Annotated in this window: 39 protein-coding genes, 1 tRNA gene and 2 pseudogenes; 22 read left to right on the top strand and 20 right to left on the bottom strand. The window is 68.1% G+C overall.

Annotated elements, in window-relative coordinates:
• A partial coding sequence (locus VHL31_RS26680) for a ketopantoate reductase family protein (protein ID WP_349262451.1) occupies positions 1-140 on the bottom strand: 140 nt, incomplete at its 3' end.
• A complete protein-coding gene (locus VHL31_RS14760; protein ID WP_329661983.1) occupies positions 140-1,672 on the bottom strand; it encodes an acyl--CoA ligase in 1,533 nt (510 codons plus the stop codon). The genes VHL31_RS14760 and VHL31_RS26680, both read right to left, overlap by 1 nt.
• Before the next feature lie 200 nt (positions 1,673-1,872).
• Here VHL31_RS14760 and araD1 point away from each other — a divergent pair, with 200 nt between their 5' ends.
• The 5 genes and pseudogenes from araD1 (at position 1,873) to VHL31_RS14730 (ending at position 7,529) form a co-directional block, all read left to right on the top strand.
• Complete coding sequence (gene araD1 / locus VHL31_RS14755) at positions 1,873-2,856, top strand: AraD1 family protein (protein ID WP_329661982.1); 984 nt, start codon at positions 1,873-1,875, stop codon at positions 2,854-2,856.
• A gap of 80 nt (positions 2,857-2,936) precedes the next feature.
• A pseudogene (locus tag VHL31_RS26675) lies at positions 2,937-4,489 on the top strand (putative N-acetylmannosamine-6-phosphate 2-epimerase).
• Positions 4,486-5,805, top strand: a complete 1,320-nt coding sequence (locus VHL31_RS14740) for a sugar ABC transporter substrate-binding protein (RefSeq protein WP_329661979.1) — start codon at positions 4,486-4,488, stop codon at positions 5,803-5,805. The pseudogene VHL31_RS26675 and the gene VHL31_RS14740 overlap by 4 nt, the downstream one beginning before the upstream one ends.
• Positions 5,806-5,838: 33 nt before the next feature.
• Positions 5,839-6,714, top strand: a complete 876-nt coding sequence (locus VHL31_RS14735) for a sugar ABC transporter permease (RefSeq protein WP_329661978.1) — start codon at positions 5,839-5,841, stop codon at positions 6,712-6,714.
• The gene (locus VHL31_RS14730) at positions 6,711-7,529 is read left to right on the top strand and encodes a carbohydrate ABC transporter permease (protein ID WP_329661977.1); all 819 of its coding nucleotides are present in this window, start codon (positions 6,711-6,713) and stop codon (positions 7,527-7,529) included. The genes VHL31_RS14735 and VHL31_RS14730 overlap by 4 nt, the downstream gene beginning before the upstream one ends.
• Positions 7,530-8,067: 538 nt before the next feature.
• Here VHL31_RS14730 and VHL31_RS26670 read toward each other — a convergent pair.
• Positions 8,068-8,770: pseudogene (locus VHL31_RS26670) on the bottom strand (helix-turn-helix transcriptional regulator).
• A gap of 97 nt (positions 8,771-8,867) precedes the next feature.
• On the opposite strand from VHL31_RS26670, the gene VHL31_RS14720 reads away from it, so the two are divergent.
• Positions 8,868-9,782, top strand: coding sequence for a DMT family transporter (locus VHL31_RS14720; RefSeq protein WP_329661975.1), 915 nt, complete (start codon positions 8,868-8,870; stop codon positions 9,780-9,782).
• A gap of 42 nt (positions 9,783-9,824) precedes the next feature.
• On the opposite strand, the gene VHL31_RS14715 is transcribed toward VHL31_RS14720, so the two are convergent.
• The 11 genes from VHL31_RS14715 to tatA form a co-directional block, all read right to left on the bottom strand.
• The gene (locus VHL31_RS14715) at positions 9,825-10,913 is read right to left on the bottom strand and encodes a BMP family ABC transporter substrate-binding protein (protein WP_329661974.1); all 1,089 of its coding nucleotides are present in this window, start codon (positions 10,911-10,913) and stop codon (positions 9,825-9,827) included.
• A 316-nt stretch (positions 10,914-11,229) separates the two neighbouring features.
• Positions 11,230-11,787, bottom strand: a complete 558-nt coding sequence (locus VHL31_RS14710; RefSeq protein ID WP_329661973.1) for a cupin domain-containing protein — start codon at positions 11,785-11,787, stop codon at positions 11,230-11,232.
• A gap of 57 nt (positions 11,788-11,844) precedes the next feature.
• Positions 11,845-13,440 (bottom strand): ABC transporter ATP-binding protein, encoded by a 1,596-nt coding sequence (locus VHL31_RS14705; RefSeq protein ID WP_329661972.1) that lies wholly within the window; start codon positions 13,438-13,440, stop codon positions 11,845-11,847.
• A 5-nt stretch (positions 13,441-13,445) separates the two neighbouring features.
• Positions 13,446-14,273: an ABC transporter permease gene (locus VHL31_RS14700; protein ID WP_329661971.1), complete on the bottom strand. Its 828-nt coding sequence runs from the start codon at positions 14,271-14,273 to the stop codon at positions 13,446-13,448.
• Positions 14,273-15,229 (bottom strand): ABC transporter permease, encoded by a 957-nt coding sequence (locus VHL31_RS14695; RefSeq protein ID WP_329661970.1) that lies wholly within the window; start codon positions 15,227-15,229, stop codon positions 14,273-14,275. The genes VHL31_RS14700 and VHL31_RS14695 overlap by 1 nt, the downstream gene beginning before the upstream one ends.
• Positions 15,222-16,805, bottom strand: coding sequence for an ABC transporter substrate-binding protein (locus tag VHL31_RS14690; protein ID WP_329661969.1), 1,584 nt, complete (start codon positions 16,803-16,805; stop codon positions 15,222-15,224). The genes VHL31_RS14695 and VHL31_RS14690 overlap by 8 nt, the downstream gene beginning before the upstream one ends.
• Before the next feature lie 53 nt (positions 16,806-16,858).
• Positions 16,859-17,623, bottom strand: coding sequence for a class II aldolase/adducin family protein (locus VHL31_RS14685; protein WP_329661985.1), 765 nt, complete (start codon positions 17,621-17,623; stop codon positions 16,859-16,861).
• Between the two features lie 117 nt (positions 17,624-17,740).
• Positions 17,741-18,796 (bottom strand): ABC transporter ATP-binding protein, encoded by a 1,056-nt coding sequence (locus VHL31_RS14680; protein WP_329661968.1) that lies wholly within the window; start codon positions 18,794-18,796, stop codon positions 17,741-17,743.
• Positions 18,793-21,009, bottom strand: a complete 2,217-nt coding sequence (locus VHL31_RS14675; RefSeq protein ID WP_329661967.1) for an iron ABC transporter permease — start codon at positions 21,007-21,009, stop codon at positions 18,793-18,795. The genes VHL31_RS14680 and VHL31_RS14675 overlap by 4 nt, the downstream gene beginning before the upstream one ends.
• A gap of 7 nt (positions 21,010-21,016) precedes the next feature.
• Positions 21,017-22,045, bottom strand: a complete 1,029-nt coding sequence (locus VHL31_RS14670; protein WP_329661966.1) for an ABC transporter substrate-binding protein — start codon at positions 22,043-22,045, stop codon at positions 21,017-21,019.
• Positions 22,046-22,162: 117 nt separating this feature from the next.
• A complete protein-coding gene (tatA, locus tag VHL31_RS14665; protein ID WP_329661965.1) occupies positions 22,163-22,399 on the bottom strand; it encodes a twin-arginine translocase TatA/TatE family subunit in 237 nt (78 codons plus the stop codon).
• 170 nt (positions 22,400-22,569) lie between these two features.
• Here tatA and VHL31_RS14660 point away from each other — a divergent pair, with 170 nt between their 5' ends.
• The 3 genes from VHL31_RS14660 (at position 22,570) to VHL31_RS14650 (ending at position 27,165) form a co-directional block, all read left to right on the top strand.
• Positions 22,570-24,120: a trimethylamine methyltransferase family protein gene (locus VHL31_RS14660; protein WP_329661964.1), complete on the top strand. Its 1,551-nt coding sequence runs from the start codon at positions 22,570-22,572 to the stop codon at positions 24,118-24,120.
• 253 nt (positions 24,121-24,373) lie between these two features.
• Positions 24,374-25,039 (top strand): hypothetical protein, encoded by a 666-nt coding sequence (locus VHL31_RS14655; protein ID WP_329661963.1) that lies wholly within the window; start codon positions 24,374-24,376, stop codon positions 25,037-25,039.
• Between the two features lie 113 nt (positions 25,040-25,152).
• On the top strand, positions 25,153-27,165 hold the full coding sequence (locus tag VHL31_RS14650; protein ID WP_329661962.1) for a CocE/NonD family hydrolase: 2,013 nt from the start codon (positions 25,153-25,155) through the stop codon (positions 27,163-27,165).
• Between the two features lie 81 nt (positions 27,166-27,246).
• On the opposite strand, the gene VHL31_RS14645 is transcribed toward VHL31_RS14650, so the two are convergent.
• The 3 genes from VHL31_RS14645 to VHL31_RS14635 form a co-directional block, all read right to left on the bottom strand.
• A complete protein-coding gene (locus tag VHL31_RS14645) occupies positions 27,247-28,125 on the bottom strand; it encodes an OmpA family protein (RefSeq protein WP_329661984.1) in 879 nt (292 codons plus the stop codon).
• Positions 28,126-28,380: 255 nt separating this feature from the next.
• Positions 28,381-29,100, bottom strand: a complete 720-nt coding sequence (locus tag VHL31_RS14640) for an Hpt domain-containing protein (RefSeq protein ID WP_329661961.1) — start codon at positions 29,098-29,100, stop codon at positions 28,381-28,383.
• A 60-nt stretch (positions 29,101-29,160) separates the two neighbouring features.
• The gene (locus VHL31_RS14635) at positions 29,161-30,093 is read right to left on the bottom strand and encodes a pseudouridine-5'-phosphate glycosidase (RefSeq protein ID WP_329661960.1); all 933 of its coding nucleotides are present in this window, start codon (positions 30,091-30,093) and stop codon (positions 29,161-29,163) included.
• An 87-nt stretch (positions 30,094-30,180) separates the two neighbouring features.
• Between VHL31_RS14635 and VHL31_RS14630 the strand changes: the two genes are divergently transcribed.
• The 3 genes from VHL31_RS14630 to VHL31_RS14620 all read left to right on the top strand — a co-directional run bounded on the left by VHL31_RS14630 (position 30,181) and on the right by VHL31_RS14620 (position 35,114).
• A complete protein-coding gene (locus VHL31_RS14630) occupies positions 30,181-30,597 on the top strand; it encodes a tellurite resistance TerB family protein (RefSeq protein WP_329661959.1) in 417 nt (138 codons plus the stop codon).
• Between the two features lie 11 nt (positions 30,598-30,608).
• Positions 30,609-32,144 (top strand): NAD(P)H-hydrate dehydratase, encoded by a 1,536-nt coding sequence (locus VHL31_RS14625; RefSeq protein WP_329661958.1) that lies wholly within the window; start codon positions 30,609-30,611, stop codon positions 32,142-32,144.
• A gap of 87 nt (positions 32,145-32,231) precedes the next feature.
• Positions 32,232-35,114: an EAL domain-containing protein gene (locus VHL31_RS14620; protein ID WP_329661957.1), complete on the top strand. Its 2,883-nt coding sequence runs from the start codon at positions 32,232-32,234 to the stop codon at positions 35,112-35,114.
• A 3-nt stretch (positions 35,115-35,117) separates the two neighbouring features.
• On the opposite strand, the gene VHL31_RS14615 is transcribed toward VHL31_RS14620, so the two are convergent.
• Both VHL31_RS14615 and lipB read right to left on the bottom strand, forming a co-directional pair.
• Positions 35,118-35,627 carry a pentapeptide repeat-containing protein gene (locus tag VHL31_RS14615; protein WP_329661956.1) on the bottom strand — a complete coding sequence of 170 codons (510 nt, stop codon included), beginning with the start codon at positions 35,625-35,627 and terminating at the stop codon, positions 35,118-35,120.
• Between the two features lie 14 nt (positions 35,628-35,641).
• The gene (gene lipB / locus VHL31_RS14610; protein ID WP_329661955.1) at positions 35,642-36,343 is read right to left on the bottom strand and encodes a lipoyl(octanoyl) transferase LipB; all 702 of its coding nucleotides are present in this window, start codon (positions 36,341-36,343) and stop codon (positions 35,642-35,644) included.
• A gap of 75 nt (positions 36,344-36,418) precedes the next feature.
• Here lipB and VHL31_RS14605 point away from each other — a divergent pair.
• The 5 genes from VHL31_RS14605 (at position 36,419) to wrbA (ending at position 40,564) form a co-directional block, all read left to right on the top strand.
• Positions 36,419-36,505, top strand: a tRNA-Leu gene (locus tag VHL31_RS14605).
• A gap of 107 nt (positions 36,506-36,612) precedes the next feature.
• A complete protein-coding gene (gene larA / locus VHL31_RS14600) occupies positions 36,613-37,908 on the top strand; it encodes a nickel-dependent lactate racemase (protein WP_329661954.1) in 1,296 nt (431 codons plus the stop codon).
• Positions 37,895-39,070, top strand: coding sequence for a LarC family nickel insertion protein (locus VHL31_RS14595; protein WP_329661953.1), 1,176 nt, complete (start codon positions 37,895-37,897; stop codon positions 39,068-39,070). The genes larA and VHL31_RS14595 overlap by 14 nt, the downstream gene beginning before the upstream one ends.
• Before the next feature lie 8 nt (positions 39,071-39,078).
• Positions 39,079-39,891 carry an adenine nucleotide alpha hydrolase gene (locus VHL31_RS14590; protein WP_349262450.1) on the top strand — a complete coding sequence of 271 codons (813 nt, stop codon included), beginning with the start codon at positions 39,079-39,081 and terminating at the stop codon, positions 39,889-39,891.
• Positions 39,892-39,961: 70 nt separating this feature from the next.
• A complete protein-coding gene (gene wrbA, locus VHL31_RS14585) occupies positions 39,962-40,564 on the top strand; it encodes an NAD(P)H:quinone oxidoreductase (protein WP_329661951.1) in 603 nt (200 codons plus the stop codon).
• Between the two features lie 13 nt (positions 40,565-40,577).
• Here the strand turns inward: wrbA and VHL31_RS14580 are convergent, their stop codons facing one another.
• Entirely contained in the window at positions 40,578-40,805 is a 228-nt protein-coding gene (locus VHL31_RS14580; protein WP_329661950.1) for a hypothetical protein, read from the bottom strand.
• Positions 40,806-40,904: 99 nt separating this feature from the next.
• Between VHL31_RS14580 and VHL31_RS14575 the strand changes: the two genes are divergently transcribed.
• From VHL31_RS14575 to VHL31_RS14555, 5 genes are all read left to right on the top strand, one after another.
• Positions 40,905-41,885 carry an ABC transporter substrate-binding protein gene (locus VHL31_RS14575; RefSeq protein ID WP_329661949.1) on the top strand — a complete coding sequence of 327 codons (981 nt, stop codon included), beginning with the start codon at positions 40,905-40,907 and terminating at the stop codon, positions 41,883-41,885.
• A gap of 76 nt (positions 41,886-41,961) precedes the next feature.
• Positions 41,962-42,987 (top strand): ABC transporter permease subunit, encoded by a 1,026-nt coding sequence (locus VHL31_RS14570; RefSeq protein WP_329661948.1) that lies wholly within the window; start codon positions 41,962-41,964, stop codon positions 42,985-42,987.
• On the top strand, positions 42,980-43,726 hold the full coding sequence (locus tag VHL31_RS14565; RefSeq protein WP_329661947.1) for an ATP-binding cassette domain-containing protein: 747 nt from the start codon (positions 42,980-42,982) through the stop codon (positions 43,724-43,726). Before VHL31_RS14570 ends, VHL31_RS14565 begins: the two co-directional genes overlap by 8 nt.
• A 182-nt stretch (positions 43,727-43,908) precedes the next feature.
• Positions 43,909-44,217, top strand: coding sequence for a hypothetical protein (locus VHL31_RS14560; RefSeq protein WP_329661946.1), 309 nt, complete (start codon positions 43,909-43,911; stop codon positions 44,215-44,217).
• A gap of 460 nt (positions 44,218-44,677) precedes the next feature.
• Positions 44,678-44,947 (top strand): hypothetical protein (locus VHL31_RS14555; protein ID WP_329661945.1); only part of this gene is annotated, 270 nt, incomplete at its 3' end.

Genomic DNA, 44,947 nt, shown 5'->3' with positions numbered 1-44,947 from the left:
TCCCGCAAGGTCAGGCCGGACCGTTTGATCGCCTCGAGATGCGCACCCCTTGCCACCACCGAGACATCGATGCCGCTCCTCGCGAGTTTTGAGGCCAGATAGCCACCGATAGCACCGGCTCCGACCACGCAGATCCGCATCAGCCGAGCCCCAGCTTCGCGGCCAGACCGATCCGCTGCAACTTGCCGGTAGCTCCCTTGGGGATCTCGGCGAGGATGACGACCTTGCGCGGCACCTTGAAGGCCGCCAGTCGTCCGCCTGCAAACTCACGGATGGCTGCCTCGCTGGCTTCCATGCCCTCACGCAGGACGACGGCCACGGCAACCTCCTCGCCAAGCTTCTCGTGCGGCATGGCGAAGGTCACGCACTGGCGCACGCAAGGGTGGTCCATCACGACTTCGTCGACTTCCAGGGGGCTCACCTTCTCGCCACCCCTGTTGATGATCTCCTTCAGCCGGCCAGTGATGCGCAGGTAGCCCTCCTCGTCCATCCGGCCCTGGTCGCCGGTCCGGAACCACCGCCGGCCATCCTGCTCGAAGAAGGCCTCCTCGTTCGCCTTCGGGTTCGCCTCGTAGCCTGGGGTGACGTTTGGGCCGGAGATCACGACCTCGCCCTCTTCCCCGGCCGGCAGCGACCGGCCATCCAGCCCGGCGACGCGCACCAGTGGTCCCGCCGCAATGCCGACCGAACCAGGTTTGCGGGCAGCAGGTGGCAGCGGGTTGCTCGCCATCTGGTGGGTCGCTTCCGTCATCCCGTAGCTCTCGATGACCGGGCAGCCGAACACCTTTTCCAGTTCGAGCATCACCTGCGGCGGCAAGGATGCCGACGAGGAGCGCAGGAGGCGGAGCCCGGCACGCTCGATGACGTCGCGGTTGCGGTCCGCCCGGGAGAGCAATGCCTGGTACATGGTCGGCACCGCGGTGATCCAGGTGGCAGCACTCTCGTCCAGCTGCCGGAAGAACTTCAGCGCATCGAAGCCGCCATCCGGCACGAACACCGACCCGCCGGCGGCCAGCGCCGACAGCGTCGCCGCGATCAGGCCGTGGATGTGGAACAGCGGCATGACCACGAAGCAGCGATCCGCCGGCGTCAGCGCCAGCGTGCGGCCGATATGGGTCGCCGACGCGACGAGGTTCGCCTGGGTCAGCGGCACGATCTTCGGGCGTGACGTCGTCCCGGACGTATGGAGCACCAGTGCCACATCGTCCGCCCCGACTGGACGGGGCGTCACGGATGGCGGGGTCGGACCGTCCGGCACGAGGTCGAACTGGCCGGCCGGATCGCCCATGTGCTCGCACAAACGCAGCACCGCGCATCCCTTTGCGCGGGCGATGGCGATCGCGGCACTGTCGGCACCATCCGCCACGATCAGCGCCTTGGCCTTCAGGTCGGACAGGTAGAAGTCGAACTCGTCGGCCTTGTAGGTCTGATTGAGTGGTGCAGTCGTCGCGCACTGCGCGACGGCAAGAAAGGCCGTCGCCATGGCGGGACGGTTCGACAGGACGATGCCGACCCGGTCGCCGGGCCCGATGCCAAAGCCGGCAAGTTGACCGCGAACCCGTTCCGTCAGCCCCGCCAGCCCTCCATGCGTCAGGGCCCTGCGATCATGACCTGCAACAGCCGGCACGCTCGGATCTGCGCCTTTCAGAAGATCCCTGATCGTGCCACTCATATCGTCCTCCCGATCCCTGTGCTGGGTGGTGGCACGCGCCACCAGCCGTCGCAAGATGGGGAGCGCCCGACGCTTCGGCGAGCATCCGGCACGCTCGACGGTACCGCGCCCGTCATCTCTTCTCCCGCCGAACGCGGAGAAGAGATGACGTTGCTGCCGCCCGCCGCTAGTTTCCGGGCGGCGCCACAAGGGGATGCGAGATGAACCTGGTTCAGTTCAAGACATTGCATGGTGGCCGTGCCGTTGCCGTGGTGGAAGGCAGCGGGCTCAGGGTCGTCGATCGCGCCACGACGGTCTACGGGTTGGCGCTTGCTGCCGTCGCCGCAGGGGAGCAGCTCGAGAAGGTCGTGACGGAGCGGCTTGGCGACCAGGTCGAGGACTATGACGAGGTCATCCAGGACAAGCGCCTCCTCACCCCGCTCGATCATCCCGATCCCGCCCACCTGCTCGTCACCGGCACCGGCCTCACCCACCTTGGCAGCGCCGCCACGCGCGACGCCATGCACGTGACCGAGCCGGAAAAGCTCACGGACAGCATGAAGATGTTCAAGATGGGCATTGAGGGCGGCAAGCCGGCGCCTGGCGAAATCGGCGCCCAGCCGGAGTGGTTCTTCAAGGGCGATGGCGGCTCGATCGTGCCCCCGGAAGCCGCGCTGGATTTTCCCGGATTCGCTGAGGACGGCGGCGAGGAACCGGAGGTCTGCGGCCTCTACCTGATCGGCCCGGACGGCACGCCCTGGCGGCTGGGCTTCGCCCTGGGCAACGAGTATTCGGACCATGTCACGGAGCGTGTCAATTATCTGTGGCTCGCCCACTCCAAGCTGCGCTCGTCCAGCTTCGGGCCCGAGCTTCGGGTCGGCGCCCTGCCGGAGAAGGTCGAAGGCACGTCCGCCATCCGCCGTAGCGGCGAAGTGATCTGGCAGAAGCCGTTCGTCTCCGGCGAGAGCGCCATGTCCCATACGCTCGCCAACCTGGAGCACCATCACTTCAAGTACGACTTCTTCCGCCGCCCAGGCGACGTCCACGTGCATTATTTCGGCACGGCGACCCTGAGCTTCGCCGACGGGATCCGCGCGGAGCCGGGCGACATGTTCGAGATCCAGTCGGAGCTGTTCGGCAAGCCCTTGCGCAATCCACTGGGTGAGAAGCGCGAGGACCGGCCGGTGTTCGTGCGCGAGCTCTAGGTCCAGTAGCGGCCAAACCTTCATGATCATTGCAAGCTCCTCTTGCCGAGGGTAGCCCGGACATAGCTGCACGGTGGGGAATCATGGCGGGGCTTCTGGACGGGCTGCGCGGTGGACTGGTGGTTTCCTGCCAGCCGGTCACCGGCGGACCCATGGACCGGGTGGACATCGTCGTGGCCTTGGCCCTGGCGGCTCGGGACGGCGGGGCTGCGGGCCTGCGGATCGAGGGGGCCGCCAATGTCGCGGCCGTACGCCGTGCCTGCGAGCTGCCGATCATCGGGCTGATCAAGCGCGACCTGCCCGACAGCCCGGTCCGCATCACGCCCTTGATCGAGGATGTCGCCGCGCTGGCAGAAGCCGGGGCCGACGTGATCGCGTTCGATGCGACGGCCCGGCCGAGGCCGGTCGCCGTTCCGGACCTGTTGGACGAGACGAAGCGGCTGGGCCGGCTCGCCATGGCCGACTGCTCGGACCTGGCCGATGCGACCGCTGCCGCCAAGGCCGGCGCCGACATCGTCGGCACCACCTTGAGCGGCTACACCGGCGGGCCGGTCCCGGTCGAGCCGGACCTGGCTTTCGTCCGTGACGCTGCCCGCACGCTGGACGTGCCGGTGGTGGCGGAAGGCCGCTACCATACCCCGGCCGCCGCGACCGATGCGATCAAGGCCGGTGCCTTCTGCGTGGTGGTAGGCTCGGCCATCACCCGCACTGAGCATGTCACCGGCTGGTTCAAGGCCGCGGTCGCCGGAGCCTCCCCATGACCACGGTCCTCGCTGTGGACCTGGGTGGCAGCAAGATCCTGGCCTGCCTCGTGCAGGAGGGTCAGGTTGTCGACGAGCGGCAGGTGCCGACGCCACGCGCTGGCGGCGCCGATGCCTGGCTCTCCGTAATCGGGGAGATCGGCGAGAGCTGGGAGGGGCGCTTTGCCCTGGTGGGGATGGCCGTCACCGGCATCGTCCGGCGCGGGCACTGGTACGCGCTCAACCCGGACACGCTGCCGGTACCGCAAGGCTTCATGCTCGAGACCGAACTGACCCGCCGCCTGCATGTACCGGTCACGGCCTGCAACGATGCGCAGGCGGCAGCCTGGGGCGAGCATGTGGCCGGTGCCGGCAAAGGTATCGACGACCTCGTGTTTGTCACGGTGTCCACGGGCATCGGCGGCGGGGTGATCCTCGGCGGGCGCCTGCTGCTCGGCCGTGGCGGGATCGCGGGAAGCATCGGCCAGATGCGCATCGAGCATGAGCTGCGGGTCGAGGATGTCGCCTCTGGCAGGGGCATCGCCAAGCTCGCTGCCGAGTCGGGCCACGACACCGACGCGGCCAGAGTGTTCGCGGCCGCCCATGCGGGCGAAGACTGGGCGGTGAGCGTGCTGGCGCAGGCGGTTGACGCCGGCGCGCTCCTCTTCCGCAACCTCCAATATGTCTACGACCCCGTGCGGATCGTCGTCGGCGGCGGTGTCGGGCTTGCGGAAGGTTACCTCCATCAGCTGCGTTCCCGCTTGGCCGACGTGCCGGAGGTGGAACGGCCGGACCTGGTGCCGGCGGCCCTTAGCAACCGTGCCGGCATCCTCGGCATCGCCGATCTCGCCCTTCGCGAAGCTGCAGCCACCCGAGAGGAACAGTCTCTATGACCATCGCCCGGCTTGCGTCCGCCCTGCTCGCGGCCTGTGCCCTTTCCTCGGCAGCACAAGCCGAGGTGACGGTCCTCGGCTGGCCTGGCGGCCCGGAAGAGAGCGCGCTGCGCGAGGCGGCCAATGCCTACAACGCCAAGGGCGATGTCGCCGAGGCCGACAAGGTCGAGCTGATCTTCTTCAACCGCGACGGCTTTTGGGACAAGCTGCAGACGGACCTGGCAGCCGGCAGCGGCGAGTTCGACCTGAACCTGCTCGCGACCTACGCGATCGGCCGCTACGCGCCGTTCATGGAGCCGGTCATGCTGCCGGACACGGCACCCCAGGTGTTCGGCGAGAAGGTGCTGACGACCATGCAGTTCGACGGCGCGCAGTACGGCGTGCCGACCGACCTCTCGCTTCACTTCATGTATTTCCGCAAGGACCTGATTGACCAGCTCCTCTCCGACCCTGCCTGGCAGGAGCGCTACAAGGAGATCTCCGCCGAGAAGCTGGGCCAGGCGATGACGCCGGTGCGGCCGGACCAGTGGACCTGGAACGACTATCAGGCGACGACGCTGTTCTTCACCAAGTCGGTGAACCCGGACAGCCCGACCCGGTACGGGACGGTGCTGCAGATGAAGAACCTTCTGTTCAACATCATGGTCTGGCATTCCACCGTTCGCTCGAATGGCGGCGACTGGATGGACGAGGAAGGCAACATCACCGTCGACAGCGCAGCGTTCCGCGAAGGGCTGGAGCTCTACAAGAACCTCTACGACGAGGGCACCACGCCCAAGGACAGCCTGACCTACGAGTTCGCCGAGGCCAATGCCGCGTTCGGTTCTGGCCAGGTTGCGACCATGCTGCAGTGGAACGCGGCCTTCCCGGACCTGAACGACCCGGCCAAGGCACCGACCGTGGCCGGCAAGATCGGGACGGTGGCACCGCCGGCGGGCGAGGCCGGGCGGTTCACCCACATCCACGGGCTTGGACTGGGCCTGAACAAGGCGGCGCAGAACAAGGAGGGGGCCGTCAAGTTCCTGAACTGGCTGGCCACGGCCGAGGCGATGCAGGTCTATGCCAAGGCTGGCGGAGCGCCGGCCCTCACGGCGCAGGCGCTCCAGCCGATCGCTGAGCAGCGGCCGGACCTGGCGCAGCTTGGCGACTATGCCGGCCAGTATGGCTTCGTGATGAATGGTGGTGCCTCGGCGAAGGCGCTGTCCGTCTATGAGCTGCAGGCCGAGCAATTCACCGGCTATTGGGCCGGGCAGAAGAGCCTGGACGAGGCCCTGGCAGCCACGGCCGAAGGCATGGCCGGGCTGCTGAAGAAATAGAGGCCTCACCGGTTCAGGAGGAGTTCTCCGGTTTTGCAGTGCGCACTCGCGCGCGACGGGCGAATCCTCGTCGCGCCGCTCACGATCTTCCTCCTGGCGATGCTGGGCCTGCCGCTGGTGGTCGACCTGATCTACTCGGTGTCGGCCGTGGAGTTCGCCACGATCCTGTCGCCGGAGTTCGTGGGGCTCGCGAACTATGCCAGCGCGCTCAGCTCCGAGAGCTTCTGGCGCGCTGCATGGTTCTCGCTCCGCTTCGGCCTGCTCTGTGCCACCGCCCAGGTGCTGATCGGCCTGTTCCTGGCGATCTTCCTGGAGCCGCTCCTGGCCAGGCGGCCCTGGCTGATGGCGTTCCTGATGCTGCCCATGATGGTCGCGCCTGCCCTGGTCGGGCTGATGTACCGCCTCGTCCTCCACGAGTTCGTCGGCGTGGTGCCCTGGTTCATGTTCACCTATGTGGGCGACAGCCCCTCCTTCCTCGGCCCCGACAATGCCTTCAAGACGCTGGTCGTGGTCGAGGTCCTGCAATGGACGCCGTTCGCGCTGCTGATCCTGTACTCCGCCTACGTTTCCATCCCAGCCGACGTGCGCGAAGCGGCGGCGATCGACGGGGCCGGGACCTGGCGGCGGCTGGTATCGATCGACCTGCCGCTCATGGGGCCGGCCATCGGGGCCACCTTCTTCATCAGGTTCATCGACAGCTTCCGGGTGTTCGATAATGTATATACACTGACGGGTGCAGGTGCCGGCGGGTCGACCGCGACCATGAGCATCTGGGTGTACGAAGCCTTCTTCAAGTCGGGCGACATTGGCCGTGCCGTGGCGGCGTCCATGCTGCTCCTGGCGGCGTCCTGGCTGGTCCTGTCGGTGGTGCACCGGTTGAGCCAGCGGCGCGCGGGAGCCAGCGCATGACGGCGCTCCGCTGGATTGTGTTCGCGATCGCCGTGCTCGCGATGAACTTCCCCGTGATCTCCACGCTGATCACCTCGTTCAAATCCGAGGCCGAGATTGCCGGCAACCCGTCCTGGTGGATCGAGGCGCCGACGCTCGCGAACTACCAGGGCATCTTCGCGATCGCCGACCGTTTCGACATCCTCCACTACCTCTGGAACAGCTTCGCCTCCTCGATCCTGGGAGCCGGCCTGTCGCTCCTGCTGGCCTTCCCGGCTGCCTACGCCATGGTGCGGTTCGAGACCGGGCAGAAATGGCTCCTGCCGCTGGTCGCCAACCTGCGGGCCATCCCGCTGATCGTTTTCGCAATCCCGCTCTACCTGGTCTATGCGCGGGTGGGCCTGCTCGACACGGAGCTGGGCCTGGCGCTGATCCTGTGCATCGTGAACCTGCCGCTGGTCCTGGTCCTGCTGGCGGCCAGCCTGCGCGACCTGCCGGCGGAACTGGACGAGGCCGCCAGGGTCGATGGCGCCTCCACCTTCGGCCTGCTCTGGCGGATCGTCCTGCCGCTGGCCACGCCTGCCCTGGCCACCACCATGGTGCTGGGCTTCGTCTATGCATGGAACGAGTTCCTGTTCGCGCTGATGCTGACGACGCGCAATGCCGTCACCACCACGGTCGGCGCCTCGTTCTTCTTTGCAGCGTCCGGCGGCGGCGTGCGCTGGGGAACGGCGGCGGCCGTCATGGTCCTCAGCGTCCTGCCGCCCATGGTGCTGGGCCTGCTCCTGTACCGGCGGATCGGCCAGTCGCTGGCGGCCGGCGCGGTGAAGGGCTGAGCGGTTCCTGGCCGGGCATGTGCTTCCGGGTCGTTTGACACAGAGGCCAACCCGTTGAATCTGCTGATCTCCTTGGGTTCGTTCATGCAATCTGCATGTTGAGCTGCCAATGCCATCGAATCATTCCGACGCAGGTCGTGATCGCGCCAGATTAGCATGATTGGGAATGTCGACCTAGCAGGCGATGCGCTGGCCCAGCTCGCCATGGTCATGGAAAGACAGAGAAGAGGATGGAGCAGAGCGACGGCGACCTAGACCCCATGGGGTCGAGGCGAACCATGTCGGTCGGCCCGATCTGCGCGGGAAAGCTCATGCGCCATATGCTGATATTCTTCGAGACCGAGGCCGATGTCGCCCAAGCGGGAGAATTTCGCCGAGGCGAAGGCAGCCGGCCTGCCCGACCGGACGCCGCGGCCGATCATGCGCTCGCTCGGACGATTGGGCTGGCAATGACCCGGCGGTGCGGACCTATCTGCAGCAGACGCGAGCAAGGTAGCTGCCACCATGGGTTGCTGCGGGTCTGCATTCCAACGATCGGTCAGCCTGGCGAGGCCGGATGGTTCCTGCGCGCAGTCATCACGCTTGCCCAGGCAGCCCGCAGCCGCTCTCCTTCAGCCTTGAACGAGCCATTGGTCACGACCGCCTGCACGATCCGGTCGGCGCGGAAGTGGCGGATGGCCTGGCGCAGCTCGCACCAGGCGACCAGGTTGATGACCTCGACATAGTAGATCATTGCGATCGGACAGATCATGCGGCTGGTCTCGCGCCCAGCTTCGTCGACATAGGCAATCGCGAGCTTGCGCTCGTCGCGGATGGCCCGGCGAACCATGGCCAAGTCCAGGGTTGCAGGCTCGGCAACGCCCCAGTCGGAGGCGTAGAGGCTCGGCCGGTCGATCGGGCGGCGGGCATGGTCGGGCAGGATGGCGGCGAGCTTGGCCTGCACGACGGAGGCTGCGTCCTTGAGGCCCTGGTCGCCCGTGCGCAAGGAGGCTCAGGCCGACCACCACCGCTTCCACCTCCTCCACCGTCAGCATGAGCGGCGGCAGGTCGTAGCCCCGCCGCATGACATAGCCGATGCCGGCCTCCCCCTGGATCGGGACCGTGGCCTGCAGCGAGGCGATGTCGCGATAGATCGTGCGGACCGTCACTTCCTGGCGGGCGGCCAGCTCGGCCGCGGTCAGCGGACGCCTGGCCCCGCGCAGCAGTTGGATGATCTCGAGAAGGCGGGTCGTCCGGCGCATGAATGGCATCGCTCGCGTCGTGATCGCCACCGATCCTACTGACAAGAGGTTGTCAGCAGCGAGCGTGTAGCGTCGACCCTATGGCAGCAGGGACCAGATGATGACCAGCAGTTCTTCTTCTTTTCCCCGCCGCGGGCTGGGTCATGAGGCACGGGTGGGCCTGCTCCTGGTCACGCTGTCGGCCATCGCCTGGAGCACCGCCGGCTTCTTCACCCGGCTCATCCCGCAGGACGCCTGGACCATGCTGTTCTGGCGTGGCGTGTTCGGCGCGCTGACCGGGCTTGCCTTCGTGGTGGCCAGGGACCGGGGCCATGTCCTGGCGACGTTCACCGGCATGGGCCGATGCGGTGTCCTGTTCACCCTGCTGTCCTCGGGCGGCATGATCGCCTTTCTGGGCTCGCTCAGGCTCACGACGGTGGCCCATGTCGCGATCATCTATGCGGTGGTGCCGTTCATGGCGGCTGGGCTTGCCTGGGTCGTGATGCGGGAGCGGGCGTCGCGCGCAACCCTGCTGGCCAGCATGGTGGCGCTGGCGGGGGTGGCGCTGACGGTCGGCGGTGGCATCGGCGAAGGCAGTCTGGCCGGGGACGGGCTGGCGGTCGTGATGACGCTCGGCATGGCCGCCATGATCGTGCTGGCACGCTCGGCACCAGGCACGATCCCGATGGTACCAGCCGCCTGCCTGTCGGCCGCACTGACGGCACTCGTCAGCCTGCCGCTCGCCTCGCCCGCTTCCGTGGGCCTCCTGGACCTGGGCTACCTCGCCCTGTTCGGCATCACGAACATGGGGCTGGGCCTGATCTTCTTCACGATCGGGGCGCGGATGATACCGGCGGTCCAGACGGCGCTCATCGGGGCGCTCGATGCGCCGCTGGCACCGGTCTGGGTCTGGCTCGCCTTCGGCGAAACGCCGCGCGCGACGACGATCCTGGGCGGGACGGTCGTGCTCGCGGCGGTGCTGACGCATATCTGGTGGGAAAGCCGCCCGGCACGCGGGGAGCGGCACCCTTAACCCACGCGGTGCCGCGCCCGCCGGCGTTCCCGACAGGATGGCTCAGCCGGGGATCGCGCTGTCCACGCCGGCCACGTAGTAGTTCATCTGCAGGAGGTCGGCGTCGCTGATGACGGAGCCGGCCGGAACGACGACGGTGCCGTCCTGCTTCTTCACCTCGCCCTGGAAGGGGTGGAGCTTCTTGGCCTTGATCTCGCCCACCAGCGTGTCGAGCTCGGCCTGGACCATGGCGGGGACGGCCGGCTTCCATGGTGTCATCACGACCGAGTTCTCGGCCATGCCGCCCCAGTAGTCCTCGGGCTTCCAGGAGCCGTCGAGCACGCGCTGGGCGGTCTTGATGTAGTAGGAGGCCCAGTCGTCGACGACGGAGGTGAGGCAGCGCTCGGGGCCGAACCTGCCCATGTCCGACGCCTGGCCGACGCACCACACGCCGCGCTTCTCGGCCGCCTGGACGGGGGCTGGGCTGTCGGTGTGCTGGACGATGAAATCGCAGCCCTGGTCCATCAGCGCGTTGGCCGCCTCGGTCTCCTTGCCCGGGTCGTACCAGCTGTTGACCCAGACCACCTTGGTCTTGACGTCGGGGATCAGGCGCTGGGCGCCCAGCGTGTAGGCGTTGATGCCCATGATGCATTCAGGGATCGGGAAGGACCCGATATAGCCGATCGTCTTCTTCTCGCTCATCCGGCCGGCCAGGTGGCCGGACACGTAGCGGCCCTCGTAGAAGCGGGCGTTATAGATGCCGACATTCTTCGCCATCTTGAAGCCGGTGGCGTGCTCGAAGATCGTGTCGGGGAACTGCTTGGCGACGTTGATCACCGCCTGCATGAAGCCGAAGGAAGTGGCGAAGATCAGCTTGTTGCCGCTCTGGGCCATCTGCCGGAGCACGCGCTCGGCGTCCGCCCCTTCCGGCACGCTCTCGACATAGGACGTCTTCACCTTGTCGCCGAAATGCTTCTCGACGGCGAGCCTGCCCTGGTCGTGCTGGTAGGACCACCCGAGGTCGCCGACGGGGCCGACATACATGAAGGCGATCTGAAGCGGTTCGGCGTCCTGGGCGCGGGCGGACTTGAGGCCGGCCAGCGCGAAAGGCGCGGCAAGGCCGGTACCGACCAGGGTCCTACGATCGATCATGCATGTGCTCCACACAGGCGGCCGGCAGCGAGCGCAGGTCCGCTTCCACAGGTGCGTGGACGACACAATGATTCGCGGGGGCGGTCAACGGGGGATGCGGTCGTCATCCGGACGCAAATCTTCGTCATGGCGTTTGATGATGGAGATCGAGTTCGACGACGAGAAGGACCGGACCAGCCAGAACAAGCACGGCATCTGCCTGGTCGCAGCGGCCGAGATGGACCTCGAATTGGCGTAGGTCATTCCCGGCGAGCGCTTGGACGACGGAGAGGAGCGATTCTGGGCAGTCGGGCCGATCGACGGCGCAAGCCATCGCTCACCTCGTATCCAGCGCATCGCGGTAGTCGTTCAGGTCGGCGTCGACTGACGACGGAGCTTCGATCCATTCCCGCATGGCCAGGCCAGTCACCGGGTCGCGCGCCGGGATCGGCAGCATCATGATCCGCTTCGCCGCTGCGCGACGCTCGTCTTCGGTGATCTTTTCTTCCTGCATGTTGTCCCAGTCACGACCGTCGGGATATCCCCCGACCATCATGATGTCGGGACTGGACCCCACCATCTGGTGCGAGACGCCGGCGGGCATGACGATCACGTCCCCTGCCTCGATGCGGACCCGGGTCCCGCCACGGCCGAACAGCTCGACCTCCATCCGACCGACGGCACAACCCAGGCATTCATGGGTCGTCGAGTGGAAATGCGGGTAGGTGTAGATGCCGGGGTAGATCCAGTTGTTGAGCCAACCGTTCTCGCGAAACCGGGCCTTCACGGCGTCGGCTCCCCCGCCGGGGATGGCAGCGCGATGGACAAGCAGTGGAAACCGGCTGTTGGGCAGGATCCCGACCGGCCGCGATGGGTACTGTTCCGTTTCTTGCATGGCTCTCCCTCCCCAGATGCTCCTGCTGCCAGGGGCCCGATGATCAGGTCGTCGCCCCTACACGCGCCCCGCCAGCACCTCGTCCAGCCAGTCCGTGCGCATCTCCGGCACGGAGCGCAGCAGCTTGCCGGTATAATCGTGGAAGGGAGGGGCCATGACCTCCTCCTTCCTGCCGCTGTCGACCACCCTGCCCCGCTGCATGACGACCACCTCGTGCGCGATGGCCTTCACGGTGGCGAGATCGTGGGTGATGAAGAGGTAGGAGACGCCCTGTTCGTCCTGGAGCTTGAGGAGCAGCTTCAGGATCTCGTCGGCGACCAGCGGGTCCAGCGCGGAGGTGACCTCGTCGCAGATGATCAGCTCGGGCTCGGCGGCTAGCGCCCGGGCGATGCAGACGCGCTGCTTCTGGCCGCCGGAAAGTTCGCCCGGGAAGCGGTCGGCGAAATGGGCGGGCAGCTCGATGCGGGCGAGCAGCTCCTCGACCTTGCGACGGACATCGGCACCGCGCAGGCCGGCATAGAAGGTGAGCGGGCGGCCGATGATCTCGAGGACCGTGTGGCGCGGGTTCACCGCGACGTCCGGCATCTGGTAGATGAGCTGCAGGCGGCGGCGATGCTCCTTCGTGCGGCCGGCAAGGGCCGGCGACAGGTCCTCGCCCTGGAAGCGGATGCGGCCCTTGCTGGGCGGCAGGAGGCCGGTGATGACGCGGGCGAGCGTGCTCTTGCCGCTGCCGCTCTCGCCCACCACGGCGACCGTCGCGGCGTGCTCGACGAGCAGCGAGACGTCGAACAGCACCTTCTGCTGGCCGTAGGCCGCGTCGATCGACTGGACCTCCAGCACCGGTGCCTTGGCATGGGCGCCGCGCTCGTTGCTCTCGGACTTGCGGACGCTGACCAGGGCCCTGGTGTACTCCTCGCGAGGGGCTTCCAGCACCTGACGGGTGTCGCCGAGCTCCACCGCATTGCCGTGGCGCAGCACCAGAATCTTGTCGGCGACCTGGGCCACCACGGCCAGATCGTGGGTCACGTAGAGCGCGGCAGCACCCTCTTCGCGGATGGCCGCGCGCATCGCTGCCAGCACCTCGATCTGCGTCGTGACGTCGAGCGCGGTGGTGGGCTCGTCGAACACGACGAGGTCGGGCTTGGCGATCAGGGCCATCACCGTCATGGCCCGCTGCAGCTGGCCGCCCGACACCTGATGAGGGTAGCGCTGGCCGAAATTTTCCGGAGCGGGCAGGCCCAGCTTGCGGAACAGCTCGACCGTGCGCTTTTCGGCATCGGCGCGGGGCCCCAGGCCGTGGCGCTGGTGAACCTCGCAGATCTGGTCGATCAGGCGGTGGGCCGGGTTGAACGAGGCGGCGGCACTCTGGGCGACATAGGCGACCTTGCGGCCGCGGATCTGCAGGAGGAGGTCGAGCGGGGCGTTGACGACGTCCTGGCCGTCCAGCCTGACGCTGCCGCCCGTAAAGCGGCAGCCGGGGCGGACATAGCCAAGGGCGGCCAGGCCGATCGTGGACTTGCCAGCACCGGATTCGCCGATCAGGCCCAGCACCTGGCCCCGGTCGACGGAGAGCGACACGCCCTTGACGATCTCGACGGTCTTGCCGTCCAGGTCCGAGCCGTCGATGCGCAGGTCCTTGATCTCGAGCAGCATGGAGGTCAGCCCCGTCGTGAGCGGCGAGCGGCCTGGTCGAGCATGAAGTCGACCACGAGATTCACGGAAATCGTGAGAAGCGCGATACAGCCGGCCGGCAGCAAGGGTGCTGGCAGGCCGAAGGCGAGCGCCTGGGCGTTGTCCTTGACCATCCCGCCCCAGTCGGCGGCCGGCGGCTGGATGCCGAGCCCCAGGAAGGACAGAGCGCTGATCAGCAGGAAGGAGAAGCAGAAGCGGACGCCGAACTCGGCCAGCAGCATCGGCAGGGCGTTGGGCAGAATCTCCTTGCGGGCGATCCACCACTGGCCCTCGCCGCGCAGGCGCGCCGCTTCCACGAACTCCAGCACGTTCAGGTCGACCGCCACCGCGCGCGCCAGGCGGAACACGCGGGTGCCGTCGATGAAGGCCAGCGTGAGCACCAGGACCGGCAGGGAGCTGCCCATGACCGAGAGCACCAGCAGCGCCAGGATCAGGGCCGGGAACGACATGAACACGTCGACGATCCGCGAGGCCAGCTGGTCGACCCAGCCGCCGGCGATCGCAGCCAGGAAACCGCAGATGGCGCCGACGGTGAACGAGATGACGGTGATGATCAGGGCCAGGCCGATCGAGCGCTGAGCGCCGTAGAGCAGCCGGCTCAGCATGTCGCGGCCGAGCGTGTCGGTGCCGAACAGGAAGCCTTCCGTGCCGATCGGCTGCCACACGTCACCCACGGTGGCGGCCTCCGGATAGGGTGCCACGAACGGTCCGAACAGGGCGGCCAGCGCGAACAACACGACCAGCATCAGGCCGAGCCGCGTGATCCAGGGCATGCGCTGGAAGAGCCGGCCCATCAGCGTGGATGCCGAAGGCGCGGGTTGGCGAGGATCGAGACGATGTCGGCCAGCATGTTGAGCACCACGTAGGTGATGGCGAACACGATGGCGCAGGCCTGGATCAGCGGAATGTCGCGCTTGGCGACGGCATCGACCATGAGCTGGCCCATGCCCGGATAGACGAACACCACCTCGACCAGGATCACGCCCACGACCAGGAAGGCCAGGTTGAGCACGACGACGTTGGCGATGGGGCCAATGGCATTGGGCAGGGCGTGGCTGAAGATGATGGCCTTGCGCGGCGTGCCCTTCAGCTCGGACATCTCGACGTAAGGCGCAGAGAGGACCTGGACGATCGCCGCCCGCGTCATGCGCATCATGTGGCCGGTCGTCACTAGCGTCAGGGTCATGGCCGGCAGGGCGATGGCCCAGAGCTTCTGGCCGAAGCCAGCGCTGGGCGAGATCCGCGAGATCGCCGGGAACCAGCCGAGCTGGACGGCGAAGACGTAGACCAGCAGGTAGCCGATGAAGAACTCGGGCATCGAAATGGCAGCGAGCGTCGCGGCGGATGCGCTCTTGTCGAAGGTCCGGTCGCGCCAGAGCGCGGACAGCAGGCCCAGGATGATGGCGAGCGGGACGGCGATCACTGCCGCGGTGGCGGCGAGAAACAGGGTGGCGCCCAGCCGCGGCATCAGCACGGTCGTGATTGGTCGGCCGGAGGCCAGGGAGTTGCCGAGGTCGCCGGTCAAGATGCCGCTGAGCCAGCGCCAGTAGCGGACCAGGGCGGGATCGCCCAGGTTCAGCTTGGCCCGGATCGCGGCCACCGTCTCCGGCGTGGCGCTCTGACCCAGGATCACCTGGGCCAGATCACCCGGGAGCAGCTCGGTGCCGGCGAACACCAGCACCGAAACCGCGAACAGGGTGAGAACGCCGAAGAGCAGCCGCTTGCCGATCAGCCAGGCGAGATCAGGCATCGAGCCAGACGCGCTCGGGCGCGCGCATGCCGGCCAGACCGTATTGCGGGCTCAGCTCGAAGTTCTTCACCGCGTCCGTCGAGGCATCGACGAAGTCGTTGAACATCGGGATGAGCGCGCCGCCGTCCTCGTGAATCATGGTCTGCAGCTGGGTGTACATCTCCTGCCGCTTCGCCTTGTCCAGTTCGGCGCGGGCCTCCAGGAGCACCTTGTCGAAGTCCGGACGGCGCCAGAACGTGTCGTTCCAGGCCGCATCGGACTTGTAGGCCACGGTCAGCATCAGGTCGGCGGTAGGCCGCCCGCCCCAGTAGGACAGGGAGAACGGCTTCTTCATCCAGACATTGTCCCAGTAGCCGTCCGACGGCTCGCGGATCACGTCGATGTTGATGCCGGCCGCGGCCGCGTGCTGCTGGTAGAGAACCGCCGTGTCGACGGCACCGGAGAAGGCGGCGTCCGAGGTGGACAGCGGGATCTTCTCGCCGCCATAGCCCGCCTTCTTCATGTGAAACTTAGCCTTCTCGGGATCGTAGGGCCGCTGGGCCAGGCTCGCCGCGAAGAAGGGGTCCCCGCTCGGGATCGGATGGTCGTTGCCGGGCTTGCCCAGGCCGCGCAGGACCTTGTCGACGATGTCCTCGCGGTTGGCCGCGTATTTCAGGCCGAGGCGGTAGTCCAGGTTATCGAAGGGTGCGGTGTCGCAGCGCATCAGCATCGGGTAGTGGCCGCCGCCGGCCGCCCGGTGGATGACGATGCCGGGCGCCCTGCCCATCAGCTCGACCGTCTTCGGGTCAACGCGTTCCATGATGGTGATCTGGCCGGTCTGCAGGGCGGCCGTGCGTGCGGCCGGATCGGAGATGCCCACCAGCTCCACGCTGGCGCAGTTGCCGCGGCCAGCCTTGAAGTAGTTCTCGTTGAGCACGCCGAAGACGCGTACGCCCGGGTCGAATTCGGTGATCTTGTAGGCACCAGTCCCGATGCCGGACGCGATGTCCGAATCCTTCGGCATGATGACCATGTGGTAGTCGGTCAGCAGGTAGGGCAGGTCGGCGTTGCCCGACTCCAGCGAGATGACGACGACGTTCTTGCCGTCCGCCTTCACGTCGCTGACCTGCTTCATGTAGCCGGCCGCACCCGAGGTGCTGTTCTCGCCGCGATGCAGGTTCAAGGAATAGACGACGTCGTCGGCGTCCAGCTCCTTGCCGTTGTGGAAGACGACGCCCTTGCGGATGTTGAAGCGCCAGGTCTTGGCGTCCGCCGACGGCTCCCAGCTCTCGGCCAGCTCCGGCACGGCCGAGCCGTCGGTGCCGTACTCGACCAGGCAGTTGCCCCACATGAAATCGGTCGCCGCATGGATCGACGCCGTGGAGAGCAGCGGATTGAGCGTATCGGTCGTGGCGCCGCCGGTGATGCCGATCGACAGGTCGCCGCCCTTCTTGGGCTCCTCCTGGGCACGGGCGATGCCCGGCATCAGGGCGCCGATCGATGCGCCGGCACCGAGCATGGCGGCGAGCTTGCCGAAACTGCGGCGATCAAGGCCGCCCTGTCTGAGGATTGTGTCGTAATCATCAAGACGACGCATGGTTCATTCTCCTCAAAGCCGCAGGGCGGCGGATCATTATGTGCCGATTGGAATCAATGAAACTCGCGATACTCCGGCTGTTCCTTGTCGAGCATGGCCATCAGGGCCGCGAAATGCTTGTCGTGATGCAGTGGCGCGCTGTCCCAACTGTCACGGGTCGCCTGCACGACATCGTCCGAGAGCAGCTTGAGCGGCTGGCCGCGACCTTCCGCCAGGACCTGCAGCTCGGCGGCCCGCTCGAGGTAGTAGAGCCAGGAAAAGGCCTGCCCCATGGTCGGCCCGGTCACGATCGGCCCGTGGCTGGCCAGCAGCGCCACCGGCCGCCCGCCCATGGCCGAGGCGATCCGGTCGCCTTCCTGGGCATGGTCGCCCATGCCGTTATAATGCTCGTCGTAGCCGATCCGGTCGTGGAACAGGCAGTAGGTTTGGCTGATCGGCAGGAGCCGCCCACCCTCGGCACAGGCGATGGCAGTCGAATATGGCATGTGGGTGTGCAGCACGGCGCGGGCCTGCTCGTAGCGGCGGTGCACAGCGCGGTGGATGAAGAAAGCGGTAGGCTCCAGCTCGCCACGGCCGTCCAGGATCTTGCCGTCGCCGTCGATCACCAGCACGTCGCCCGCGGTCATCATCGACCAGTGCTTGCCGTAGCCGTTGATCAGGAAACGGTCGTGGTCGAGCGCGAAGCTGAAGTGATTGTCGATGGCTTCGTTGAGGCCGAACTTGGCGGCAAGACGCAGTGCCGCGGCCAACTCGATCCGATGCTTGCGGACGTCCGCCGCGTCCGAGATGTGAGCGACGTTGCGTGATTCGGCAGCCATACGATCCACCCGGTGTTTCCTCGTTCGACGAAGCTTACGAGATTTGGATGCCTTCGCAATTCACTTGCGGACGTGCGGCGTCGTTCTCTCGATATTGAAGGCAGGTTGGCGGCACCTTCAGGCCGGTACCAGCGCCACCGAGCGCTCGTCGAAGGTGACCCAGGCCTTGTCGCCCTTGGGGATCATCCGCTCTGCGGCGGGTGCGGTCGCGAATAGGTGGCCGACCGCGCCATCCAGCTCGTACTGCACGTGGCTGCCCAGATAGATGGCATGGCTGACCTCCATCGGGTTGGCGCCGTCCGCTGGCCGGTCGTGCACGCGGATGGCGTGCGGCCGGATCGCGAGGGTGGCAGGGCCCCTGCCCATCCCGCGCGACGGCAGCGCCAGCGACGAGGCGCCGAGCTGCACCCGGGCCAGCTGCCCGTCTACCGCCGTCACCTCCGCCTGCAGCAGGTTCGCGTCGCCGATGAAATCCGCCACGAAGCGCGAGGCGGGTTCCTCGTAGAGCTCGCGCGGCGTGCCGGCCTGGGCGATCACCGCCTGGTTCATCACGATGATCCGGTCGGAGACGGCCAGGGCCTCCTCCTGGTCGTGGGTGACGTAGATCGAGGTGATGCCCAGCCGCTGCTGCAGGTCGCGCAGCTCCTCGCGGACCCGGCGGCGCAGCTTGGTGTCGAGGTTGGACAAGGGCTCGTCGAACAGGAGGACCTGCGGCTCCAGCACGATCGCCCGTGCCACGGCCACGCGCTGCTGCTGCCCGCCGGACAGCTCCGCCGGCAGACGCTCCCCATAGCCCGCCAGGCCCACGGTCGCCATCGCCTCGTCGGCGCGGCGGCGGATCTCTGCCTTGGGCCGCCCGGACACGGAAAGGCCGTAGCCGACATTCTCCTGGACCGTCATGTGCGGGAAGAGGGCATAGGACTGGAACACCATGGCCACGTCGCGCGCGGTGGCGGGAAGCGTGGTGACGTCCTGGCCTTCGATGTAGATGCGCCCGGCGGTGGCCAGCTCCAGCCCGGCGATCATGCGCAGCGTCGTGGTCTTGCCGCATCCTGACGGGCCTAGCAGCGTGACGAGCGTGCCGGCTGCCACCTCGAAGCTCACCTCGCGGACCGCAACCACGGTCCCATACGCCTTGCTGACGTTCTCGAAGCGCACGCTGGCCTGGTTCAAGGCACGACTCCCACAGGGGCCGCGACCGGCATGGCGCTGCGCCGGCCGAGGCGACGCTGGCCGACCAGCAGCTGGAAAATGCCGATGACGGCCAGCATCGCCAGGATCAGGACGCTGCAATAGGCGACCGCGATGCCGTACTCGCCGTTTTCGACGCGGCCCAGGATATAGGTCGTGGCCATCTCGTACTGGGCGGAGACGAGAAAGACGACGGCGCTGATCGCGGTCATGGCCCGCACGAAGCTGTAGACCAGGGCTGCCAGGATGGCCGGGCGCAGGAGCGGCAGCACGATCCGGCGCATGGTGGTGAAGCTGGACGCGCGTAGGGTGAGCGACGCCTCGTCCAGGCTCCGGTCGAGCTGGCTCATGGACGCGATCCCGGCCCGCACGCCCACCGGCATGTTCCGGAACACGAAGGAGATGACCAGGATGATGCCGGTACCGGTCAGCTCCACCGGCGGGGCGTTGAAGGCCAGGATATAGGCGATGCCGATCACCGTGCCGGGGATCGCGAAGCTCAGCATGGTTCCGAACTCGAACGCGCGCTTCATCCCGAAATCCTGGCGCACCAGCAGCCAGCCGGTCAAAAGGCCGATGGCGGCGGTGGGGATGGCGGCGATCAGCGCGATGGCGAGCGTGGTCGAGAAGCTGTTCCAGGCGGTGCCCGACCAGACCAGGCCGAACTCGCCGCGCGTCACGCCGAACGCCGCCACCATGTGGCGGAGCGTGGGCGTGTAGTCGCGGCCCCAGACCTCGACCAGGCCGCCCACCAGGATCAGCGCATAGAGCACGACGGTGAGTAGCGCCCAGGGGATGGTCACGGCATAGACGGCGTGGCGCAAGCCGGGCACGAGCTGGAGGGGCAGGCCGGAATCGCCCTTGCCGGTGACGGTCGTGTAGTTGCGCCGCCCCAGCCAGCGCTGCTGGGCCCAGAACGCCACGAGGGTGAAGGCCAGCAGCACCACGGCCATCATCGCGGCGCGGCCAGGGTCGTGCTGCGCGCCCACCATGGCGAAGTAGATCTCGGTCGAGAGAAGGTCGAAATTGCCGCTGAGCACCAGCGGGTTGCCGAAATCGGCCAGGCTCTCGATGAAGCCCAAAAGAAAGGCGTTGGCGATGCCCGGGCGCATGAGCGGCAGGGAGACGGTCTTGAAGGTCGTCCAGCCGTCGGCGCGCAGGGTCTGGGCCGCCTCCTCCATGGACGGGCTGACGCCCTCGACCACGCCGATCAGCACGAGGAAGGCGATGGGCGTGAACGCCAGGGTCTGGGCGAACCAGACGCCGGGCAGGCCGTAGATCCAGCGGCCGGCCTCGATGCCGAGCAGGTCGGCCACGAACTGGGTGACGGTTCCGTTGCGCCCGAACAGGAGGATGATGGCAAGGCCGATGACAAAGGGCGGGGTGATGATCGGCAGCACCGTCAGGATGCGCAGGAAGCGCTTGAACGGAAAGGCGGTGCGGGTTGCGACGAGTGCGAAGGCCAGGCCCAGAAGGGCGGTCGAGAGCCCGGTCAGCACCGCCAGCAGGAGCGAGTTCCAGGCGACACCGCAGCGCAGGTTCCCGTAGAGGCAGGCCAGGCCCCAGATCCGGGCGTCCAGGAACTGGCCGACGAAATGGGCCGGGGCGAAGGCGCCGTCAGGGTCCCGCACCGCGCCCAGCAGCACCAGGCCCACCGGGACGAACACGAACAGGGCGACGACGCCGACCACCAGACCGATCGAGCCCGCGACGAAGCGGTCACCCTTGACCGCCCCCTTGGCCGCCAGGCCGTTGGTGAGCGTGAACAGAAAGCTCAGGCCCACCAGGACGGCACCGGCGCCCATGCTGTACTGGCGGGAGCGCGCCGGGACGAACGGCGCCAGCCAGGCCGCCGGCCCGCGGTGATCGACCGCCAGGCCCTGGATGGCCATCCATGCCAGGCCGAGTGCCCCAGCGGTGATCAGCAGGTTGGCGCGGTGCACCGTGTACCTGGCCGACAGCAGGGCGGGGAGCGGCAGGGCCAGGAAGAGTGCGAGCGGCAGCAGCCAGAGGCGGCCATGGCCCAGCACCTGCACCAGGGCAGGTGCCATGTCGCGATCGGCCAGGAAGTCGGCGCCGGCCCAGCCGAACCCGAACAGGCCATCGTCCTGCGCGTACCAGGGGACGAGGCAAAGGCCGAGCCAACCTGCCAGCAGCCAGCCGATCAGCGTGCGGTCCTGCTGGCGAATCTTCACCGACGCCTCAGCGCGGCATGGCGCTCACCTCGGAATCCCACTTGCCCAGGAGCCGGCTGCGCTCGGCGGAGCTGCCATATTTCGCGAAATCGTAGTCGATCAGCTTGATCTCGGTGAGCTTCGGGCTTTCCGGCGGCGGCGGCGCGTTCTTGTTCGACGGGACCTGGTAGGACTTCGCCTCCCGGGCCTTGGTCTGGACGTCGGCCTTGAGCGCAAAGTCGTAGAACTGCTCGGCCTCCTCGACATTGCGCGCCCCGGCAATGATGCTCATCGAGCCGATCTCGTAGCCGGTCCCCTCGCAGGGGCTCACCACCGCGATGGGGGCCCCGCCCGCCTTCATCGTGACCGCGTCGTGCTGGAACACGATCCCGACCATGGTCTCGCCTTGCGCTGCCGCCTTGATCGGGGCCGAGCCGGACTTGGTGTACTGGTTGATGTTGGCGTGCAGGGCCTTGAGGTATTCGAACCCTTTGTCCTCGCCCATGAGCTGCACGAAGGTGGCCAGCGCCGTGTAGGCCGTCCCCGAGCTGTTCGGGTTGGCCATCTGGACCTCGCCCTTGTACTCCGGCTTGATCAGGTCGGCCCAGCAGGCCGGTGCCGCCAAGCCCTTCTGGGCGAGCAGCTCGGTGTTGTAGCCAAAGCCCAACGCGCCGGCATAGATGCCGACGGTACGCCCGCCCGACACCTCGTACTGAGCGAGCGCCCAGTCGTGGAGCTCGCCGTTCATCGGCGATTCGTAGACGTCCGTCAGCCCTTCCTCGGCGGCCTGCAGATGCGGGTCGCCGGTGCCGCCCCACCAGATGTCGCCCTTGGGGTTGTCCTTCTCAGCCTTGATCTGCGCGAAGGTCTCGCCCGAGCTCTTGCGAGTCATCGCGACGTCGATCCCCGTCGCCTTCTCGAACTCGGTTGCCATGAGCTGGCACCAGGCCTCGTCGGTGGCGCAGTAGAGCGTCAGCCGGCCGGCCGCTTCAGCCGAACCGACGAAACCCGAGGCGATCGCCGCGAGACCAGTCCCTGCGAGCATCCAGGTGCGCATGATCTTCCTCCCCCTGCCGGGTTTCGCTCGGGCCCGGGCGTTCGCTTCTTGCGCGTTCAGTGACAGTTTCGTGACAGCAACGCTGCGTCAAGCCGAACCGGGCAGGAAGGACGAGATTCAGACGACCGGGCGGTCGCGGTCGGCGGCAACCTTGTCGGCGGCGAGCAGGGCCGGATCGCGCGGTGCCGGATGGGCGGGTGCGACCGGCTCGTCCTGGTCCTCGTCCTTCATGTTCTTCTTGAAGGCCTTGATTCCCTGCGCCAGGTCGCCGGCCACCTTGGGCAGCTTGCCGGCACCGAAGATCAGCACCACCACCACGAGCAGGATCAGCATTTCCCAGATGCCAAGGCTCAAGGCTCATTCCTTTTGGATCCGGCCCCCCGACGCGGGGCCCATGAAACCTATATGGCCGATGCACCCGCAGAACCAAGCCCGCGCGAAGCTCAGGCGGCGGGTGACGCGGCGGGCGGCGCTCCGCTAGGCTGACGCCCCGCCGCACGCACAGCACCGATCGGAGCCAGACCATGCAGCCGCCAGGGATCGCCAGAGGCCGGCGCGGCCGCAGCAAGGAAATGCGGGCCGGCCATGTGGTGGCGGGCACGACCTCGCAGCTGCGCCGGGCCCTGCCCCCGATCGAGCCATGGCCGGCGGCACGGGTCCTGGCCGTGCACGAGGCGGCGCTGCGGCTCCTGGAGGATGCCGGCATCGAGTTCCTGGGCGCGGCGGCACGGGACCGCTGGCGGCTGGCCGGCGCGTTCGTCGACGAGGCCTCCACGGTCGTTCGGATCCCGCGCGAGGTCATCGCGGCGGCGCTGCCGACAGCACCCGCCAGCTACGTCGTTCACGGCCGCACACCCGATCGCTCGCTGCTCATCGGCGAGAACGCGGTAGCGTTCGGCATGGTGTCGGGGCCTCCCACCGTCGAGGACAGGATCGGCGGGCGGCGGCCCGGCAACATCGAGGATTACCGTCGGCTGGTTCGGCTGGCGCAATCCTTCCCGATCGTGAACTACCTGGGCAACCAGCCGGTCCCGCCGACCGACCTGCCGGCGGAGAGCCGGCACCTTGATGCCTGCCTCGCCAACATCACCGAGAGCGACAAGCCCTGGGGCTGCTCGGCCATCGGCCGTGACCGCGCCCGCGACTCGGCCGAGATGGCCGCCATCGCCCGCGGGCTCTCGCTGGACGAGGCGATGGCGGCACCCGGCTGCAGCACCGTGATCAACGCGAACAGCCCCAGGCGCTATGACGGGCCGATGTGCGACGGGCTGATGGCGATGGCGGAGCTGGGCCATCCGGTGGTGGTGACGCCGTTCACGCTGATGGGTGCGATGGCGCCGGTCAGCCTGACCGCGGCCATGATCCAGCAGCATGCCGAGGCCCTGGCCGGAATCGCGCTGGTCCAGCTGGTCCGCCCGGGCTCGCCGGTCGCCTATGGCGCGTTCACTTCCAACGTCGACCTGAAGAGCGGCGCCCCCGCATTCGGCACGCCGGAGAACGTGAAGGCCACCCTGATCGCAGGCCAGCTCGCCCGCCATGTCCGGCTGCCCTACCGCGCCTCAAATGCCTCGGCCTCGGTGGCGCTCGATGCGCAGGCGGCCTACGAATCACTGTTCTCGCTGTTCGGTGCGGTCATGGGCGGCGCCAACATGGTGTACCATGCGGCCGGCTGGATGGAGGGCGGGCTGGTCGCCTCGTTCGAGAAGGTCGTGCTGGACTGCGAACTCCTGCAGGGCATCGCCGAGATCGTGGGCGGCCAGGAGGAGGAGGATGTCGACCTGGCGCTGGCCGCCATCCTGCAGACGCCGGCCGGCGGGCATTTCTTCGGCACGGAAATGACGATGGAGCGCTACCAGCGCGCCTTCTACCTGCCGATCCTTTCGGACTGGCGGAACTTCCAGCAATGGAGTGCCGCGGGCGCGCCCGACGCGGCGGCGCGGGCGACGCGGATCTGGCAGGAGCGCCTCGACGCCTTCGAGCCGCCGCCGCTGGACAAGGCGATCCGCGAGGCGCTGGACGCGTTCGTGGCGCGCCGCAAGGACGAGATCGCGCGGGGCATCGGGCGCCCGGACTGACCGTCCATGCCCAGGCACGACGTATGACGTCGGTCACATCAGCAACACTGCATGTCATGGTTCAATGGTGACGGTGCAATGCGGCGGCTTTGGAAAGACGAGGCCGTGGCCGCGATGCACGACATCTTGGTCAACCCAAAAGGCTGGTCATGACATGCCCAAGAACCATCTTGCGCCACCTTCGTATGCGGCGATCATGATATCGGCCGTGTTTGCCGGTTTACTGGCGGGCGCCACAGCGGCCAGAGCCGGGATGACGAACACCGAGACCGGCGAGCAGTGCTGGGGCACCGGCTGCATCGATGCCGGAAACCAGACGCTGCCCGGCGGATCCGGGTCCGACAAGCCCGGTTCCAGCGGCCTCTACCTTCTTTCGAACATCGACGTCGAGAACTGCTCGGATGCGGCGTCGCAGCGGATCAGCTCCGCGGTGGCCTGGCTGCAGGACAACCTGCCGGCCATCGACGCCACCATGAGCCAGTCGAACGTCCTCATGGACTGGCCCGGCAACAGCCGGAAGAATTTCGAGGACAAGCTGCACAAGGACCTCAAGTTCGAGTGCATCAACCAGAAGAACAAGTGCGAGCGGCTCTGGGGACGGACGGTCCCCATTCTTCATCAGCAGCGCGTGGCCTTGTGCACCGACAGCATCGACGAGGCCGCGGGGACTGATCCGTTGGACCGGGATGCCCTCTACATCCATGTGATCAGCCACGAGATCGGCCATTTCGTCCGGCTGAACGGGCATGCCAGCAACTGCAGCTTCTCGGATGCCGTGGGGTTCGCGGCCGAGTACGCGTTCAGGGGCATTCCTTACCAGCCCGGCACGCGCGGACCCTGCTCGAGCCCTTCAGGCTTCGACATCGCCGACAAGCTGAACAGCGGGAACATGGAGAAGCCGCTCGTCTCCTCGAAGTGAGGCCTGGCGCGCGGGAACCGGTGCTGCGGGATCCAAAGTGGGTCGATGGGCGGTTGTCCTCGACCTTGCCATGACCCAGAACGCCGGCAGCCTGCTGCTGGGGGAGAAGGTTCATGCGCACGGTCGACCGGTTCCCGCGCGAGATCGAGGAATGGCCGAACATCTTCATCCCGATGAGCGACGGGACGAGGCTGGCGGCACGGGTCTGGCTGCCGAAGGACGCGGAACACAAGCCGGTGCCCGCGATCCTGGAATACCTGCCCTATCGCAAGCGCGACGGGACGGTGCACCGGGACACCCTCACCCACCCCTACCTGGCCGGCCACGGCTTTGCCTGCCTGCGAGTCGACATGCGCGGCAATGGCGACAGCGACGGGATCATGGAGGGCGAGTACCTGCCGCAAGAGCAGGACGATGCGATGGAGGTGATCGCCTGGATCCGCCGGCAGCCCTGGAGCACCGGCCGGGTCGGGATGATCGGGATCTCCTGGGGCGGGTTCAACGGGCTGCAGGTGGCCTGGCGCCAACCGGAAGGGCTGGATGCGGTGGTCTCGCTCTGCTCGACCGACGACCGCTATGCCGACGACATCCACTACAAGGGCGGCTGCCTCCTTTGCGAGCAGCTCGGCTGGTCGTCGACCATGCTGGCCTACAGCTCCCGGCCGGCGGATCCTGCGATCGTGGGCGATGGCTGGCGGGCGCAGTGGATGGAACGGCTGCAGGCCGAGCCGCATCTGGCCGGCATCTGGATGGACCACCTGACCCGCGACGAGTTCTGGAAGCACGGCTCGATCTGCGAGGACTATGGCCGGATCAAGGCGGCGGTCATGCTCGTGGGCGGCTGGGCGGACAGTTATCACGACCCGGTGCCGCGCATGCTGGAGCGGCTGAGCGGCCCGCGGGAAGCGATCATCGGCCCGTGGGTGCACAAATACCCGCACTTCGCCGTGCCGGGGCCGCAGATTGGCTTCCTGCAGGAAGTGGTGCGCTTCTTCGGCCGCCATCTGGCGGATCAGGCGGAGGGCGCGGACCGACAGCCGGCCATGCGCGCCTACATCATGGACGGCGTCCCGCCAGCCACCATGTACGAGCATCGGCCCGGCCGCTGGGTAGCGGAACCCGTCTGGCCGTCGCCCAACATCCACCTGGAAGCCTGGCACCTCGCACCGCATCGGCTGACCCGGGATGCGGTCGGCACCGGAACGGCCTTGATCTGCTCGCCGCAGACGGTGGGCCAGGCGGCCGGCGAGTACTGCCCGATCTGGCTGGGACCGGAACTGCCGGGTGACCAGCGGATCGAGGATGGGGGCTCGCTGCTGTTCGACGGTCCGGTGCTGGCGGAGGACCTGGTGATCCTGGGCGGGCCGGTGCTGGAGGTGGCGTTCACGGTCGACCGGCCACAGGCGAACTTCGCGGTGCGGCTTTGCGATGTCGGGCCGGACGGGGCCTCCGCGCGGGCCAGCTATGGCGTGTTCAACCTCTGCCACCATGCCAGCCACGAACGGCCGGAGCCCCTGGTTCCAGGCCGGCTCTACCGGGCGCGGATCGAGCTGGACGAGGTGGGCTACTGCTTTCCGAAGGGCCACCATGTCCGCCTGGCGGTCTCGACAGCCTACTGGCCGCTGATCTGGCCCTCGCCGGACAAGGCGACGGTCACGATCCACATGGAGAAGACGCGGCTGTTCCTGCCCGTGCGTCATGCCCCGGCCGAGGACGCGCCGCCCGCGTTTGCCGAAGCCGAGGCGGCACCGAAGCTGCAAGAGGCGGTGCGCCGGCCGTCCTCCAACCGGCGGACGACGTCGATCGATGCCGGCAGCGGCGTGCAGCGGCTGGAGATCATCGACGATTTCGGCGCGTTCGAGATCGTCGAGCATGGACTCGTCGCCGGCAGTACGGCCCGCGAGTGGTACGAGATCCATCCGGACGATCCGCTCTCGGCGCGGATGCGCACGCACTGGACGGAAACGCTGGAGCGCGGCGACTGGCGGGTGCGGACCGAGTCGCAGGCCGAGATGTGGGCGGATGCCACCCACTTCCACCTGCGTGCGAAGGTGCAGGCCTACGAGAACGATGCGCTGGTGCACGAGAAGAACTGGGCCACCAGCCACCGCCGGGTCTGCGTCTGATCGGGTGTGCTGGGCAAGAAAATGGGGAGGATGCCGTGGCATCCTCCCCTGGTTCTTATCGCACGTATCGACCTCGACGGTTCATTCCGGGAAGGTGAGTTCCACCCGCCGGTTCTGCGGCTCGCGCACGCCGTCGGGTGTCGGCACCCGCGGGTTCGCCTCGCCATACCAGGTGACGTCCATCGCCTCGTTCGGGACGCCGAGCCTGATCAGTTCGGCCGCCGCGTTCCTCGCGCGGCGCTCCGACAGCTTCAAGTTATAGGGTTCGGTACCGGACCGGTCGGCATAGCCGGCCAGCACGATCCTGGGCGACGCGCCGGACGCATAGGCCTCGGCCACCTGCTGGAGCACGGTCAGCCCGACCGGGGTGATCGTGGCATCGTCCCAGGCGAAGAACACGATGAAGGCCTGCTCCTCGTCGCCGGCGAGCGCGGCGTCGACGCGGTCCATGGCGTCCTCGAAGGCCTGCCGGCATTCCTCGACCTGCTTGCCCCGCCCGGCCTCGGCCCCCTCGAACCAGCAGTCCCAGGCGACCTGGGCGTTGGCGGCATCCAGCGGCGCCAGCTTGCGGGCGTTGAGCGCGAATGCGTCCAGGAGCCGGGCACGACCCACCGCCAGCGCCCCGTCCGCGTCGGTGCCGGCACCGCGATAGTCCATCGCATCGGGCATCACGACCTGGTCCGGCACCTGGGCCAGTCCACGGGCGGAGGCTACCGCCTTGCGCAGGAAATGGTCCTCGTCGCCGTCATCGCCGGCCCCGCCGACGGCGTCGGCCAGTTCCAGGTAGCCCACGCGCAGCTGCTCGTTGAAGGCCGGACCCTGCGGGACCATCCGGCGGACGGCCTCGATGTCCCACATCTTCAGGTCGGTATCGTCGAGCCCGTTCGGGTTGAGCGTGCCGAAGTTCGGCGCCGCCAGGTTGGTGCAACCGGCAGCCAGCGCACCCAGGCTCACGGCCACCAACAGACGAGCGCCTCTCAGCATCGAGCACACCTCACTGGACGGCCGCTGCGAACGGAACGCCGGCCGGGATCAACATGTCGCGAGGGCACCTGCCGTGCCGCACCTCGCGCGGCGACAACAGGACAGTACTGCACCGCCAGCAAGGAGTTTCCCAGCCGTCGCGCGGGAGGATGCGGCGTGTGTTGCAGTCTGGTCGCGTAGGTTGAGCAGGATGGAGGAAATTCCCGCATTGGCGGGAGGAACGGCTGCTGCTCACTGCACGGCAGCCCGGTAGATGCCGGCTCCCGCCATGAACTGCTCGGCGCGGGCAAGCGCACCGCGCAGGCCGCTCAAGCGTTCCGCGGTCACGCCCTGCTCCTCGGCGATCAGGGCGAGTGCCGCCATCTCGGACGCACCGAAATTGGCACAGGCACCCTTGAGCGTATGGGCGGTCCGCGATGCGTCGCCGTCGTTGCGCAAGGCGTTTTCCATGTCCGCCAGATAGGCCCTGGCGGTGGTGAAGAAGAGGGCCGCCAGTTCCTCGGTCAGGTCCGGACCGCTGCCGGCGAACATGTCGAGCCGTTCCAGGTCGACCGGTGCGGTGGACGCCCGCCCTGTCTGGCAGGCGGTCTCGATCAGCTGGCGGACCGTCGCCAGGAACTGGCCGAACTCCACCGGCTCGACGAGGCAGGCCTGGATGTCCGGGTCGGGCTGCTGGATCTCCGCAATCGCGGCAGCATCCCCCACGACCATGACGGCCGGCGGCCGGTCGATGCCGCGCAGCGCCCGCACGATCGTCCGCAGTTCGCCCGAGGCCGTCCGAAGCCCCAGCACCACGAGGCCGCAGTTCCGGCAGCGCGCGGCGGCCTCGGCGACGTCCGTCGCCTCGTCCACCGCATAGCCCAGGTTCTGCAGGACATGGCACATGAGGAGGCGGGTCGAGGAGGCCACGCCCAGGAGGAGGATACGACGCGCGTTCGAACCGAGGTCCATGAAGCTACCAGAACGAGCCTGCCATGCTGGCGCGCATGAGCGTCGTTCAGGCGAAGCTGGTCAAGTAATATTTCGCCTCTGGGTTGAGAACGGTCGAAGCCCGCAGGCAGTGGCGCAGCGCGCCGCCAGGGCGGCGTTGGCCACGATCAGATCCCGGTTCAGCTCGACCGTCCGGCCGCCGGACAGGTAGGCCATGGCGGCCAGCAAGGCCGGCGTGGCGGCCTTGCCGCTCCGCTCGGCGGCAGGGACGGCCTCCTCGGCCGCCGCCACCAGCGCCGTCACCTCCGCACCGTTCATCGCGAGGCCGGGTGGTGGCGGGGCGGCCAGCACGACGCCGGACGGGAAGCCGAGGTCCTGCCAGCTGCCGCACCAGCGGGCGAGCGCCGCCTCGTCGGCGATCCTCGGCACCGCCAGGCCGGTGCTGGCGGTGTAGAAGCCCGCAAGCTCGTCGGTCTTCCATCCCAGCACCGGCACGCCCAGCGTTTCCAGCCATTCCATCGTGCGCGGCAGGTCCAAGATGATCTTGGCGCCCGCGCACACCACGACGACGCGCGAACGGCGAATGGCATCCAGGTCCGCCGACACGTCCCCGGTCTCCGCCGCCCCCCGGTGCACGCCGCCGATCCCGCCGGTCGCCATCCAGCGAATGCCGACGCGGGCAGCCACCTCCACGGTGGCCGAGACCGTGGTGGCACCGCTGCCGCCCGTCGCCACGACAAAAGGCAGGTCGCGGGTAGCACACTTGGCGATGCCGGGCTCCCTGGCAAAGCGCTCGATCTCGGCCTGGGTGAGCCCCACCCGTACCACGCCGTCCAGGACGCCTATCACCGCCGGCACTGCTCCTTCCCGGACGACGGCCTGGGCCATCTGCCGGGCAGTCTCCAGGTTATGCGGCCAGGGCAGGCCATGACTTACCAGCGTGGTTTCCAGCGCCACCACCGGCCGTCCTGCCGCAAGGGCGTCCTCGATCGCGGTGGCCATCTCGATCGGCAATGGTTGCGACCTTTCCCGGAGATCCGCATATCTGCCGCCCGCGGCCATCCGTGAGCGGATCGCCGGCCGACTTCCAGGGGCATGCCGATGTCGTTGTTCGCTCGTCAACAAAAAGCGCTGGTTTCCACCATGGTCCTGATCGCCGCCGCCGAGGGCGAGATGACCGATGCCGAGCTGGGCATGATCGGCAGGCTCGTCTCCACCCTGCCGGTGTTCAAGGACTTCGACCGGGAAAGTATCACGGAAATCGGGCGGCACGTCGCCCTGCTCCTGCAAAAGTCGCGTGGAGTCGACGAGCTGATCAACGACATCAAGGATTCCCTCGACAAGCCGCTGCGCGAAACGGCCTACCTGCTCGCCTGCGACGTGGCGGCGGCGGACGGCACGGCCGGCCAGGAAGAGCTGGAAGTGCTGCAGAGCATGCGCGACTGGCTGGAGCTGGAACCGCTGGTGGCCTCCGCAATCGAGCGGGCGGCTGCCGCCCGCTTCCGCCGGCATCACTGAGGACGGGCGGCTTGCGGGGCTTTCCCAAGCCGGCACCGGCGGACGGGCTGCTTCTGGCGCCCGGCGACGTCGCGCGACTGGACCGACTGGCGGTGGAAGGAGGCACGCCTGGGCACGTGCTGATGGAGCGGGCCGGCACGGCGGTGGCACGCACGATCACCGCGCGCTACGCCCGGCGTCCGGTGCTGGTCGCCTGCGGCCCCGGCAACAATGGCGGCGACGGCTGGGTGGTCGCCAGGCTGCTGCGGGCCGCCGGCTGGGAGGTCGAGGTCACATCGCTCGTACCGCCTTCAAGCCTTGCCGGTGACGCCCGGGCCGCCGCGGATGGGTGGGACGCATCCTGGGTACCGCCGACAGAACTGTCACCGGTGGCCGCCCGACTGGTCGTCGACGCCCTGTTCGGCGCGGGCCTCGCCCGCGATGTCGACGGCGCCGCGGCGCGCCTGATCGAGCAGATCAACACCGGCAGCGGCCCGGTGGTCGCCGTGGATATTCCGTCAGGGATCGACGGTGCGACCGGCAGCATCCGCGGCATGGCCGTGCGGGCTGACGTTACCGTCACCTTCGTGCGGGCCAAGCCCGGCCTCGTCCTGCTGCCGGGCCGAATCCATGCCGGCGAGATCGTCGCAGCCGACATCGGCATCGAGGAGCGGCACCTCTCGGCTCTGGGCGGGCAGATGAGCATCGACCTGCCCTGCCGTTGGCGTCGTCTCCTGCCACGCCGCGATCTGCTGTCGCACAAATATACCATGGGCCACGCCCTGGTCGTCGGTGGCCCCGCGCATGCGACCGGTGCCGCCCGGATGACGGCCAGCACCGCCTTGCGCATCGGCGCCGGGCTGGTGACGGTCGCGGTCGACCCTGATGCCGTCGCGATCTATGCGGCCGGCCAGGTGGACCTGATGACCGTGCCGCTGCCGGATGAGGAGGCGTTGGACCGGCTGCTGGCGGACGCCAGGCGCAACGCCGTCGCTATCGGCCCTGCCGCCGGAATCGGCGAGCGCACCAGGGACCGGGTGCGGCGGATCCTGGCGGCGGGCAAGCGGATCGTCCTTGACGCCGACGCCCTCACCAGCATCGCTCCATGCGAGCAGCCGCTTGGTGGCGACGCGGTCCTGACGCCCCATCAGGGCGAGTTCGCGCGGCTGTTCCCGGGCCTCCAGGGTGCGCGGATCGAGCGGGCCATGGCGGCCGCGGCGCAGAGCGGTGCCGTGGTCATCCTGAAAGGGGCGGATACGGTCGTGGCTTCGCCCGATGGCCGCGCGACGATCCTGGACCTGGCCGCCCCGGCCCTGGCGACCGCCGGGGCCGGCGACGTGCTGACCGGCGCGGTGCTGGGCCTGCTGGCGCAGGGCATGCCGAGCTTCGAGGCGGCCGCGGCTGCCGTTCGCCTTCACGCCGAGGCCGGCGCCATGCTGAGCACGGGCCTGACCGCCGCCGATCTGCCGTCCGCGATCGGCCGCCGCCTTGCCGCCCACAGCGCGGCACCGCCATTCGCCGGTCCAGGCTTCGGCACGCATGGGTTGACCGGGTCCGGTTTCATTTAACCGCTCGATATCGTGTGGCAAACCGATTACCCGCCGTTGCAATGACGCGGCGACGCAGAGCGCCGTCATCGCACCGAGAGAACTGGCGTGGACGAGGTGAGCGGCTTGGGCGAACGGAACCTGCGTGAAGCGTCGGCCGCGCGGACAGCGATGGACAGCCTGCCGGCAGGCGATGTCGCCGCCATGCTGGACGCGTTGCCCATGGGCCTGCTCCTGGTGACGCGCCCGGACCCGATGCGTCCGCACCCGATCATCGTGTGGGCCAACCGGGCCTTGTGCCGGATCACGGGACTGGACGAGCAGGCCCTGCCGGGCGCGCGCCTGCGCCTGCTGCGGGCGACGGATCCCGTCGATCCGGGCTTTGCCGCGCTCCTCAACGCGCTGCAGACCGGCGAGCCGTGGACGGGCGAGCTCCCGCTCTTTGCCCATGGCAAGCCGCAGCGATGCGCCGTGCAGGCCGCGTCCCTGGCACCGGGCAAGCTCGCTCTTCTGACAGTCGTCGCGAGCGAGGCCGGCAAGGAGACCGGGGAGGCGGCGGATTCCAGTGGCACGTCCCGCCTGCTGGGCGACCTGGTGGGCGGTGGCCTCTACCGGCTCTGCGCCGACGTCGATGCCGGGTTGCGGCTGGAATGGGCGGACCCGACCGTGGAGCGGCTGACCGGCTACTCCATGCCGGAATTGCTGGCACGGGGTGGCCTGTCCGGGATCGTGGTTCCGCGGGACCGTGGCAGGCTGCGTCGCCGCAACCTGGAGTTGATGGCCGGCGTGAGCAGCGACATCAGCTATCGGATCCGCACCGCGCACGGCGCCGAGGTCAGGCTGTTCGACCGGGCGCGGCCGGTCCGGGCAGGATCCGGCAAGGCCCAGGCCGGCATGCCGGTCGAGCGCGTGCTGGGCCTCCTGCGGCAGGGCTCGGCCGAGCGCCAGGAACTTTCCGCACCAGGCCTGCCGCTGGCCGATTACCGGCTCCTCGCCGACCTCCTCGATGCGGCGGTGCTGGCGATCGATGTCGACCTGCGGCTCCTGTGGATCGCGACCGGCCGGGAGGAGGCACTTTGCCGGACGCTGCAGACTCTCGACCACGGACCGCTCGACGACGTCCTGGGCAGCGAGCTCGCCGAGGACTGGCGCGACCGGGTCGAGCAGGCGCTCACCAGCGGGCGGCGCATCGAGGCGACGTTCCAGTGGCCGGCATCGGGCCAGCACTGGGAGATCGTCCTGCAGCCCATGTCCACGGAAACCGTCCTTGGCGTGGTCCGGCCGGTCCGCGCCACGGTACCGGCCGGCGAGGAACGCCCGCCCGGTCCCACCGACGACGGCTTTCTCGATCTGGTGCTCGACCATGTGACGGACGGCGTGCTGGTGGTGGACGCGGCCGGTGCCGTGTGCCGTGCGTCGCGCGCGGCCGAGCGCATCTTCGATCTGGCCGGCGGAGGACTGCTCGGTCGGGCGGCAGCTGAACTGTTCGATCCGCCGCTTTTGGCCCTGGAGGGTGGGCAGGCCGGGCTGAATGGACAGGAGCCTTCCAGGCTCCATGGCGAAAGCCGGGCGATCCGCCGCTCGGGCGAGCATGTTCCGGTCGAGGTGGCCGTGGCCCCTGTCGGCGATGGGCCCGGCGGCGTGCTGATCGTGCGGGACATCACGCTGCGCAAGCAGACCGAGGAGACCATCCGCAACCTCGCCTATACCGACCCGCTGACCGGCCTGCCCAACCGGCTCCTGTTCCTGGACCGCCTGAGCCAGGCGATCGAGCGGGCGCGCCGCGGGCGTCAGCAGCTGGCGGTGATGGTGGTGGACCTGGACCGATTCAAGCTGATCAACGAGAGCCTGGGGCTGGACAAGGGCGACCGGGTCCTGCGGGCGGCGGCAGCACGGATCGGCAACGCCCTGCGCAAGTCGGACACGGTGGCGCGACCCGGCAGCGACGAGTTCCTGATCCTGGCCCTGGCGACCGAAGGAGCCGAGGGTGCGGGCAAGGTGGCGCAGAAGACACTCGACTGTCTGCAGGCACCGTTCCAGATCGCCGGCGACCAGCCGACCGTGGCGGCATCGATCGGCATCTCGCTGTTCCCCTTCGACGGCGACCATCCGGACCAGCTCCTCAAGAACGCGGGCACGGCGCTGGCGCGCGCCAAGGAACAGGGATCCAACACCTATCAGTTCTACACGACCGACATGAACGCCAAGGCCTACCAGCGGCTCGTGCTGGAGAGCCGGCTGCGCAAGGCGGTGGAGCGTGGCGAGCTGCTGCTGCTGCATTTCCAGCCGCTGGTCGGGCTGGCCGAGGACCGGATCGTCGGGGTGGAGGCGCTGCTGCGGTGGAACAGCCCCGAGCTCGGCATGATCCCGCCATCGGATTTCATCCCGATCGCCGAGGAGACGGGCCTCATCCTGCCGATCGGCGACTGGGTGCTGCGCCAGGCCGTGCTGCAGATGCGCGAGTGGCATGCCGAGGGGCTGGAGGGGTTGCGGATCGCGGTGAACATCTCCGCCCGCCAGTTCCAGGCGCGCGACTTCGTCGCCAAGGTCCGCCGGCTGCTGATGGACAGCGCGTTCCCGGGGCCGTGCCTGGAGCTGGAGCTGACCGAGAGCAGCATCATGCAGGACGTCCAGGACACGGTGCACCGGCTGCACGAGCTGGGCGTGCGGGTGACCGTCGACGATTTCGGCACCGGTTACAGCTCGCTCGCCTATCTCAAGCGCTTCCCGATCGGCGCCCTGAAGATCGACCGCTCGTTCATCGCCGACGTGACGACCGATCCGAACGACGCCGCGATCGCGCGGGCGGTCGTGGCACTGGCTGATACGTTGCGGGTCCGGGTGGTCGGCGAGGGCGTGGAAACGAAGGAGCAGCTCGAGTTCCTGCGCGAGCTGGGCTGCCACGAGGCGCAAGGCTTCCTGATCGGGCGGCCGCTCGGCACGGCGGACGCCTTCATCCGCCTGCGCGAGAACGGGACGCCCACGGGCTGACGCTCAGGTGCCGTCGTCCACCACCGGCCCGGAGCTGTTCACGCAGCGGCCGAGCGAGCCGGCAGCACAGATGGTGACGCCGTCCGTCCAGGTGGCACCGGAGAAGTCGGTCCGGAGAAGGTCGGCGGAGGTCAGGAGGGCGCCGGTCAGATCGGCGCCGCGCAGCTTGGCGTCGTAGAGGCGGCTGCCACGCAGGTCGGCACGCACCAGCGATGCACCATCGAGCATGGCGTTGGTGAAGTCGGCACGCTTCAGGTCGGCATCCTCGAGCCGGACCTGCTTGAGATCCGCGCTGATGAACTTGGCGCCACCGGCCCTGCTGCCGCTCAGGTCCGCCCCGACAAGGACGGCACGCTTGAACGACGCCCCGCGCAGATCCGCCTTGGCCAGGTTGACCCCCGCCATGTCCTCGCCATCCATCAAGCAGCGCCGCCACATCACGCCCGGCGCCGCACTGTCGTTGCAGGCTGCCTGCGCGACTTCTGGGCCGATCAGGAGGGCGAAAAGCAACATGGCGGCCGCTGTTCTCATGCCAGAGAACTAGTAGCGGGTTCAGCCGCGTTCAATCGTCCGGGCGTCGACGGCTCGGTCCCTGCGCCAAACCCCGCCTGAAACGTCCGCAGCAGGACCTGGTCGAGGTCGGCAAGGCTGGCCCGGACGCCGAGCTTGGCCAGCGAGGTCACCCCGAACTCCTCGATGCCGCAGGGCACGATCCCGGCGAAATGGGTGAGGTCCGGCGACACGTTGATGGCGATGCCATGATAGGTCACCCAGCGCCTGACCCGCACGCCGACTGCACCGATCTTCTCCTCCATGCCGTTGCGGTTCACCCAGATGCCGACCCTGCCCTCGCGCCGCTCGCCATGCACGCCGAATGCCGCCAAGGCTGCGATGGCCCAGCCTTCCAGCCGGGTGACATAGGCGCGAAGGTCGACGCCACGCCGCTGCAGGTCGAGCATGACATAGGCCACGCGCTGGCCGGGGCCATGATAGGTCCAGCGCCCGCCGCGGCCGGTCTGGAAGGTCGGGAAGCGCTGCGGATCGAGGAGTTCGCCGGCGGCGGCCGACGTGCCGGCGGTATAGAGTGGCGGGTGCTCCACGAGCCAGACCAGCTCGTCGGCACCCTCGTCGCGGATCCGCCTGACCCTGTCTTCCATCGTCGCCACGGCATCCGGATAAGCGACCAGTCCGGGGGCCACACGCCATTCCAGCGCCAAAAGCCTCTCCATTGTCTTGCAGGCCCGATGCGGACCGACTATACCGCGCGGCGCCGGCGGCCAATAGGCCAGGCTCTTAAGCGATGTGCGGTCGTGGCGGAATTGGTAGACGCGCAGCGTTGAGGGCGCTGTGCCCGAAAGGGCGTGGAAGTTCGAGTCTTCTCGACCGCACCAATCCTTCCCATCTCTATGCGAGCGATGGCGGCCAGGCCGGCAGACAGGCTTGAGCCGGAAGCGTGCTTGCGCTTCACCCACCAGCAACGCCGCATGGGAGATCAGGGATGCCGGGCCAGAAGATCGAGATCGCGTTCGGGCGATCGCACGTTCAGCTGAACCTGCCCCCGCATGCCTCCCCATACGTGATCCGCAAGGCGGCCCTGCCGAAGCTGCCCGACCCGCACGGTGCCGTGCGCCAAGCGCTGGACCATCCGGTCGGATCGCCGCCCCTGGCCGAGCTGGCGAAGGGCAAGGCCAGCGCCTGCATCCTGATCTGCGACATCACCCGTCCCGTGCCCAACCGGCTGTTCCTGCGGCCGATGGTCGAGACGATGGTAGGATCCGGCATTCCCCTGGATCGGATCACCATCCTGGTCGCGACGGGCCTGCACCGCCCGAACCTGGGCGACGAGCTGGCCGAGCTCGTGGGCGATCCCTGGGTGATGAATAATGTCCGGATCGAGAACCATTATGCCAGGGACGACGACATGCATGTCGACCTGGGCTTCACCGAGAAGCGCCAGGTGCCGATCCGGCTCGACCGGCGATTGGTCCATGCCGACCTGAAGATCTCGACCGGTCTGGTCGAGCCGCATTTCATGGCGGGCTGGTCGGGCGGCCGCAAGGTGGTGGCCCCGGGCGTCGCCCATCACACCACGATCCGGACGTTCCACTCGGCGCGCTTCATGGAGGACCCGCTGGCGGTCCAGTGCAACCTCGTGGGCAACCCGCTGCACGAGGAGCAGCTCGACATCGTCCGCAAGCTGGGCCCGGTCCACGCGCTGAACACGGTGCTGGATGAGGACCGCGACCTTGCCCATGTCACCTTCGGCGAGGTGATCGAGAGTCATCTGGCGGCGGTGGCCTTCGTGCAGGACGTGAGCCAGGTGAAAGTGCCGCGCAAGTTCAAGACGCTGGTGACCTCCTCGGCCGGCTATCCGCTGGACAAGACCTACTACCAGACCGTGAAGGGCATGGTGACGCCGCTCGACATCCTGGAGCCGGGCGGCACGCTCATCATGGTGTCGGAGTGCTCGGAAGGCTTCGGCTCGCCGGAGTTCAAGGATGCGCAGGCGCGGCTGGTCGAGCTTGGCCCGGAACGGTTCCTGCAGACGCTCACCGCGAAGTCGCTGGCCGAGATCGACGAGTGGCAGACCGAGATGCAGCTGAAGTCGATGCGGTTGGGGCACATTCAGATGTTCACGACCGGGCTGGATCCGGAAGAGCGGCGGATCACGGGCGTGGAGATCGTGCCGTCCCTGGACGAGGCGGTCGCGGCCTCCGTGGCCCGTCATGGCGACGGGGCCGTGGCGGTCATCCCGGAAGGCCCCTACGTGATCCCGATCCATGCCCCTGCCTGAGGGGCCGCTGCACGTTCACCTGGACGTTGCTGGCGGCATCGCCGGGGACATGTTCGTGGCGGCGATGCTGGACGCGCTGCCGGACCTGCGCGAGCGGGTTCTGGCGGACGTCGTGGCCGTGCTGCCCGAGGGTGCCGGCGAGCCGGTGCTGACGGAAGGTCAAAGCGAGGGTATCAGCTGCCTTCGCTTCGGCCTGCAGGCGCCTGCCGTCGCCCCGCCGGACAGTGCCTCGTTCGCCGACATGGTCCGTCGGATCGACCGGGCGGATCTTTCCGACGGCACGGCCAGGCATGCCGAGGCGATCCTGACGATCCTGGCCAATGCCGAGGCAGCCATTCACGGCGTGCTGGTCGCCGACGTACATTTCCATGAGATCGGCGACTGGGACTCCCTTGCCGACGTGGTCGCGGCCGGCAGCATCGTCGCGGCGTTGGACTGGGCGATCTGGACCGCCTCGCCCTTGCCCCGCGGCGGCGGCACCGTGCGGACCCGCCATGGCCTCCTGCCCGTGCCCGCACCTGCCACCGCTGCGATCCTCACCGGCTTCACCTGGAGGGACGACGGCGTGGAGGGCGAGCGCGTTACGCCCACAGGGGCGGCGATCCTCCGCCACCTGATCCCTGATCCCCTTGCCAGGTGGAGGGGCGGACGACTGTTTCGCGGCGGCACCGGTGCCGGCACGCGCCGCCTTCCGGATATGCCGAACGTGTTGCGCGCCATGCTCTTCGAGCCTGCCGGCACGGAGCGCGTCACCGAAGAGGTCGTGGTGCTGAGCTTCGACGTCGACGACATGACCGGCGAGGAGATCGCCGTCGCCTGCGACCGGCTGCGGGAACGAGCTGGCGTGCTGGACCTGACGACGGCGACGAGGCGTGGCAAGAAGGGACGGCCGATCGAGAACTTCCGGCTGCTGGTCGCCCCCGATTCCCTCGAGTTCATCCAGAACGCCTGTTTTGCGGAGACCAGCACGATCGGCCTGCGCTGGCATGTCGAGCAGCGCATCTGCCTGCCCCGGTCGATCGAGCAGGCCGGGCGGATCAGGGTGAAGCGGGTCCGCCGGCCCGACCGGACCCAGACGGTAAAGGCGGAGAGCGACGACGTCACCGGCAACACGCTGGCCGAGCGGCGCCATTTCGCGCGACGGGCGGAGGGCGAGGCGTGAGGGAGCTGATGGAGCTATTGCTGGCGGCCCTCGACCGCCATGACGGACTGGCCGTCGCGGTCAGTGGCGGCGTGGACAGCATGACGCTGGCCTATTTGGCGCACCGGTTCGGCCGGGCCAGCGTGCGGATGGTCCATGCCGTGTCGCCGGCCGTGCCTCCACTGGCGACCGCCCGTGTCGAGCGGCATGCGCAGCGTCATGGCTGGGACCTGGTCGTGGTGGGAGCGGGCGAGTTCGACGATCCCGCCTATCGCGCCAATCCCGTCGACCGGTGCTATTTCTGCAAGACCAACCTGTATGGGCGCATCCTGCGCCTGACGTCCGGTACGATCGCGTCGGGTGCCAACCTGGACGATCTCGGCGACTATCGTCCGGGGCTGCGCGCCGCTGCCGAGCACCGGGTCGTGCATCCTTTCGTCGAGGCGGGCATCGACAAGGCCGGCATCCGCGCCCTGGCGGCGCTGCATGGGCTGGATGATCTGGCCGAGCTTCCGGCCCAGCCCTGCCTGTCCAGCCGGATCGAGACCGGCATCCCGATCGATGCCGAGGACCTGGCCTTCGTGGATCTGGTCGAGCGGGAGCTGGCCGTCCTGCTGCCGGGTGCGGCTGCCATTCGCTGCCGCATCACAGGCGCGGGTGTGCTGCTGGAGCTGGATGGTGACCTGGTCGAGCGGTCCGAAGGCCGGGCCGCCGCCCTTCACGCCGCGGGGCTGGCGCAGGCGTCCGGGCGAAGCCTGGCGGGGGTGCGGCCCTACCGCCGGGGATCAGCGTTCCTGCGCGACGGCAGCATTGTTTCCGCACAGGGGACGATCCGCCCCTAGTCTCGCTGTTGGCAATCCTTTGGCGGCGGCCCATCTCCGTCCTGCTGTTTGTCGTTCGAGGAGATGCGTGATGGCGAAGATCCTGGTGCTCTATTATTCAAGCTGGGGCCATGTCGAGAAGATGGCCTATGCGGCAGCCGAAGGCGCCAAATCGGTGGCCGGTACGGACGTCGTCGTGAAGCGGGTACCGGAGCTGGTGCCACAGGAGGTGCAGGAGCAGTCCCACTACAAGATGGACCAGCCCGCACCGATCGCGGAGCCCAGCGAACTCGCCGACTACGACGCCATCATCTTCGGCACCCCGACCCGCTACGGCAACATGGCCGCCCAGATGAAGCAGTTCCTGGACCAGACCGGGTCGCTCTGGGCACAGGGCAAGCTGATCGGCAAGGTCGGCAGCGTGTTCACGAGCACCGCCAGCCAGCATGGCGGCCAGGAGACCACCTGCACCTCGTTCCACACCGTGCTGCTCCATCACGGCATGGTGATCGTGGGCCTGCCCTATTCCTTCCAGGGGCAGATGGGCCTGGGCGAGATCCTGGGTGGGTCGCCCTATGGTGCCGCCACGATCGCCGGCGGCGACGGTTCCCGCCAGCCTTCCGCCGTCGAGCTGGATGGTGCCACCTTCCAGGGCCGCCACGTGGCCGAGATCGCCACCAAGTTGCACGGCTGAGCGGCAGCGCCGGTCAGCTTGTCGGAGGAACGTCGCCCTGGGAGGCCGAGGCGGCGTTCTTCTTGGCGCGGTACTTGTCGGAGATGAAGAACTCGACGGCCGCATAGACGGTGACGCCTGCGAACAGCCAGAACCAGATCGAGTTCGGCTCGTGCCAGGCTTCGAAGGCCGTCCAGGCCAGGCAGAACAGCAACAGCCCGATGCGCACGGACAGGGGCTTGAGCATCGGATGGGGTTCCAAGGGACAGATCTCCGTTCAAACGGTCGCGACTTGTAAGGGTTTAGCGGCGCCGCTAGCGTCCGGCCACGTCCCGCATGACGGGACGACAGGGAGGACAAGATGGATCGCCGCCATTTCGCGGGTGCATTGGCGCTCGCGACCGCTGCGGGTGCGCTGGTGCGGCCGGCTGCTGCCCAGGACAAGAAGTTCACGATCGCGCTCATCCCCGGGCTCACCACCGACGCGTTCTACATCACGATGCGCAAGGGTGCCCAGGCAGCCGCCGACGCCTTGGGCGTGGAGCTGGTCTTCCAGGGGGCGCCCGAGTTCAACCCGACCCTGCAGGTGCCGGTGCTCCAGGCGGTGATCGCCCGGCAGCCCGACGCGATCCTGATCGCGCCCACCGACAAGCAGCAGTTGATCGCGCCGCTGCGCCAGGCGATCGATGCCGGCATCAGCGTGGTGACCGTCGACACCTTCATCGACGACGGCCTGTACCAGGACGGTTCGGGCGAGGGCGACTTCCCGCTCTCCTATGTCGCCTCGGACAACGTGCTGGGTGGCAAGATGGCGGCTCGGGCCCTGGCCCAGGCCATCGGTGGCAAGGGCAAGGTCTATGTCAGCAACGTGAAACCCGGCATCTCGACCACCGACCAGCGCGAGGAAGGATTCAAGGCCGGCATGGCCGAGTTCCCGGACATCACCGTCCTGGAAACGCAGTTCAACGACAACGACGCCAACAAGGCCTCCTCGCAGCTCCAGGCCGTGTTCGCGCGCAACCAGGACCTGGCGGGCGTGTTCGGCGCCAACCTGTTCTCCGCGTTCGGCGCCGCCGATGGCGTCAAGGCGGCCGGCAAGACCGGCGAGATCAAGGTGGTGGCCTTCGACACGCCGACGCGGATCGTCGACGACCTGAAGAGCGGCTCGGTCGACTTCGCGATTGCCCAGCACCCGGCCGAGATCGGCTTTTTCGGCGTGGTGACGGCGTTCGCGGCGCTGTCCGGCCAGTCCGTCCCCACTTCGATCGGCACGGGCTTCACCGTCATGGACAAGAGCAATATCGACGACCCGAAGATCGCGGCGTTCGTCTACTCGGACTGACCCTTGGGGGCGGAGGAATGGCATTCGGCCGTCCCTCCGCCCGAGCATTTCGCGACCGAATGAGGCTGTACCGCCCTTGGCCACCATCGCCCCGCACGCCCCGGCCGAACGCCATCCGCTGCTCGCCTTCGTGGCCATCGCCTGGTCCTGGCTGTTCCTCCTGATCCTGGTCCTGTTCTTCGAGATCTGGGCCAGGGCTCAGTACGGCTCGACCTTCCTCTTCAATCCCTACAACCTGCAGAGCATCGCGCTGACCGCCTCGATGCCGCTGCTGCTCGCCATGGGCCAGACGCTCGTCATCATCGCCGGCGGCATCGACCTCTCGGTCGGGTTCGTCATGGGGCTGGCCTCGGTGGTCATGGCCACGACCATGCAGCAGCTGACCGGGTTCCATCCGGGCGTGTCGCTCCTGCTGGGTATCGCGGCGGCGCTGGCGGTGAGCATCATCCCGGGCCTGGTCAGCGGCACGCTGATCGCGCGCCTGGCGATCCCGGCCTTCATCGGCACGCTCGGCATGTATGGCGTGTGCCGCGGCGTGGGCTTCCTGACGGCCAGCGGGACGACCGTGCCCGTCAACAACCCATGGCTGTTCCAGCTGGGCAACGCCAAGCTGGTGGGCGTCCCGGTGCCCGTCATCATCGCGCTCCTGGTGATGCTGGCGATGCACTGGCTGCTCCAGGAAAGCCGGTTCGGCCGCTACACCTATGCGATCGGGGGCAACAAGGCAGCCTCGATCCGTGCGGGCATCGACGTGCCCAAGCACACCGTGCTGCTCTACATGCTGGCAGGGTTCTGCGCGGGCATTGCCGGCGTGATCTACACGGCGCGCTTTTCGGCCGGTGCGGCCCAGGGCGGCGAGCCGCTTCTCCTGGACAGCATCGCCGCGGTCGTGATCGGGGGCGCGTCGCTGTTCGGCGGGTCGGGCACGATCATCGGCACGGTGATCGGCGCGCTGATCATCGCGGTCATCCAGTACGGCCTGGTCTTCATCGACGTCGCGCCGTTCTGGCAGTTCGTGGCCGTGGGGGTCGTGATCATCGTGTCGGTGCTGATCGACCAGTCGCGGGAACGGCTCACCGGCGGGGTGCGACGCGATGTCTGAGCCGCTCCTGGCGATCCGCCACCTCACCAAGCGCTTTGGCGGGGTCACGGCGCTGGAGGATGTCGACCTGACGGTGCGCCGGGGCGAGGTGCTGGCGCTGGCAGGCGACAACGGTGCGGGCAAGTCGACGCTGATCAAGGCGATCGCCGGCGTGCACAGCCGCGATGAGGGCGAGATCCACTTCAAGGGCACGGCCGTCGACTTCGCCAGCCCCTCGGCGGCCCGCGCCGCCGGCATCGAGACGATCTACCAGGACCTGGCGCTCGCAGACAATCTGGACGTCGGCGCCAACGTCTTTCTCGGCCGCGAGCGCTTCACGCGGTTCCTGGGCCTGCTGCCGCGGCTCGACCGCGAGACGATGCGCCAGGAGGCGGAGAAGGTCCTCCATCAGCTGGAAATCGACATCGAGCCCAAGAAGCTCGTCCAGCCCGTGCGCAACCTGTCGGGCGGCCAGCGGCAGGCCGTCGCGATCGGCCGTGCCATCTACTGGAAGGCCGAACTGCTGATCATGGACGAACCCACCGCCGCCCTGGGCGTGCCGGAGCAGCGCAAGGTCATGGAACTGATCGCACGCCTCAAGGCCCAGGGCGTGGCCATCATCTTCATCAGCCACAATCTCGGCGACATCTTCGCCGTCTCCGACCGGATCCTGGTCCTGCGCCGCGGCCGCAACGCCGGCGAGCGGCGGATCGACCAGACCGACGGCGACGAGGTGGTCAAGATGATGGTCGGTGGGTGAAGCAGGCCCTGTTCCGCCTGCGCCTGGGCACACGGTCGATGCCCCTGCCGGCGCCTCAGGATCTGGTCCCCGTCTGATGGAGGGCGGATCAACGCCGGGCGCTCGAAGCTGGGCACCTCCAAAAGCCACTCGGGCATAGCCGGCATCGATGGCGGGATGAGGCTGTGAAGCAGGAGGCGGTGATGGCGGGTCAGGCTGGCTTCTTCGGTGTCGAGGAGCGGCTGGCCGACCGGTCGAAGAACGACGATGACCTCGAACGCGTGGCTGCCGTGGTGGACTTCGATCTATTCGCCCGGCAGCTGCGGGAAGCGGGCTACCTCGCCATGTCCGGTCAGCCTGTCGTTGCCGGCATCGTGACTTCATCCAAGCAGCGGAACACGAAGGTGGAGAAGCAGGCGCTCAAGGAGGAGCGCATGTCCGAGGAGTGGCAGGCCAAGCCAGCAAAGCTCCGCCAGAAGCATCAGAATGCCTCGCCCGCCAAGGTCTCCTAATCTTGGCACCTTTGGTGCTGGATGATCCGTCTGCTGACGGATCATGGACGATCAAGGACACCAAGGCCGAGCCGTTGGAGGATGGGCGGAAGCAGGCCGAGTTTGGGGTCCCGGCCTTGGCTATCAGAACCACATCAGCACCCACGGATGCTGGCGCGCACGAGGGAAGTAGCCTGGGTGTCCTGCTCGAGCCGGGCAATACATCGGCGGCCGTCCCGCGGCGGTCTGCTGACCGCCGTTCCTGCGGAACTGGATCGATCCCCTGCCGCGATCGATGGGCAATAGTGGCCAGCGATCGAAGAAGAATGGGGCGCTGCCATCCCGGCGGATGCTGGCAAGTCGCGTCTATCGCAACAAGGTGGCGCATCGCCCGATGCCAGGTCGGACTTCCAGAGCGAACGCGAAGAAGTCGGCCATCCGCACACCAATCGAGCACGTGTCTGCCTGGCAGAAGGCGAGGATGGGCCTGTTCGTCCGCACGATCGAGCGTCAGCGGACGCTCGATCCGATCTCCGAGGGAGACGCCGGCAGGAGCTGGCGGCGGCGGCATCGCCTCAAGCCGCAACCAAGATCGGGCTCGCCAACCTCCTCAACAATCTATGGACGCCCCCCGCCGCAAGGTGTTCTGGTGCCGTCGGCGGCATTGGATGCGCAGATCTATCCGGCCTGTCGCTGGAGCGGTGAGGCTCCTGGCCTTGATGGTGATCCGCTGCCTCTGACGTCATCACAT

This window comes from Geminicoccus sp. (genome assembly GCF_036263595.1).
GTDB lineage: Bacteria > Pseudomonadota > Alphaproteobacteria > Geminicoccales > Geminicoccaceae > Geminicoccus.
The sequence above is the reverse complement of the archived record's forward strand: the minus strand, read 5'-3'. Positions and strand labels throughout refer to the sequence as shown.

What these genes read in the sequence shown, in the direction of transcription:
- VHL31_RS14760 (WP_329661983.1), bottom strand. Translation starts at nt 1,672, where the DNA reads ATGAGTGGCACGATCAGGGATCTTCTGAAAGGCGCAGATCCGAGCGTG.
- araD1 (WP_329661982.1), top strand. Translation starts at nt 1,873, where the DNA reads ATGAACCTGGTTCAGTTCAAGACATTGCATGGTGGCCGTGCCGTTGCC.
- VHL31_RS14740 (WP_329661979.1), top strand. Translation starts at nt 4,486, where the DNA reads ATGACCATCGCCCGGCTTGCGTCCGCCCTGCTCGCGGCCTGTGCCCTT.
- VHL31_RS14730 (WP_329661977.1), top strand. Translation starts at nt 6,711, where the DNA reads ATGACGGCGCTCCGCTGGATTGTGTTCGCGATCGCCGTGCTCGCGATG.
- VHL31_RS14720 (WP_329661975.1), top strand. Translation starts at nt 8,868, where the DNA reads ATGATGACCAGCAGTTCTTCTTCTTTTCCCCGCCGCGGGCTGGGTCAT.
- VHL31_RS14715 (WP_329661974.1), bottom strand. Translation starts at nt 10,913, where the DNA reads ATGATCGATCGTAGGACCCTGGTCGGTACCGGCCTTGCCGCGCCTTTC.
- VHL31_RS14710 (WP_329661973.1), bottom strand. Translation starts at nt 11,787, where the DNA reads ATGCAAGAAACGGAACAGTACCCATCGCGGCCGGTCGGGATCCTGCCC.
- VHL31_RS14705 (WP_329661972.1), bottom strand. Translation starts at nt 13,440, where the DNA reads ATGCTGCTCGAGATCAAGGACCTGCGCATCGACGGCTCGGACCTGGAC.
- VHL31_RS14700 (WP_329661971.1), bottom strand. Translation starts at nt 14,273, where the DNA reads ATGGGCCGGCTCTTCCAGCGCATGCCCTGGATCACGCGGCTCGGCCTG.
- VHL31_RS14695 (WP_329661970.1), bottom strand. Translation starts at nt 15,229, where the DNA reads ATGCCTGATCTCGCCTGGCTGATCGGCAAGCGGCTGCTCTTCGGCGTT.
- VHL31_RS14690 (WP_329661969.1), bottom strand. Translation starts at nt 16,805, where the DNA reads ATGCGTCGTCTTGATGATTACGACACAATCCTCAGACAGGGCGGCCTT.
- VHL31_RS14685 (WP_329661985.1), bottom strand. Translation starts at nt 17,623, where the DNA reads ATGGCTGCCGAATCACGCAACGTCGCTCACATCTCGGACGCGGCGGAC.
- VHL31_RS14670 (WP_329661966.1), bottom strand. Translation starts at nt 22,045, where the DNA reads ATGCGCACCTGGATGCTCGCAGGGACTGGTCTCGCGGCGATCGCCTCG.
- VHL31_RS14660 (WP_329661964.1), top strand. Translation starts at nt 22,570, where the DNA reads ATGCAGCCGCCAGGGATCGCCAGAGGCCGGCGCGGCCGCAGCAAGGAA.
- VHL31_RS14655 (WP_329661963.1), top strand. Translation starts at nt 24,374, where the DNA reads ATGACGAACACCGAGACCGGCGAGCAGTGCTGGGGCACCGGCTGCATC.
- VHL31_RS14650 (WP_329661962.1), top strand. Translation starts at nt 25,153, where the DNA reads ATGCGCACGGTCGACCGGTTCCCGCGCGAGATCGAGGAATGGCCGAAC.
- VHL31_RS14640 (WP_329661961.1), bottom strand. Translation starts at nt 29,100, where the DNA reads ATGGACCTCGGTTCGAACGCGCGTCGTATCCTCCTCCTGGGCGTGGCC.
- VHL31_RS14630 (WP_329661959.1), top strand. Translation starts at nt 30,181, where the DNA reads ATGTCGTTGTTCGCTCGTCAACAAAAAGCGCTGGTTTCCACCATGGTC.
- VHL31_RS14615 (WP_329661956.1), bottom strand. Translation starts at nt 35,627, where the DNA reads ATGTTGCTTTTCGCCCTCCTGATCGGCCCAGAAGTCGCGCAGGCAGCC.
- lipB (WP_329661955.1), bottom strand. Translation starts at nt 36,343, where the DNA reads ATGGAGAGGCTTTTGGCGCTGGAATGGCGTGTGGCCCCCGGACTGGTC.
- larA (WP_329661954.1), top strand. Translation starts at nt 36,613, where the DNA reads ATGCCGGGCCAGAAGATCGAGATCGCGTTCGGGCGATCGCACGTTCAG.
- VHL31_RS14595 (WP_329661953.1), top strand. Translation starts at nt 37,895, where the DNA reads ATGCCCCTGCCTGAGGGGCCGCTGCACGTTCACCTGGACGTTGCTGGC.
- VHL31_RS14590 (WP_349262450.1), top strand. Translation starts at nt 39,079, where the DNA reads ATGGAGCTATTGCTGGCGGCCCTCGACCGCCATGACGGACTGGCCGTC.
- wrbA (WP_329661951.1), top strand. Translation starts at nt 39,962, where the DNA reads ATGGCGAAGATCCTGGTGCTCTATTATTCAAGCTGGGGCCATGTCGAG.
- VHL31_RS14575 (WP_329661949.1), top strand. Translation starts at nt 40,905, where the DNA reads ATGGATCGCCGCCATTTCGCGGGTGCATTGGCGCTCGCGACCGCTGCG.
- VHL31_RS14565 (WP_329661947.1), top strand. Translation starts at nt 42,980, where the DNA reads ATGTCTGAGCCGCTCCTGGCGATCCGCCACCTCACCAAGCGCTTTGGC.
- VHL31_RS14560 (WP_329661946.1), top strand. Translation starts at nt 43,909, where the DNA reads ATGGCGGGTCAGGCTGGCTTCTTCGGTGTCGAGGAGCGGCTGGCCGAC.